The sequence below is a fragment of the Paenibacillus hamazuiensis genome (genome assembly GCF_023276405.1).
Taxonomy (GTDB): domain Bacteria; phylum Bacillota; class Bacilli; order Paenibacillales; family NBRC-103111; genus Paenibacillus_AF; species Paenibacillus_AF hamazuiensis.
In genome coordinates this window covers 6712843-6770513 of record NZ_JALRMO010000001.1, presented here as the reverse complement: position 1 = coordinate 6770513, position 57671 = coordinate 6712843, and the positions used below count along the sequence as shown (strand labels likewise).

General features: G+C 53.9%; 42 protein-coding genes (2 of these 42 only partly in view). 19 read left to right on the top strand and 23 right to left on the bottom strand.

Features of this window, described 5'->3' with window-relative positions; all coding sequences use genetic code 11:
• The 5 genes from MYS68_RS29645 to shc form a co-directional block, all read right to left on the bottom strand.
• On the bottom strand, positions 1–472 hold the 5' portion of the coding sequence (locus MYS68_RS29645) for a hypothetical protein (protein ID WP_248929256.1). The gene continues 218 nt to the left of window position 1, outside the view; 472 of the gene's 690 nt are visible here — the first part of the coding sequence; it begins with the start codon at positions 470–472; the stop codon falls past the left edge of the window.
• 18 nt (positions 473–490) lie between these two features.
• Complete coding sequence (locus MYS68_RS29640) at positions 491–1792, bottom strand: ABC transporter substrate-binding protein (RefSeq protein ID WP_248929255.1); 1302 nt, start codon at positions 1790–1792, stop codon at positions 491–493.
• A gap of 129 nt (positions 1793–1921) precedes the next feature.
• The gene (locus MYS68_RS29635; protein WP_248929254.1) at positions 1922–2689 is read right to left on the bottom strand and encodes a response regulator transcription factor; all 768 of its coding nucleotides are present in this window, start codon (positions 2687–2689) and stop codon (positions 1922–1924) included.
• Entirely contained in the window at positions 2667–4532 is a 1866-nt protein-coding gene (locus MYS68_RS29630; RefSeq protein ID WP_248929253.1) for a cache domain-containing sensor histidine kinase, read from the bottom strand. The genes MYS68_RS29635 and MYS68_RS29630 overlap by 23 nt, the downstream gene beginning before the upstream one ends.
• 66 nt (positions 4533–4598) lie before the next feature.
• Positions 4599–6503 carry a squalene--hopene cyclase gene (shc, locus tag MYS68_RS29625; RefSeq protein WP_248929252.1) on the bottom strand — a complete coding sequence of 635 codons (1905 nt, stop codon included), beginning with the start codon at positions 6501–6503 and terminating at the stop codon, positions 4599–4601.
• Between the two features lie 180 nt (positions 6504–6683).
• Between shc and MYS68_RS29620 the strand changes: the two genes are divergently transcribed.
• A complete protein-coding gene (locus tag MYS68_RS29620; protein WP_248929251.1) occupies positions 6684–9257 on the top strand; it encodes a right-handed parallel beta-helix repeat-containing protein in 2574 nt (857 codons plus the stop codon).
• A 12-nt stretch (positions 9258–9269) separates the two neighbouring features.
• On the opposite strand, the gene MYS68_RS29615 is transcribed toward MYS68_RS29620, so the two are convergent.
• From MYS68_RS29615 to MYS68_RS29590, 6 genes are all read right to left on the bottom strand, one after another.
• On the bottom strand, positions 9270–10565 hold the full coding sequence (locus MYS68_RS29615; RefSeq protein WP_248929250.1) for a sensor histidine kinase: 1296 nt from the start codon (positions 10563–10565) through the stop codon (positions 9270–9272).
• A gap of 2 nt (positions 10566–10567) precedes the next feature.
• Positions 10568–11254 carry a response regulator transcription factor gene (locus MYS68_RS29610; RefSeq protein WP_248929249.1) on the bottom strand — a complete coding sequence of 229 codons (687 nt, stop codon included), beginning with the start codon at positions 11252–11254 and terminating at the stop codon, positions 10568–10570.
• Between the two features lie 146 nt (positions 11255–11400).
• Complete coding sequence (locus tag MYS68_RS29605) at positions 11401–12150, bottom strand: sialidase family protein (RefSeq protein WP_248929248.1); 750 nt, start codon at positions 12148–12150, stop codon at positions 11401–11403.
• A 183-nt stretch (positions 12151–12333) separates the two neighbouring features.
• Positions 12334–12711: a type II toxin-antitoxin system PemK/MazF family toxin gene (locus MYS68_RS29600; RefSeq protein WP_248929247.1), complete on the bottom strand. Its 378-nt coding sequence runs from the start codon at positions 12709–12711 to the stop codon at positions 12334–12336.
• Positions 12711–12980, bottom strand: a complete 270-nt coding sequence (locus tag MYS68_RS29595; RefSeq protein WP_248929246.1) for an AbrB/MazE/SpoVT family DNA-binding domain-containing protein — start codon at positions 12978–12980, stop codon at positions 12711–12713. Before MYS68_RS29595 ends, MYS68_RS29600 begins: the two co-directional genes overlap by 1 nt.
• 163 nt (positions 12981–13143) lie before the next feature.
• Entirely contained in the window at positions 13144–14241 is a 1098-nt protein-coding gene (locus MYS68_RS29590) for an oxidoreductase (RefSeq protein ID WP_248929245.1), read from the bottom strand.
• 167 nt (positions 14242–14408) lie between these two features.
• Here MYS68_RS29590 and MYS68_RS29585 point away from each other — a divergent pair, with 167 nt between their 5' ends.
• Complete coding sequence (locus MYS68_RS29585; protein WP_248929244.1) at positions 14409–15278, top strand: LysR family transcriptional regulator; 870 nt, start codon at positions 14409–14411, stop codon at positions 15276–15278.
• A gap of 97 nt (positions 15279–15375) precedes the next feature.
• Positions 15376–16992, top strand: a complete 1617-nt coding sequence (locus MYS68_RS29580; RefSeq protein WP_248929243.1) for a copper amine oxidase N-terminal domain-containing protein — start codon at positions 15376–15378, stop codon at positions 16990–16992.
• Positions 16993–17073: 81 nt separating this feature from the next.
• Here MYS68_RS29580 and MYS68_RS29575 read toward each other — a convergent pair whose 3' ends face one another.
• From MYS68_RS29575 to MYS68_RS29545, 7 genes are all read right to left on the bottom strand, one after another.
• Positions 17074–18513 (bottom strand): alpha/beta hydrolase family protein, encoded by a 1440-nt coding sequence (locus MYS68_RS29575; protein ID WP_248929242.1) that lies wholly within the window; start codon positions 18511–18513, stop codon positions 17074–17076.
• Between the two features lie 224 nt (positions 18514–18737).
• On the bottom strand, positions 18738–19367 hold the full coding sequence (locus tag MYS68_RS29570) for a response regulator (RefSeq protein ID WP_248929241.1): 630 nt from the start codon (positions 19365–19367) through the stop codon (positions 18738–18740).
• Positions 19368–19370: 3 nt separating this feature from the next.
• Entirely contained in the window at positions 19371–20429 is a 1059-nt protein-coding gene (locus tag MYS68_RS29565) for a sensor histidine kinase (RefSeq protein ID WP_248929240.1), read from the bottom strand.
• Positions 20426–21079 carry a cell wall-active antibiotics response protein LiaF gene (gene liaF, locus MYS68_RS29560; RefSeq protein ID WP_248929239.1) on the bottom strand — a complete coding sequence of 218 codons (654 nt, stop codon included), beginning with the start codon at positions 21077–21079 and terminating at the stop codon, positions 20426–20428. The genes MYS68_RS29565 and liaF overlap by 4 nt, the downstream gene beginning before the upstream one ends.
• A gap of 34 nt (positions 21080–21113) precedes the next feature.
• Complete coding sequence (locus tag MYS68_RS29555) at positions 21114–22088, bottom strand: DUF4097 family beta strand repeat-containing protein (RefSeq protein WP_248929238.1); 975 nt, start codon at positions 22086–22088, stop codon at positions 21114–21116.
• Between the two features lie 137 nt (positions 22089–22225).
• Complete coding sequence (locus MYS68_RS29550; RefSeq protein WP_248929237.1) at positions 22226–25303, bottom strand: hybrid sensor histidine kinase/response regulator; 3078 nt, start codon at positions 25301–25303, stop codon at positions 22226–22228.
• Entirely contained in the window at positions 25300–27309 is a 2010-nt protein-coding gene (locus MYS68_RS29545) for a bifunctional diguanylate cyclase/phosphodiesterase (protein WP_248929236.1), read from the bottom strand. Before MYS68_RS29545 ends, MYS68_RS29550 begins: the two co-directional genes overlap by 4 nt.
• A gap of 157 nt (positions 27310–27466) precedes the next feature.
• On the opposite strand from MYS68_RS29545, the gene MYS68_RS29540 reads away from it, so the two are divergent.
• The 8 genes from MYS68_RS29540 (at position 27467) to MYS68_RS29505 (ending at position 48001) form a co-directional block, all read left to right on the top strand.
• Positions 27467–28639, top strand: a complete 1173-nt coding sequence (locus tag MYS68_RS29540) for a response regulator (RefSeq protein WP_248929235.1) — start codon at positions 27467–27469, stop codon at positions 28637–28639.
• Between the two features lie 187 nt (positions 28640–28826).
• The gene (locus tag MYS68_RS29535; RefSeq protein ID WP_248929234.1) at positions 28827–29186 is read left to right on the top strand and encodes a response regulator; all 360 of its coding nucleotides are present in this window, start codon (positions 28827–28829) and stop codon (positions 29184–29186) included.
• A gap of 297 nt (positions 29187–29483) precedes the next feature.
• Positions 29484–34490, top strand: coding sequence for an S-layer homology domain-containing protein (locus tag MYS68_RS29530; protein WP_248929233.1), 5007 nt, complete (start codon positions 29484–29486; stop codon positions 34488–34490).
• 522 nt (positions 34491–35012) lie between these two features.
• Positions 35013–42875: an SdrD B-like domain-containing protein gene (locus MYS68_RS29525; protein ID WP_248929232.1), complete on the top strand. Its 7863-nt coding sequence runs from the start codon at positions 35013–35015 to the stop codon at positions 42873–42875.
• Positions 42876–42963: 88 nt separating this feature from the next.
• The gene (srtB, locus tag MYS68_RS29520; RefSeq protein WP_248929231.1) at positions 42964–43818 is read left to right on the top strand and encodes a class B sortase; all 855 of its coding nucleotides are present in this window, start codon (positions 42964–42966) and stop codon (positions 43816–43818) included.
• Positions 43819–44025: 207 nt separating this feature from the next.
• Positions 44026–44910 (top strand): iron uptake system protein EfeO, encoded by an 885-nt coding sequence (efeO, locus tag MYS68_RS29515; protein WP_248929230.1) that lies wholly within the window; start codon positions 44026–44028, stop codon positions 44908–44910.
• Positions 44911–44913: 3 nt separating this feature from the next.
• A complete protein-coding gene (efeB, locus tag MYS68_RS29510; RefSeq protein ID WP_248929229.1) occupies positions 44914–46188 on the top strand; it encodes an iron uptake transporter deferrochelatase/peroxidase subunit in 1275 nt (424 codons plus the stop codon).
• 22 nt (positions 46189–46210) lie between these two features.
• Positions 46211–48001: an FTR1 family iron permease gene (locus MYS68_RS29505; protein ID WP_248929228.1), complete on the top strand. Its 1791-nt coding sequence runs from the start codon at positions 46211–46213 to the stop codon at positions 47999–48001.
• 88 nt (positions 48002–48089) lie between these two features.
• On the opposite strand, the gene MYS68_RS29500 is transcribed toward MYS68_RS29505, so the two are convergent.
• The 3 genes from MYS68_RS29500 to MYS68_RS29490 form a co-directional block, all read right to left on the bottom strand.
• Positions 48090–48791, bottom strand: coding sequence for an HNH endonuclease (locus MYS68_RS29500; protein ID WP_248929227.1), 702 nt, complete (start codon positions 48789–48791; stop codon positions 48090–48092).
• 123 nt (positions 48792–48914) lie between these two features.
• On the bottom strand, positions 48915–50279 hold the full coding sequence (locus tag MYS68_RS29495) for an MFS transporter (protein ID WP_248929226.1): 1365 nt from the start codon (positions 50277–50279) through the stop codon (positions 48915–48917).
• Between the two features lie 183 nt (positions 50280–50462).
• The gene (locus tag MYS68_RS29490) at positions 50463–50927 is read right to left on the bottom strand and encodes a MarR family winged helix-turn-helix transcriptional regulator (RefSeq protein ID WP_248929225.1); all 465 of its coding nucleotides are present in this window, start codon (positions 50925–50927) and stop codon (positions 50463–50465) included.
• A 209-nt stretch (positions 50928–51136) separates the two neighbouring features.
• On the opposite strand from MYS68_RS29490, the gene MYS68_RS29485 reads away from it, so the two are divergent.
• From MYS68_RS29485 to MYS68_RS29465, 5 genes are all read left to right on the top strand, one after another.
• Positions 51137–51871, top strand: a complete 735-nt coding sequence (locus MYS68_RS29485) for an MBL fold metallo-hydrolase (protein ID WP_248929224.1) — start codon at positions 51137–51139, stop codon at positions 51869–51871.
• Positions 51861–52430: a TetR/AcrR family transcriptional regulator gene (locus MYS68_RS29480; RefSeq protein WP_248929223.1), complete on the top strand. Its 570-nt coding sequence runs from the start codon at positions 51861–51863 to the stop codon at positions 52428–52430. Before MYS68_RS29485 ends, MYS68_RS29480 begins: the two co-directional genes overlap by 11 nt.
• Before the next feature lie 295 nt (positions 52431–52725).
• The gene (locus tag MYS68_RS29475) at positions 52726–54081 is read left to right on the top strand and encodes a dicarboxylate/amino acid:cation symporter (RefSeq protein WP_248929222.1); all 1356 of its coding nucleotides are present in this window, start codon (positions 52726–52728) and stop codon (positions 54079–54081) included.
• 198 nt (positions 54082–54279) lie between these two features.
• The gene (locus tag MYS68_RS29470) at positions 54280–54645 is read left to right on the top strand and encodes a type II toxin-antitoxin system RelE/ParE family toxin (RefSeq protein ID WP_248929221.1); all 366 of its coding nucleotides are present in this window, start codon (positions 54280–54282) and stop codon (positions 54643–54645) included.
• Positions 54646–54649: 4 nt separating this feature from the next.
• Positions 54650–54943, top strand: a complete 294-nt coding sequence (locus MYS68_RS29465; protein ID WP_248929220.1) for a helix-turn-helix transcriptional regulator — start codon at positions 54650–54652, stop codon at positions 54941–54943.
• Between the two features lie 109 nt (positions 54944–55052).
• Here MYS68_RS29465 and MYS68_RS29460 read toward each other — a convergent pair whose 3' ends face one another.
• Complete coding sequence (locus tag MYS68_RS29460) at positions 55053–55523, bottom strand: hypothetical protein (protein ID WP_248929219.1); 471 nt, start codon at positions 55521–55523, stop codon at positions 55053–55055.
• A 211-nt stretch (positions 55524–55734) separates the two neighbouring features.
• Between MYS68_RS29460 and MYS68_RS29455 the strand changes: the two genes are divergently transcribed.
• Positions 55735–56292 carry a class I SAM-dependent methyltransferase gene (locus tag MYS68_RS29455; protein WP_248931050.1) on the top strand — a complete coding sequence of 186 codons (558 nt, stop codon included), beginning with the start codon at positions 55735–55737 and terminating at the stop codon, positions 56290–56292.
• Positions 56293–56337: 45 nt separating this feature from the next.
• A complete protein-coding gene (locus tag MYS68_RS29450; protein ID WP_248931049.1) occupies positions 56338–56559 on the top strand; it encodes a YwbE family protein in 222 nt (73 codons plus the stop codon).
• Here MYS68_RS29450 and MYS68_RS29445 read toward each other — a convergent pair.
• Entirely contained in the window at positions 56550–57038 is a 489-nt protein-coding gene (locus MYS68_RS29445) for a hypothetical protein (RefSeq protein ID WP_248929218.1), read from the bottom strand. The genes MYS68_RS29450 and MYS68_RS29445 overlap by 10 nt on opposite strands.
• Before the next feature lie 294 nt (positions 57039–57332).
• Here MYS68_RS29445 and MYS68_RS29440 point away from each other — a divergent pair, with 294 nt between their 5' ends.
• Positions 57333–57671, top strand: partial view of a glycerophosphodiester phosphodiesterase gene (locus MYS68_RS29440; protein WP_248929217.1) — the 5' end (the start) only. It continues 396 nt past the right edge of the window; 339 of the gene's 735 nt are visible here — the first part of the coding sequence; it begins with the start codon at positions 57333–57335; its stop codon lies off the right edge, out of view.

Genomic DNA, 57671 nt, shown 5'->3' with positions numbered 1-57671 from the left:
GGGGGGTGCCGTACTCGTCGCCGGGAATCACCGACGCTTCGAGCGCCTCGACGCCGAATGTCCCGGCGCCTTCCAGCAGGCGAAGGTCGAAACCGCTATCAATGGCGAAGGTGCGGGAAAGCTTCGGATAGCGGAGGAGAAAGGAAGGCATATGGAAGGCGTAAATCGACGTAAAGTCGACCCCGAGCCCCGGCAGCGCCTCGATTTCCTCCGGTTTGACGCTGTCCAGCGAACCGCCCGGCACAATGCCGAGCGGGCCGTCGAACAGCGAGCGAATTTGGGCAAACACATCCAGGTAGCCGGAGAGCGGGCCAAAGTGGCTGCCGCTCGCGCGGTGGCCGACGTTCATGTGCACCTTCAGGCCGTCCGCCCCTTCCGCCAGGGCCGCTTGAGCGAGCCCGGCGTCGTTGGCCGGCAAGCTGACGAACAGCTGCAGCTTCTCACGGGTTAACGCTTGCTGAAAACGATTCATGCTGTGCCAGCTCCCTTTTTATTTTTTAAGCAGCGGATCGACTTTGGCTTCGACATCCTTCAAAATTTGCTCCGGCGGTCCCGTCTGTCCGAACAGGTGATCGAAGCCCGACAAGATTTCGGTGTCGATTTTTTGCCACTGAATATGACCCGGTTGAACTTTGGCCTTCGGCATCTCGTCGATGACCGCCTGCTTGATGTCGCTTGGGTCGGGGTTGCCTTCCTGCTTCAGGAATGCGTCCGAGCTGAGAACCGATTTGCGCGGCGGTACGAAAAACGCGGAAGTGGTTTGAATGCCTTCCTGACCGGCGAAAAATTTCAGCAGCTCCTTCGCTTCCTTCGGATGCTTGCTTTCCTTGAACAGCACATAACCGGCCTGGCCCATCATCGGAACGGTGCCCTTGGAGCCGGACGGCATCGGCGCGATGCTCCATTTGAAATCCTTGATCGTGCGTGCTTTGGATACAAAGCTGTAGTTGTCGAAAATCATGCCGAGCTTGCCCGACTCAAAGCTGACTTGCTCTCCCGCTTTCGGGTGGGAGTTGTCGGTGAACATCATCGTCTGCAGCATTTTAAACGTCTCTACGCCGTACTTGTCGCTCCATGTGAACTTGGTCATGTCTTCGTTGAACGGGCCGCTGCCGTTGGACCAGGAGTAGGAGGCGAGAATGATCCAGGTTTTCCAGTCGCGGAAGAAATTCGCTCCATAAGTCCGGCCGGAGGAAGGACCGCTGGAAATCGCTTTGGCCGACTTGACGAATTCATCCCACGTCCACTTGCCCTGCTTGGCCAGCTCGTTTGGAGAAGTCAGCCCCGCCTTGTCGAACAGATCCTTGTTGTAGAACACGACGCTGGGCGGCGTTGAGAACGGCAGGCCGTACAGTTTGCCGTCCTTGCGGAACAGCTCCAGAGTGGACGGGATGATGTCCGCGCTGTTGAAGGCCGGGTCGTTTACGACGTCCGACACGTCCTCGAGAATGCCGTTGGCCATAAACTGGGGAACCATGCGCTCGGAAATCCAGGCGATATCCGGCAGCTCCCGGCCGGCGGCGAGTACGGAAATTTTTTGCTGGTAATCGGCAAACGGAATCGAGTCGATTTTGACCTCAATGTTCGGGTGCGATTCCTGGTACTTGGCGGCGAGCTTTTGATACAGCTCCAGCTGCGCAGGGTTGCCCCATGTGGCGAACTTCAGTTCGATTTTCTTTGTGTTCTGGGCGCTTGCACCGGGTGCGGTTTCATTGGTTTTTCCGGCACCGCCGCATGCCGATGTTACCGCTACCATGGATAACGAGATCAGGCAAGCCAACGTTCGTTTCATGGATTCTCCTCCCTTAGAGAACAATGATATGTCTTACTGGTGTCAATTATATTGACATCGGGGCCGGGGGAAAATCACGCAGCTTTTGGTTTTGGTACGTTTTTTTTAGAGGAAAAATAAGGGGAGGGGTCAAGTCGCGTGCTGTTCGCGGTACGTTCCCGGCGTGACGCCCGCCCATTGTTTGAATACGAGCATGAAGTGCTTGGGGCTTTGGTATCCCGACAAGCGGGCGACGTCGTATATTTTCAGCTCCGTATGGGCGAGAAGGTATTTGGCCCGCTCCATCCGGGCTGCGGTGATTGCGTCCGACAAGTTGGCGCCGGTCTCCTGCTTGAACAGCTGGCTTAAATAAGCCGGGTTCAAATGAACGAAATCGGCAAGGGTTTGCAGCCGCAGGTCACCTTCGGGATGAGCTTCGATGTATTCCTTCACCTTGCGGATCAGACGGCGCCCCTCCGTCCCGGGCTGCATGGCGGGCGGAGCCTCCTCGGCTTGGGCCGGCACAGGGCTTTTGCCGCCGCGCTTCAGCAGGAGGGCGTGGATCTTGTCCAGCGCACAAACGAGCTGCTTGCGGTCAATCGGCTTCAGCAAATAATCCGATACCCCGAATTGCAGCGCCTTCTGCGCATAGCTGAAATCGCTGTACCCGCTGATGATCAGCAAAGGCATGTCCTCGTATTTCTCGCGGATTTTCTCCAGCAGCTGCAGCCCGTTCATCTCGCGCATGCGAATGTCCGTGATGACCACATCGACGACGTTTCTGCTGAGGTAATCGAGCGCCTCGCGCCCGTGCGCCGCTTCCTTCACGACGGTAAAATGGGGCGAAACCTGGCGGATCAAGGATGAGATGCCTTCGCGGATCACTTCCTCATCCTCAACGAGCAGTATGCGTATCATCGGGCGTTTCCTCCAATTCATGAAGCGGGATAGTGATGGTGAATGCCGTGCCGGCTCCGGGGCTTGCGTCCACGTGCAGCTCCCCGGCTTCTCCGTAAAGCAGCGTCAGCCGCTGGCAAATATTGCGCAGCGCGACGCCATGGCCGTCCGGCCGATCGCTTGCCGCCAGCGTCGGGACAACGAGCGACTTGCGCAGCCGGGCGAGCTCATCTTCGGTCATGCCGCGTCCGTCGTCGCGGACGGTCAGCAGCAGATAATCCTCGAATCGGGCGGCGAGTATCCATATGGTGCCTCCCGATTCGCGATCGCCGATACCGTGATAGATCGCGTTCTCGATCATCGGCTGCAGCATCAGCTTGGGAATCGCGCAGGAGAGCAGCTCCGGCTCGATGTCAAAAACGATATTCAGCCGCTCCCCGTAGCGCAGCTGCTGAATCCGCACGTATGCCTCGGCCGATTCCAGTTCCTCGCGCAGCTGCACGAGCCGGCGGCTGTGGCCGACCGTGTACCGGAGCAGCCGGCCCAGCGCGGTGACCATATCGGATACGCGGCTGCTTTGCCCCCGCACGGCCAGCATATTGATCGACTCCAGCGTGTTGTATATAAAATGCGGATTGATTTGGCTTTGCAGCGCCGCCAGCTCCGCTTCCTTCTCGCGGAGGCCGATGACGTAAACCTCCTCGACCAACCGGTCGATCCGTTCGACCATCCGGTTGAAGTTGCGGCTCAGCTGCCCGATCTCATCCTCGGACTCGACCTCGACGCTTTGCTTGAAGTCGCCGTGCTCGACCCGCTTCATTTTGTTTTTGAGTGCCGCCAGCGGGCGGCTGAGCCGATATGACGAATAGGTGGCGAATCCTCCGGCCAGCGTCAGGCAGATGACGCCGATCCATAACGTCATATTTCGCAGCTCGTTCGTATCCTTCAGCAGCGATTCGACCGGGATGTAGCTGACGATTTTGATATCCGAGTAGTCGGAGTAATCGGAAATCGCGAGAAAGGGCTTCCCGCCGAGCTGCATGTGCTGCACGCCCGAACCGTTGGGAAGGGAGGCGGCGCTTGTCCATTCCTCTTTATCGCCGAGCGGCTGCTGCGGGCCGCCCTTCCGGAAAAACAGCTCGTTGCGGCTGTTAACTGCGATCAGGCCGGCTTTATCTTCGAATTTGACGTTGGATACGATTTGCTGAAACACGTCCAATTTCAAATCGATCTTGACGAGTCCGAGCGTACGGTTCGTGTTCGGCTCGCGGATCAGACGGGCTACGGAAAAGACCGTCTGAGGATCGTTATCCAAGTAATAAGCGGGGCGGTGCGTCGGAATCAGCGTCCAGGCGCCGTCGGCCGAGCGCACCCGGTCATACCAGCTTTCCTGCGAAGGATCGTTAAACGAGCGAATCGTGTTCGCATCGAGGTTGGAGAAGGTGTAGCCGTTGCCCGCAAAAATTTGAATGCCGCGGATTTCGGAACGGTCATACGTGCCGCTGGCGATATGAAGCAGCATCTTTTCCAGCTCCTCGACCGACGGACGGACGTATTTCAGATCCGGGCTGCTGTATTTGCGGAGAATGTTCAGCACCTCGGGGTCGTAAAGCGGCGTCAGCGAAAGACGCTGCATTTCCTTCAAGGTGCGGTCGAGATTTCGGTTGATTTGTCCGACCAACTGAGCCGAGTAATCGGCGGCGCGGCGTTCGGTCGACCCGGAAAAGTCATAATAGGTGAGCGCTCCCTGCAGCCCGAGCGGAATGGCGATGAGCAGCAGGAAAACGAGCAGCGTCTTGGAACGCAGACTCCACCGGGATAGAGGAGGAAAGGCCGCTTGCCGCAGACGTACGCTGAATTTCACCGGGAATCGCCTCTTTTTCTTACGAATGCGTCGAAGTTTGTCCTATTATAACATATGAAATCGACTTCAGAGGCTTTTCATGTAATGTCCCAACGCAAGAAGCGGCCAGATGTGCCGGTAGCTGTGATACTGGAAATAAAAGCCGCCCGGCAGACCGGCTCCTGTCGGATAACGAGTCGTCCAATCGCGCTTTTGCGAGGATTCGAGTAAAAACCGGATTCCCCGATCGATGGCGGCCGTCGGACCTTTATATACGGCGAGCAAAGCATCCAGCGCCCAGGCGGTTTGCGAAGGGATGCTGGCACCCAGGGGGACGTACTTATGTTCGACGTCGCTCCGGCACGATTCTCCCCAGCCTCCGTCCGCATTTTGAATGCCTTGAAGCCACCTGACCGCCTTTTGCACGGCCGGGAGCCGGGGGGAAACCCCTGCGGCGATCATTCCGGTAATGGCGGCCCATGTACCGTAAATGTACGAGATGCCCCAGCGTCCGCTCCAGGAACCGTCCTCTTCCTGATGGCGGAGCAGCCAGCGGACGCCTTTTTCCACTGCGGGATGCGAAGCTTTCAAGCCCGCGCTGTTTCCGAGAAACTCCAGCGTCCTGCCTGTCAAATCAGCGGTCGAAGGATCGATGAGAGCCTCCTTCATCCCCTTCAGAGGGATCCAGGTCAGCAGGCTGTTGTCCGTATTTTTTTCAAAGGCCGGCCATCCGCCATTATCGTTTTGCATGGAAAGCAGCCAGTTCATCCCCCGATTCCACGAGGAAAGATAAGCGGCATGATCAGGATTGCCGCTAGTTTGCGCTAAGCGGCGTATGGCCCGAAGGGCCGCTGTCGTATCGTCGATATCCGGGTTGATCGTATTGATATCCGAGAATCCCCACCCTCCCGGTATGGCGCGGGGATTATGAATTGTCCAATCGCCGTATTTTTGATGCTGCCGTGAAAGCAAATATTGCCCCGCCTTTTGGATCATGGGCGATTGGGGCGAAGCCCCGGCCTCTTGCAGGGCATGGCTGAACAGAGCCGTATCCCAGACCGTGGAGGTGACGTTCTGTATATGGATCCCCGCGTCGGCCCGACATATCAAATTTTTTAACCCTTGAACGGCACGCACGATGACAGGGTGGTTCTTGGGGTAGCCGAGAGCCAGCAGGGCGAATATCATGAGGAACGTCGAAGTGAAGTAGCTGTATAACGTGCCGTCCGGCTCTATACGCTGCAGCATAAACTGTTCGGCACGATGCAGGGCGGCGGAATGGATTTGTCCGGGTAAAAACGGCAAATGTTTGATGCCCTGGACGATCATCGATAAGAGGGAGCGGTAGGACTCATTGTGACGAGGCTCTGCATGCCGCGGAACTCGGGACGTTTTACTTTGATCCGCATACAAATCGGACAAGTCGGGGGTACGGGCTGTCTTGATAACCCATTTTCGGTCCGCACAAACCAGAATCGGAGCGAAATGCACTCTGGCATAACCGGAAAAATCGAAATAGTTAACCGGAAAACTTTTGGGCAGCAGCAGCATTTCAATCGGAACCGGTATATGATTCGGCCACGGATACTGGCCGGTCAAGGCAAGCACGATTTTGGTAGGTAAGCTTGCTTCCGTCAGCCCGCCCTTGGACAATATAAATTGCTTGGCCGCTTGCATCGGTTCGTCCTCTTTGCCGTAATATCCCGCATAAAGAAGAGCGCAGTAAGCTTCAATCGTTAAAGATAAATTGCCTTCGGCTTCATCGTGAAACAGTTTCCATGCCCCGTTTTTTTCCTGCAGCTTGGCGATATGTTCCGCCAACAAGCGGATCAGCTCCTCGTCATCGATCTGCAGGCTGCGCAGCAAAATAATCATATAGGCATCGGTGAGCGGACCGCTTTCCAGACAGAACCGCCACGAGCCGTCCGGGGACTGCTCCTCTTGCAGCCATTGGATCCTGCGGCTTATTTCCGTTTCAACTTCCGATTTCAATTTGAATCAGCCTTCCCGTATGAAAATCGCACTCTCCTTTCCACAGTATTCATTTTTTGAAAAAAGGGTTCGCAGCAGCCTATGCCTGCGGCACCGCTGGTACATAATGGTTGACGGATGGACTTGCGGTATGCCACTATGGGGATGGCAGTTACTGACAATGAAGGAGAAATGATCCGCATGACAACCGCTCGTTATCATCGCATGTTATCAGCATTTATAAGCAAGAAGGCTAGCCGGGCAAGGAGCCTGGCGCTGCTGGTTCTTTTTATGGCGGGGGCGATCGCGCCGTTATTTGGCCGGGATGCCTACGCGGAAACTTCTCCGTCTGCATCTTCACCGCCGTCCGTATGCGGTAACGCTGCTTTATTAAGCGGTCCAAGCTCCGCTCCGGAAGGTGCGGTGGTCGTGCCGGCCGGGGATAACAGCGGATTCGACTTCAACCGTCCGGGGGCGACGTTTTGGTTTGAACCAGGGACGCACACGCTTGCAAACGATATTTACGGCCAGATTAACGCCAAGGCGGGCACGACTTATATCGGAGCTCCGGGCGCCGTGCTGGACGGCCGGAACATCAATTTATACGCATTTACGGGCGACGCAGCAAATGTAACGATCAAGTATCTCACCATTCAAAACTTCGGCCGCGGCAACGATAACCAGAATGAAGGTGTCGTCAATCATGATTCCGGTACCGGCTGGGTCATTCAATATAACACGATTTCGAATAATGACGGGGCGGGGGTATTTCTGGGCAGCGACAACGTAGTCAGTTACAACTGCCTGAAGGATAACGGCCAATACGGGTTCAGCATGTTTAAAGAGCCGATTGAAGGCCGCTCGGCCATTACCAATATCGTGCTCGACCATAACGAAATTTCCGGCAACAATACGGATAACTGGGAAGCGCAAATTCCGGGCTGCGGCTGTACCGGGGGCGGCAAGTTTTGGGATGTGAACGGTGCGAGAGTAACGAATAACTACGTTCACGATAACAAAGGAACCGGCTTGTGGGCCGATACGAATAACATCGATTTCCTGTTTGAAGGCAATTATATCGACCATAACGACGGCGAAGGCATCTGGTATGAAATCAGCTACAACGCGACGATCCGCAACAATACGGTCAGCCGCAATGCTTGGGTAAGCGGTAAAAACAACCAAGGCTCTCCGGGACCCGCCGTTTACCTGTCCGAGTCGGGCGGCGATTCGCGGCTTCCTTCCGCGGTGAGCGGTGCGCCGAAAATCCGCATTTACGACAATGTATTCGTCAATAATTTCTCGGGCGTATCGATCTATGAGAATGCAAACCGTTTCTGCAATTCCAACGGCAATACGAGCAAGGGGTACTGCACGCCATTTGTAACTCCGACCTTGCTGCCAGAGTCTCCGCGCAGCTACGATTACCCGAATCCGATCAGCGTCGCGCATCCGTGCTACACCGATATTGCCGCTGAACCATACAAAACAAACTGCCGGTGGCAATCAAAAAATATTGAAGTATTTAACAACGAATTCCGTTTTGATGATACCGTCGTACCCTGCGCCGGTACCTACTGCGGCGTTCAAGCCTTAATCGCTACCGGGGCCGATAACATGCCGTGGTCCCCATATACCGTTGCAGGTATTCAAAATAACGTGATGTTCAACAACAATAACAGCTTTCACGATAACCGATACTTCGGCGCCTGGCGGTTTGCCAAGGGATATGGAGAAACCGTTTCGTTTAATGTCTGGAAATCCTCGCCATACAACCAGGATGTGAGCAGCACCTACGCGAATGATCCGGACTACGGCGGTTCAGGTGGCGGTACGCCGCCGACGCCGCCGGCAACTGCGGGGAATGATCTGGACGCAAACACGGCTACCCTCGAGGATTCCATCGGCCAATGGCAAAACTGGTATTCTGAAACCGTCTCGCAGTCTGCCTATGAGGCGCATGGCGGAACGCACAGTCTTCGCGTCGATATTACCGACCGCTGGGGGTGGGGAGTACAGACCGCCAATTGGCCGGGGTTTGCCACGACCGCGGGTGTGAAGAAGATAAGCTTGTGGGGTAAGCTTGGCTCGGGAACAAACCTGCAACCCAAGATGGTTGTTAAATGGCTGGATGGCGGCAATGCCGTCCTGCAAACGAACGAGGTGGCATTGACGGCATTGACGGCCGATTGGCAACATGCTTCCTCAATTGTCGATGCACCGGCAGGGTCAGCGACGGTGCTTGTCACGCTAAACGGATCGGGCTCTCCGGGAGATTACTTTTACCTGGATGACATCACGGTAGGAGATGCGCCGAATGTACTTGATGCCGATACCGCCGGCGGTGAAAGCTCGACCGGTGAGTGGCAATCCTGGTATTCGGCTACGGTGACGGCATCGACTTACGCAGCGCATCGAGGCAGCGGCAGCCTGCGCATCACCGTAACGGATCCGTGGGGCTGGGGCGTACAGACGGCTAATTGGCCCGGATTTGCTGCAAGCGCAGGCAAGAAACGCGTGAGCTATTGGGCTAAACAGGATACAGGTTCTATTTCTGAGGTGACAATGCGGATTCAGTGGTTCGATAGCAGCCAGACTTTATTGCAAACCGATCTGGTCCCACTCAGCGGTTTAACGACGGACTGGCGGCAGGCCGTCGCCAATCCGGTCGCTCCTGCCGGGACAGCAAATGCTTATTTTGATATATATAGTCCTTCAGGCAATGCCGGCTACAGTCTCTATTTGGACGACATCGTTCTTACCAATGCCGATTGATGGGCCAGCTGTCTAAGCCCCCAGCGTAAAAGCGAATGTCGTCCATCCGTCCTCTTCGCTTTCGACGTGAATTTCCCCGCCTAACCGATCGACGATGGCTTTGGCGATCGATAATCCAAGGCCATAGCCGCCGGTTTCGTGCGTTCGGGAAGGATCTACGCGATAAAAACGGTCGAACACCTTCGGCACATCGGCTTTGGGGATGCCTTTTCCGGTGTTGGAGATCGAGAAGGCGATATGGCGTTTGGAATGGGTCAGCGATATGTCAATCTGACCGTGTTCATTGGTGTATTTGATCGCATTGTCGAGCAAGATCGTTACGACCTGCTGAACCCGTTCCATGTCGCTTTTGACGATAATGTCGGGCTCGATCGAATGGGAGAGCCGAATTCCTTTGTCGTTCACGGCGGCTTCCATCGACATGATCACTTCATGAACGGCGGTGCTTATATTAAACGGCGCTTTTTGCGTTGCGAAATGGACGTCCTCGACTTTGGCCAAAGATAACAGGTCGCCTACGAGCTTGGCCATGCGATCCGTTCCGATTTTGATATAGCCGAGCCATTTCATTTGGCTGTCGATCGTTTCCTCCCGATTGGCCAAAAGCGCATCGTAATTGGCATTAATGATGGAAATCGGCGTTTTGAGCTCGTGGGAAGCATCGGCGATAAATTGCTTCTGCTTTTGCCAGGTTTCGGCTATCGGCTTGATGGCGCGGCCGGCAAAATAAAGGCTGATGATAAAGATCGCAATCAGCATGGAAAACCCCACGATAAGCATCGTTGTCAGCAGCCGAAGCAAAGTTTTGTTCGATTCCGTAACATCCAGAAAGGTAATCAGGTATTTGTCCCAGGTGACGGTGTACTGCTGTCCGCTGCCGCGAATCACCTGCGTGCTCATTTGGGTAACCGAATACAACCACTCTTTGCCTTCGAAGGCGACGGGGGAAGGGGTGTTCCGATGGCCCCAGGCCGTCTTGGCAGCGTTCGCATAGACGGCTTCGGGCATGCTCACAGAGGAGTTGATCTTTAGAATATTGCCCCTCCCATCGACCTCGATGCTGAACAGCTGAGGATCTTCGAAGGCCATATGCCGGGCGACGAGTCCTTGTTCTGGCGCCTCGGAGGGCGGCGGCTCGGGTCCGGATATCGTGACCATGGTTTCGGCCTGCGCGTTTAATTTTTTCTGATGTTCCGCCTGTATGCTGCTGTACGTGCTGAAATAGATGACCGCAAACGCGGCCATCATCACGAGCGAAGTGATGGACATATTCAGAATGAGAAAATGATTGCGCAGCTTCGTAAACATGTTTATACCCCGTTATTTTCCAAATGTAACATATATCCCGCGCCACGCACCGCACGAATGGAGACACCCGATTCCAACTGGCCCAGTTTTTTTCGCAGAAGGGAGACGTGCGTTTCCACATGGTTGTCTTCGGCATCGGCATCGAATCCCCAAAGCTTTTCGATAATCGTCTCTTTGGAAATGATCATGCTGCTTCTTTTGATGAGCAGCTCGAGAAGCTGGGATTCCTTTTTGGTCAGCTTGATCTCGCTGCCGCCGCAGGCAAGCTGAAGGGTGAGCGGATTAAGCCGGATATTGCTGTACTGGAGGATACCGTCCGCAATCAGCTCCGACTGTCTGCGGCTGAGCGCCCGCAAACGGGCGAGCAGCTCGTCCGTGTGGAACGGTTTGGCCAAATAATCGTCGGCGCCGCTGTCCAGTCCGCGCACCTTGTCCTCGGTATCGCCCCGGGCGGTCAGCAAAATCACCGGCGTGTCCATGCCGTTTTGCCGCAGTTGCTGGAGCACGCGGATGCCGTCCATCCGGGGAAGCATGATATCGAGTATGATGATGTCATAAATGCCGGTAAGCCCGCAGTCCAGTCCGGTTTCCCCGTTGAACGCCAGATCGACGCTGTAGTGATGTTTCTTCAGGACTTGAGCGACCGCTTCCGCCATGTACTTCTCGTCTTCGACCATTAAAATCCGCATTGTCATATCTCCTTGACCGCATGGGTTCGCATAAAGCAGAAGCTCCGCTGCAAAAGAGCGACCGGCTCTTTGCAGCGGATGTTGTTTTGCATGTTCGGGTTTGCCGGAGTCGGCTTGGCGAGGGCTCCCGCTGGCAGCCAGGCGGGTTACTTCGATTTCTTGGCTTGGAACATCGTGCCGTTTTCGTCTGTCTTTAAGCCTTCCGGGGCATTTTCGCTCCAGGTGCTGCCGTCGTCGGTAGAGTAAAGGGTCACGCCGTTTTCAATTTTGATCGCCAGTGTCTCCGCTTCGCCTTGAGGCGGGAGTCCGTTTTCGGAAAAGGTGACTTTGCCGTCTCCGGAGTCTATGACGGTTAAGCCTTCCGGGGCTTCCTCGCTCCATGTTTTACCCCCATCGGTGGAATAGGTTCTCACGCCGTTTTCCACCTTGCTGAGCAAGCCGTCGCCATTCGTATCTTCAGACGTTCTTTGAATGGAAGATGTTCCATTTTCCTGTTTGTACGTTGCAGGACCGCTGCCGCCGGCGTCGAAACCGGCCGGTGCCGTTTTGCTCCAGGTTTTGCCGCCGTCGGCGGAGTAAAGCGTTACGCCGTCCTCATGTTTTATCAATAGCCCCTTCGCGTTGGCGCCGCCCGCCGGTAGGACGTTTGCCACCGTCGGTTTGCCGTCCTTGGTCTCGATGGTTTCAGCTCCATCATAATTCGTGCCCCAGGTTTTCCCGCCGTCCGTGGAATAAGTTCTTACGCCGTTGTCTGTCTTCGTCAGCAAGGGCGATTTCAATTCGGCCGCAAGCGCAGTTCCGGCAGCGATGGTTGCAAACAGCGCCCCGCAGAGAAGAGCAACACCCGCTTTCTTTTTTACCGTTGTGTCCATCATAGACGAAAATTTTGCTTTCATGTTCATACCTCCAAATTTTTTTTACTTTTTTTTGTAAGCAGCTGCCTTACATGTATGATCATAAGCACGTTACCTTTAGCGAACCTTGAATTACAAAACTTTTTTCATCACAAAAAAAGTCCTCGTATGCTCAACCCGGAAGTGACTACAGCCAGCTTCGCGTTTGGCATACGAGGACGTTATTCAGGCAAGGATAGAACGCACATTGGTGATGACGTGCTTGTAAAAATTGGACGAGGGGTCAACTTTACCGATAACGACGGCATTTCGGGCTTTCAAATCAAGCGACTTGGCTTGATCGGTGAGCACGACACCTCTTAATTCCGTAAATGAAACTCTTGGATGAATGGTAACTATTCCTGAAGGAACGGGAACCTCAAAAGGGTAATCTTTTATTTGGGTGGTGACGGGAACGACCATGGCAAATGATGTGTTCTCCGGATCAATAAGCCCGTCCGAAAGTACGATGGCAGCGCGCCAGCCATTTTGTTCGTGCTCCCGGGTCGGGTACATATTCAACCATACTACGCTGCCGCGTTCCACATGCCCTGTGATTGTCATTAAATGACCTCATCTCCTATAGGCTCGTCACCGATCTCCTCGTGGGCAGTCATACCGGGTTTGCATTTAGAACGGAGCGACAGAAAATGTTTACGCAGAGCTTCTTGATCGTCGGCAGCCGGAAAAGCCGGTCGTAAAAGAACCTCCTTGTTTTCCGTGACGTACATCTCAATCTCGACTCCATCGGCGAATTTGACCAATTCGGAGATTTCCTGAGGAATGCGAACAGCCAAACTATTACCCCACTTGCGTACGGTTGCCGTAGTCATATAAATCAAACCTTTCTTTTGTTATTGATTCAATTTTACCACAACCTTCCGTTTTCGTATATACTAAGTATATACATTATGGGGTGAATAAATACGGCTAATTTTTTATCTCCAAAAAAGGAGCGGACCCCCTATGAGGGATCTGCTCCTCGAATCTCTTGATTCATTCCTGCGCCATCACTTCTTCATCCTTCAGCGTAGCGATGGGGAGCAGAAAATGGTGATCGAAAGGATGCAAGTCTCGGCCTGCCTGCACCTTGCTCACCCAGTCGGGATTAACAAGGGCGCTTGTTCCGATCGCGACCAGATCGGTATGGTCTTTCTCCAACATCGCCTCGGCTCGGTCCGGTTCGCCGAGCTTTCCGTTGGCGATAACGGGAAGGCCGCTGTACCGTTTGGCAAGTTCGGCCAGAGTGGGGCCGCCCTCATGGAAAGCCGGGGCATACGCCTTATATTCCGTCGTATGGATGTAGCTCGGGGAAGCCGCCGCGAGCCGCGTGAAAATGATCCTGGCGTCTTCTTCTCCGCCGGCCCATTTATGGTGGAAGTCGTTCACTTTGCCCTGCGAGATGCGGACGCCCACCAAGTAATCCGGGCCTACGGCGGCGCGGATGGCGTCCAGTACTTCCACGACGATGCGGATACGTCGCTCGGTGGAACCGCCGTACTCATCGGCTCTCCGGTTTGTGTAATCCGTGATGAATTGATCGAGCAGGTATCCGTTGGCCGCATGAACTTCAACCCCGTCGAATCCGGCTTGCTTGGCGCGGAGAGCGGCTTCGGCAAAGCCGTGAACCGCTTGGCGGATGTCGCTCAGCGTCATCTCCCGCGGAACGGCAAACTCGCCGCTGCCGCCGTGATCTTCGAGCATCGTGCCGACAGGCTTCACCGCCGACGGAGCGATGGGCGTGAAGGCTCCGTGCTGCACCAGCGCCCCTGCATGCATCAGCTGAGCGACGATTTTTCCGCCTTCGCGGTGCACCGCCTGAATGACAGGGCGCCACGAATCAGCCTGCGCATCGGTTGCGATGCCGGGTTGATTTTCATAACTTCGGCTGTTTGCCGCATCCGGGTACAGTCCTTCCGTGATGATAAGGCCGAACCCGCCTTTGGCGAAGCGGGTATAATACCGGACCATGCGATCGTTCGCCAGTCCGGATGGTTCGGAGCTCGTACGGGTCATCGGTGCCAGCACCGCGCGATTAGGCAGCTTCAACGAACCCAGCTGAACCGAAGAAAAGAGTTTCGGATAACGCTCCATAGCAAATTCCTCCTTCAATGTTACCGCGACTTCAAACAGACTGGTCTGCGGTGAAGTTTTTGTTTGTTCTTGAAAATGATTGTAATGCGACAAATCCATACAGTAAAATGATTGTTACATATGGGGTCATCAATATATTTGATGACTGGAATGCGGAGGTTTTTGCCATGGAATTGATCGATCTGAAAGTGTTTGTGGCGATTATGCAGGAGGGCAGCATCACTCGGGCGGCGGAGAAGCTCGATTACGTCCAGTCGAACATCACGACGCGGGTTCGCAAGCTGGAGGAGGAGCTCGGGGTGCAGCTGTTCCATCGCAGTTCGAAGGGGGTCGCGCCGACTGAAAAAGGACTTGTCTTCGGCAAATATGCCTCGGATATTTTGCTTATGGTGGGGGAGGCCGAGATGGCCGTCAAAGAGCCCGACCATCCGAGCGGGCCGCTGACGATCGGAGTGGTGGAAACGATGGCGTCGACTCCCGCTTTTATTCGGGCGCTATCCGAGTTTCAAATCAAATACCCCGAGGTTGCGTTATCTCTGGTCACCGGGACGTCGCCGCAAAACTACGAAAAAGTGCTGAGCCGCGAGCTGGACGGAGCTTTTTTCACAGGCGAGTTCGATCTGGCTCAGCTGCAGGTCGCCTTCGAGATTCGGGAAGAAGTCGTTCTGGTGACATCGGTAGGGGAGCGAGAGAAGCCGGCTTCTTCCGAAGCCGCTAAGGCGGCGTGGGTTGTCTTCCCGAGAGGCTGCCCGCTGCGCGGCGCCAGCGAAGATTGGCTGCGGGACAAAGGAGAGGCGGGAGCGAATATGATCGAGGTCAGCACGCTCGATACGATGCTGAGCTGCGTATGTGCGGGGATCGGTCAAACGCTGCTGACCGAGTCGGCGGTGCCTGCGGATGAACAGCGGGTGCGCGTGCATCCGGTTCCGGAGAGGTACCGGTTCGTAACGACCCGGCTCGTTAGCCGGAAGGAGCAGTTCCGGAGCAAAGCGTTCGAAGCTTTTGCCGAATGTATCAGGGCAGCGGCAGCGGAGTAAGCGGAAATGAGGATTTCGACACTTCCCGCAGCATGTTGTAGAATAGAGGTAGTTGTAAAATAGAGGTAAGACCAAGTTGCGGGAGGGGAATGCAACAATGAAAAAATGGAGCACGACCATATCGGCTGCTTTGCTTGGAGCCGCTCTTATCCTGCCGTATTCCGATGCCGCGGCTGCGGCGGAACGGCCGGTGCGTGTTTACTTGGACGGCAAGGCGATCAGCTTCGAAGTTCAGCCGGTTTTGGAAAACGGGACGACGCTGGTGCAGTTCCGGCCGATTTTTGAAAAAATGGGATTGACCGTAGGGTGGGACGGCGAAACGCAGACCGTGACCGGCACCAAGGACGGCTTGACGATCGAGCTTGTCATCGATCAAACCGCTGCCTACGTAAATGGCCAGCCGTACGAGCTGGAGCTGGCGCCGCGTCTCGTGAACGGCAATACGCTTGTTCCTTTGCGGTTCGTCAGCGAATCGTGCGGCAAGGAAGTATCGTGGGTGCAGAGCACGTCTTCGGTGTACTTGAAAAGCCCCGCTCCACCCAAGCAAACTCCAGGTTCCTCGGGAAATACGGGTTCGCCGGGCTCAGCGGGTTCCCCGGGGACAGCGAATCCTCCGTCGAACGGAGATGGCGCGGGAACGGAGGACCCCACGAAGCCGGTGCGGGGAGAGTACCAATTCCCGAACGGCGATAAATACACAGGGCCGCTGGTGAACGGATTGCCGGAAGGCAGAGGCAAGGTGGTAAGCTCGAGCGGCAAACTGCTGTTCGATGGCACTATGAAGGCGGGCGTCCCCTGGAACGGGCGGGCGAAAACCTACTATGACAACGGAGAGCTTGAGTCGGACGGCACGTTAAAGGAAGGCGTGCTGAGCGGAACGGTCAAACAGTATTCCGCGGACGGCCAACTCGTTTTTAACGGGACCTTCGTGAACGGCGAAAGGGCTACCGGCACGCTGTATTACGATAATGGGAACAAGTATACGGGGCCTTTCGAGGACAACGAACCGAGCGGCACCGGCAAACTCGTCTACAAAAACGGGGATACGTACGAAGGGGAGTTCGTCTTCGGCAAACGTGACGGAAAGGGCACTTATACGACGGCGAAGGGTGAAAAAATCGTCGGCGATTTTAAAGACGACGCGATGAACGGCATCATTTCTTATTACGATAAAAAAGGCACATTATTGTCGATCAGCGAGTACGCGAACGATGTTCTGGTCCGCAAAGTGGATATGGGAAGCGAATCGGCTTTGCCGCCGAACACGAACCCGACTTCATCGGGCAACGCTTTAAGCAGCGAAAACGACCGGCATGAGAAAGCGCTGAAGGAGCTGAAGGATGCGTACGACCGGGACAGAAAACAGATTGAGGATGAGATCGCCCAAATCCGCAAAGACAATCCGGGCCTTTACGCCTCGCAAACGGCGTACGATAAAGCGCTGAAGGAAGCGGAGGACAAGCAGGACGAGATTGTTGAAAAGATGAACTCGCTCTCGAACGATACTTCCCTGGCGGGCAAAGCCGCCATGGCGGAGCTGGAGAAGCAGCTGGCCGACAATCAAGCGCTGACCGCACAAATCGTGAAAAAGGGCGCCGCCCAAAAGCAGCTGGAGAAGCTGAACGACCGTCTTGCTTCGCTCAGGGAGGATTATAACGACAAGCTCAAAAGCGAAAACGATCGGCATCTGAGCATTATCAAACAGTTCAAGTAACAACAAAGCCCGGATGAGCGGATCCAAGTCTGGATCCAGGCTCGCCGGGCTTTTCCTTTGCTGCTATTTTGGGGAATACGGTTAAGGGATGAGCAGTTGCCAGTACAGAGCCCAAACGATAAACAGGATTCCTCCGGCCGGCAGAAGATAACCTCGAATCCGCTCGGCACCCGTCGTCGTGGAGCGCGTCAACCACCAGGAACGGACGACCGGCACCGTAGAAATCGCCGCAGCCAGCGCCAAGAGCTGCAGAACGATCCAAACCAGCGTGCGGTCTCCGGCGACCGGTGCAAGATGCTTGGCGCCGGAGGTCATCAAGTAGCCGAAATACAGGATGAAGCCAAGCGTCGAGATCAAGGCCGCTCCCGATAAAATCAGCTTGGAGCGGCGCGCCGGGACAGCGGCTTGCTCAGCCCGGCCTTTTCGCAGGCGGCGCGCAGCGGATGCCATCAAATATGCGGCGAATCCGATCATTAGAACGAGCGCCAGGCCTAATTGCACCGATGCGGTGTTGTACCAGGCGAGGCGGTCGACGCCGGCCGGCGACAGATGGTCCTGCTGCGGGGCCGAGCCGATGACCGACTTGACCGGCGCCTGCCCGCGGACAACCTGGAGTACCCATGAAGTCATAGCCTCCGCATAGCCGGGGGCAAACGTATCGGACTGCTTAATGCCGTCCGGGGTGGTGCGCAGGAGGTGCCCCGCGTCAGGGAAAAACTGAAGCGTATAACGCTCATTGCCGCTGCGGTCGAACGCCGCCCGGATGATACGAGAGCTTTCGAGCGGAGGTTCCACGCGGTCGTTGCTTCCCCAGATCGCGAGCACCGGCTGCTTCACCTTCTCGAATACCGGCACGGGGTCGTACAGCGCTTCGGCGAACAGCCCGGCGGAAACGGCCAGCTGCAGTCCGTGCAGCGCAACGGAGCGGATCATGGAACCGGACGATACGCCTTGGTCGTACAAGCGGTTGACCAGCTGCCACGACTGCTGCTGTACCGGCTTGACGCCGACGGCGCCCACCGTAATCAGGAAAGCGGCGTCGGTCTGAGGCCTGGAGGCGGCCAGCGAGGCGACCCAGCCGCCTTCGCTGATTCCCCATAGTCCGATGAATTTGCGGTCGATATCGGGGCGGGCGGCCAGCGCTGCGGCTGCGGCGTTCACGTCATCCGCAAGATCTGCGTAGGAGCGGCCGCCGGCGCGGGATTTGCTGAAGCCGTCGGCGCGTTTATCGTAAATCAACGCGGCGATGCCGGCTTTGACGAACATTTCCGCTTCTCCGCGGTATTTTTCCCGATCCGACGAATTGGACCCGTGTACAAGCACGACGGCGGGGTAAGGGCCTTGCGTGTTCGGCAGAAGAATCGTTCCTTCCAGCGTCACCCCGCTGCTTTGAAACTTGACGGTCTCTTCCTTATAGTCCGGCGGCGCAGCATTTGCTGCAGGAATGATCCATGCGAGCAAGAGCAGCAGGGCCAGCCCGATTGCGGTGATTTTTCGAAATGCGTGTCGGTTGAAGTTCATTTGCATTAACCCTCTTCCATTTGATTTGCCGGTGCGGAGGAATTTCGTGCACCGTTTATACTATCGATCATAAAGGAGAGGGATTTTTTCCAAAACGCGCCTGGGCTGTATTTTAACTACGACCGTGGTCTTACTTGAGGTTAGACCTGCGTGACGATAAGAAAAAAGAGGCCGTCATGGAGCCGCAGTGGCCCCTGATCAGCCTCGATGCCGATGGCGAAGAACTACTTTAACCCATGGCGATGCACGTAGAGCGCCGCGTTGGTCCGGTCCTCCACTTCCAGCTTGGCGAAAATGCTGGTGATGTGCGCTTTGACGGTGCCCATCGCAATAAAGAGCTCCGCGGCAATCTCCTGATTCGATTTGCCTTCCGCGATCAGACGCAGCACCTCCAGCTCTCTGGCCGTCAGCGCTTCATGGAGCTGGGGTTCCTCGCGGCGGCGCATTTTGGACAGCACCTTGCCGGTCACCTTCGATTCGAGCACGGATTCCCCCCGTGCCGCGGCACGGATGGCCTCGGCAATTTGCTCGGCCTTCGCGGTTTTGAGCAAATAGCTGAGTGCGCCCGCCTCGAGCGCCGGATACACCTGCTCGTCGTCCATGAAGCTGGACAGCACGATGATTTTCGGCGCGCCGCTCATCTTGCAAATCGCCTGCGTCGCTTCCACTCCGTTCATGCCTTCCATCACCAGGTCCATGACAACGACATCCGGCTTAAGCTCCTTGACCAGCTGTACCCCGTCGCTCCCGTTTGAGGCTTCCCCGACGACGTCGATATCCTTTTGCATTTCCAAATAGGCGGACAAGCCCATCCGGACCATTTCATGATCGTCCACCAACAACACCCGTATCACGGCTTAACTTCCTCCTTCCAGATAGATGACCGGCACTTTGACATGGATTTGCGTGCCTTTGCCGGGGGACGACGCCACGCTTACGGTTCCGCCGATTTCGTCGGCACGCTCCTGTAAAGTTTTCATCCCGTACGAAGCGGCCCCTGCTTCCTCCGTATCGAAGCCGACTCCATTGTCGGCAACGGTCATATGGATATGCCGGCCCACCTGGCGCAGCCTGACTGTAACGGCCGACGCCCCCGAATGGCGGATCACATTGGATAAGCTTTCCTGCAGCATGCGGAACAGGTTGTCCGATATCCCCTTCGATATCTCCGGAATGTCTTCCAGCTCCCCATGCACCGCGATGTCATGTTTGTTCGCAAGCTGCCGCAGCAGCTCTTCGATCCCGTCTTTCAAATTTTTGCCATCCAGAGCGGCGGGCCTAAGCTGCATCAGAAGCGCTCTCATTTCTTTCTGGGCTTCGCCGGCCGAGGACTGCACCATCTCGATTCGTTTCCTCACTTTATCCGTGTTCAAATCTTCGCTTTCCCGGATCGCCGACGTCATCATCGAAATGGCAAACAGCTGCTGGCTTACCGCATCGTGCAGGTCGCGGGCGATGCGCTGCCGCTCTTCGAGGACAGCGGACTGCTGAAGCTGCCCGGCCAGCTCAGTTTTCTCGGCAGCCAGCTTTTGCAAAGAGGCTACTTGTTGTTCGATGCGTTCAGCCATCCGGTTCAGCCGCCCTCCCATAACGCCCATCTCGTCTCTGCCGCTCACGAGCGAATCCGGCACCCGGTATGTAAAATCGCCGCGTTCGAATAAATAAACCGATTCCGCGAGCTGCTGTACACGCCGCTTCAAACGGCTTCCGAAGATGTACCCCGGAACGAGTCCCAGACCTACGATCAGCACGAGCGCCATGCCGATTCGAGACGCATGAAGCGACCATAAGGTGCTGAAGTCCAGCCGATAAGCCGATAACACCGCAATCATGGATACGATCGAAATAAAGAGCGACAATCCCAGCGAATAGAAGGCCGCTTTCCACTGAATGCCGGCAAAACGGTGTCGGTTCATAAATACCTCACATCCACGTCGCCGATGCCGGCGGATATGGCAATGTGCAGCCTGCTCGGGGCATCCTCATACTCTCCTGTTTCCATACGGAGACGGCGCGGAAAACGCGGCGATTTTTGTCCGAACGCCTCCGGCTTGCCGAACATCACCTCGATGTCCGTTTTGACCCCGAGCCCGTACGGCACGTAGATGATCACGTTGCCCATAAGGCGGTTAACGACCACCCGGTGCTCGCCGGGCGGCGTAAAGGCGGAGGAAAAGTCGATATGGACATCGCCGATCCCTTGTTCGATGCGGATATCCGACATTTCCGGGGGCCGGATGTGAACGTCGCCGACCCGCAGCTTGGGGGCTAAAGGCGGCTCGGACGGGTTTAGCAGCAGGAGATAGCCGCAGCTCATCAGCAACACCGCGGCAGCGGTCCCCCCGGGAGGGAGTCCGAAAATAAACGCCGACTGGACGGCCGCATACGTCCACGGGATAACGGCAAGCCGTTTGGATAGGCGGCGGTAGGAGAGCAGGCCGAGCATGAGACCGAACAAAGGGTCCAGCCATTCCGCAAAACCCGACCTGACGGCGGCGGCATAAGCGGCTGCAAAAAGGGCGATATATCCGGTAAACCGGTTGAAAAGTAAACGGCGTAAAGCCATCGCCGGGCCTCCTTTCGGGCAAATTCGTCTCCGTCTATTTCAGGGTCAGTTCACCCGCATTTACATGCACTTTAACGGGAAGTGTTCCGCTGCCGCTTTGAGCCGCAAGCTCTGTTTCCGTTTGTTTGGCGATGCGGTCGAAAGTGCGGCGGTTATCGAAATTTCCGCTCTCCACCCCCGCTTCCAGCCGGATATCCGGATTCGCCGGAAGGATCAGCTCGGCCCGCCCGCGGCCAACGGTAACATCTACAGCATCGGAAAGCTGATCGAAGCTCGCAAGGAACTCCCCGGCGCCCAGAACACCATGGAGCTTGCCGCTGTAATGCTCCAGATGAATCTGGCCGCTCTTCGAATCGAATGAGCCGGTGCCGGCCCGGATGCCGGAAGCGTTCACTTCCCCGGAATCAAGGCGAGTCTCGACACTGCCCGTATAGTCATGCAGTTCAACGGAACCTGTTGTCATCGCGATGATCCCGAGGTCCGTCCGTACTGATTGCGCCCGAAAAGTTCCTGACGAAGCCCCGAAGGTGATCCTGCCGGCTTCAAGCCGGGTCAGTTCCGTTTTGCTTGATTGTGCTTGTATCGTGATGGTTTTCAGCGAAAAGCTTGCATTTCTTTCTCCGGACGGACCGGATGCGGTAATATCGCCTTGGTCCAAAGTCACCGCCAGATTGTTGCGGTAGGAGAGGGGCAAATGAACGACGAGCGTACAATTCAGCGGCAATAACGTAAAACGACCACGTTCGGCGTTAAACTCCAGACGATCTGCCGATTCGGTGACAGTGATTTTGCCGCTGCCTTGCAAATAAGCCTGCACATCCACCCTCGCTTCCGGGACAAGCCGAATATTCATGTCGGACGCCTGAATCGCGATGGTTTCCGTTGTCTCGGATACAGGCGCCAGGACTGCTTTAGCCGCCCAACTGACTCCGGATTTAGGAAAAATGATGAAAAAGATGAATGCGCCGAGCAGAAGCAGCGAGATGCCGAACATTTTTCTCTTATTCATATCAGCGCACCCTTTCCCGAGTTTTTAAAGCTTCCCCCATCTTAACAGACGGTACGCTTGCTTGTCATCGGACGGAAAGCGGGCGCCTTCTAAGACCGCAGTCGTAGAAGGCGCCCGCTATGCATCCGCGCCGAACCTTATTTCGGAATTTCCATCGTCACAATCGTCCCGCGCCCGAGATGGCTGCGGATTTGCAGCCCTTTTCCATAAATTTGCTTCAGGCGGCGCTCCAAATTATATAAGCCGATGCCTTTTTGCCCGTCCGGCTTGCCGTACAGCACCTCGTGCAGCCGTTCCGGGGATATGCCCACCCCGTCATCTTCAACCGAAATGACGGCGTAGTTCGGATGTTCCGCGACCCGGATGCGAACCGTTCCGCCTCGCGATCGCGGCAGTATCCCGTGCCTGACGGCATTTTCCACAAGGGGCTGGACCGACAGGGGAGGCAGCCGAAACCCGGCGCCTTCGCCCAGTTCCCATATGACCTGAAGCCGGTCCTGGAAACGCTCCTTCTCGATGAACAGGTAAGAACGGACAAGTCCCAGCTCCTGGTGAAGCGGAACGAGACGGTCCACATTATGAAAATCGAAGCTGGTGCGCAAATATTGGCCGAACACATCAAGCAAATGCCGCATTCTCGCCGTATCGAATTCGCTGAGGGCGGCGATCGAGTTGAGCGTGTTAAACAGAAAGTGAGGCTTGATCTGGGCTTGCAGCCACGCCGCCTCCAAACGAAGGCGCTCGGTGAAGGAAAGCTTCAGGTTGGTGAGTGCGCGTACACGGGATTTCAGCTCCAGTGCATCCATCGGCTTCATCACATAATCGTTGGCACCGCATCGAAAGCCGGCGGCGATATCCTCGGAACGGCTTCGCGCCGTTAAAAGCAAAATCGGCAGCTCCGATACGGTGAAGCGCTCGCGAACGAGCTTGGTAAGTTCGTATCCGGACATGTGCGGCATCATCACATCGGTAATCACGAGATCCCACCGTTCGTTCAGCAGTTTAACCAAAGCCTCGCGGCCGTTTGTTACCGTCACGATATCGTATTGCTCTGCGGAAAGAAGGTTATCCAAAATTTTCAAATTCACCGGATCGTCATCTACGGCCAGTATTCTCGGTTTTTCCGATACGAATGAGGCGGATGGCGAAACATGCCGGTTTTTCGGCTCTTGCACGGCGGCAGCTGCCGTATCGTCGGCGATCCCGGAACGAGCGCTCTCGTTAACGCGGACAAGTGCCTGCCCTGTATCGCCGGCCAGCTGCAGCGTAAACGTAAATGTCGAGCCTTGCCCCGACGCAGACTTGACCCCGAGCGTACCGCCGTGCAGCTCGACAAGCCGGGTGCTGATGCTGAGTCCGAGCCCGATCCCCGCCCCTAATGCCGTCAGGCTGGAATCCCCTTGCTCATAGGGCAAAAAGATTCGTTTCTGCGTCGCTTCGTCCATCCCGATCCCGGTATCCGTGATATGGACATGAGCTTTCCCGCTGCGGATTTCCGCGCTGATCGAGATAAGCCCTTCATGAGTATATTTCACCGCATTATGCAGCAAATTGAACATGATTTGGACGAGCCGGTTTTCATCCGCCATGACGAAAGGGAAGGTATCCGGGATGTTTTGCGACAGCCGGATCTGCTTGCCTTCGGTCATAAAGCGGATCATATCGAGCACTCCGGAAGCCACCGATTGAAGATGCACCTTGGTCATGTTCAGCCGGACATCCTGCTCTTTGAGGCGCGTAAAATCGAGCAGGTCATTGAGCATGAACGACATACGGCGCCCTACGGAAATAAGCAGTTCGAGATCCTTTTTCGTGTTCTCCCCCAGCGAATGTTTTTCGGTATCCACGATGGTTTGGGCAATCGTGAGAATGCCGTGCAGCGGATTTCGCAATTCGTGGGACGTGTTTGCCAGAAAGTCGTCCTTTTGCTTGTCCACCTGCTGAAGCCGGGCCGCGAGCTGTTCGGTTTGGTCCGACATTCGGAAAAGCCTCCTGAACCAAAAGGACGCCATGCTGAGAAATGCGACGATCAGATCGAACGGATAATACGGTGTCACAATCAGCCCCGCATTAAGCAATACGCCCCATGTGACGTGGGAAGTCATGCCGACTGCGGAGAGGAGCAAATAAATTGCGTGTTCCTTGCCGTTCAGCGCGCCGCGGAGCCAAAGCGCGGGAGCCGTCAGCGTAGGCAGCACGCTGATGAAGATAAGCAGCGGCTCTGTCCGCGTCACGAATCGGATGGGGGCACCCAGAACAAACAACGCATACAAGCCGCAGATGAAAGCAAACATGCGAATGAATTTCAGATGTCGGTATTCCGGAAAGAGATGTTTCGTAAACAGAAGCATAAAAGCGCCGACACCGGTGTATGACAAGTATTGAATCCGCTTAAACCACCCGAATTCGAGAGGGATCCAGGCCAGCAGCAGCTTTTCATAGTTGGTGAACAAGGTGAAGGCCGTGCAGGTGACCATCAGGGCGAAATAGAGAAGCACTTTGCGATCCGGCCTGAACATGAACAAAATGACCGCATAAAAGCCGTGCATCAAAAGAATGATGATCGCCACGAGATTCATGCAGAGTGAAAAAATGTTTTGATGCGTAACCGCCAAGGCGCTGCCGAACGAAACCGGTCCGATGATGCCGCCTTTGTCGGCATAGTCGTAGTTGGATACGCGCACAACGATTTCGATATAATCTTCATTTGTCGTAAAGAAGCCGGAGTACGGGATATTCCGGCTCTCATGCAGCTCCCGGATCGCCGAAGGCTGACCGCTGCCCGTAAGCAAATGTCCGTTCACGAAAAGCTCGGAAGCGCCGCGAATATCTTGGGTCTTGATACCGTAGGTCATCCTGTTGTCGGCACTTACGAGTATCAGGAGCCGGTAAGTTCCGTAGCCATAGGGAGACCCCGATTCTCCGGACAGAGCCCGGTTCCAACTGCCCGGAACTTGAATAAAGCCGCTTGCCGATGCGGGGGGAACGTAGGATCCGCCGGGAGAGGGTGTCAGCCATTGGCCGGGGAAAAACTCCCACTGCCCATCCAGCGTCAAGGTATTATCCGCCGAAAAATCCCAATTTCGCAGGTCGACGACTCCGCCCACCGCAGAAGGATGCGGCGGAACGGCTTGAAAGGCGATCCAGAACAGGCGGAGGCCGGTAAGTATCGCTAAGAATAGCAAGGCGATGAGTATCGTTCTTCGCTTGGTCATCCGTTTAAATGTTCCTTCGATTTAAGCCATTTCTCAATTTCTTTGGGATCCATCGGCTTGCCGTAATAGTATCCTTGCATCACATTGCAGCCAAGCTCCTTGAGAAATTCGATGTGCTCCTGATTTTCGACCCCTTCGGCGATCACATCCAGCTTCAAGCTTTCCGCCATCACGACGATCGCATGGATGATGGCCCGTTTGCCGGGAGATTGCAAGTCGTTGGTAAACAATCGGTCCAGCTTCAAGGCATCGATCGGAATCCGGTCCAGAAGCCCGATCGACGAATAGCCGGTGCCGAAGTCATCCATCGATATGCGCACTCCAAGGGCGCGAATGTCGATCAGCTGGCGCACGATGTCGTTCAGGTCGTAAAGCACCATCGATTCGGTAATTTCCAGCTCCAAAAAATGCGGATCCAGGCCGGCTTTCGCAAGCGCGGTCTGAATCATTTCCTTCAAGCTGTCGGTTCTAAACAGGCGGATCGATAAATTGACCGATACCGGCTGCATGATGCCTTTGGCCTGCAGCTCGACGCCGTGCAGGCAGGCTTTTTCCAGGACCCACCTGGTCATAGGGACAATGAGTCCGGTTTCTTCGGCGATTGGGATGAATTCAACCGGGGAAACGACGCCAAGGCGGGGATGGTTCCAGCGAATCAACGCTTCCAGCCCAAAAGGCTTGTTCGTCACCACGTTCCATTTGGGCTGATACACGATAAAAAATTCGCTGCGGTCAAAAGCCCGCCGCAAATCTTTCTCCAGCTCCATTCGACGAACGGCGTGGTTGCCGAGCTCCTCGCTGTAAACGCAAAATTGATTTTTGCCGAGACTTTTCGCTTTGTACATCGCGGTATCGGCTGTTTTCAAAAGAATCGAGCGGTCGGCGCTTTGAATGCTGCCGATGCTGATTCCGATGCTGACCGTTATATACAATTCGTTTCCATCGAGAAAATACGGCTTCTTGATCTTTTGCAGAAGCTGCGCGGCGAGCCGTTCGGCCTGATCTTGGCGGCAGTCTTTGGCGACGATCAAAAATTCGTCCCCGCCTATGCGGAATACTTGCTGCTGTTCGGTAATGAAGCCTTGCAGACGGCCTCCCACTTCCTGGACGAGCATGTCGCCGATATGGTGCCCCAGCGTATCGTTGATCGCTTTAAACTGATCCAGATCGAGAAAGAAGACGCCGAGCGGTTCCTTGCCTACGTAGGTATCGAAGAACCGGTTCATCTCATTGCGGTTGGGCAGCCCGGTGATCGTATCGGTGTACGCCATTTTTTCCAGCACGTGCCGGTCAAAAAACATAGCTCCCCAAGAGATCAGCAGGATGGAGAAGATGGTGATCGTCACCCCGAAGAGCAGGAACGGGTCGGACTGGAGGCTGCTGCTATGCGTGGATACGTGATGATCGTCGCGGAATATCGCCGCTTTCATCCCCGTATAGTGCATGCCGCAAATCGCAATCCCCATAACCGTGGCCGTCAGCCACCGGAGCCATTTGGAGGAAGGGTGGCTTCGGAAACGAAGGAACAGCAGCAGGGCCACATAAGATACGACGAGTGCGATGATGGCGGACAAAATCCAATAGAACGGATCGTATTCCAAGCTGACGGGCATTCGCATGGCGGCCATTCCGGTATAATGCATCGCAACGATGCCGGTTCCCATGAAAAAACCGCCTATTGTTATTTTATACCAGTTAATTTGCTGCGGCATTGTGATGTAAAATGCTATAAAGGAGGCAATAACGCTGGCGACCATGGATAGCAGGGTCAATGTCGTATCGTAACTGACCGGCACGTGCAGATGAAAGGACAGCATCCCGACAAAGTGCATCGACCAGACGCCGCTTCCCATTACAAGAGCCCCGCCAAACAGCCAGAAAAACCGGCTTCTTCCGGTGGATTGCGAGATTTTCGACGTTATGTTCAAGGCGGAGTAAGAAGCAAGGATGGCGATAACGACGGAAAGTGCCACAATATAGTAATTATAATAACCTTCGATCAGCATGGTGCAACACCTCTATCCAATGATGTCAAATGGTTATTGTACAATATTGTACTGAACAAAATCTAAACACGAAAAATGAAAACATTTATAACAAAATGTCCCAGCTGTGCCGAATAAAAGAGTAACGATTTCTTTTTACGACAAGGGATGTGAAGCGATGAAGGCTATGCTGGTAGACGACGAGTCTCTTGCGCTCATGCAGCTAAGCAAAATGTTGAAGGAAATTGCCGGCATCGAGGTCGTCGGAGAGTACTTGGACCCGCTGCTGGCCATTGAAGCGGCAGGTCAATTGCAGCCGGATGTCGTGTTCCTCGACATACATATGCCGGAGATTTTGGGCCTAAAGGCAGCCGAGCTTCTTCAGGAAATTTGCCCGGCAGCGGAAATCGTCTTTATTACCGCTTATGACGATTATGCCGTACAAGCTTTCGAGCTGAATGCGCTCGATTACGTATTAAAACCGCTTCAGCGGGAGAGGCTCGCAAAAACGGTTCAGCGGCTGATGATGAGCGCCCAGGCGGGCCGGAAAGAAGAGGAGGCCGGCCGGCCCATGCTAATCCGCTGCCTGCAGACGCTGCAGTTCGAACCGCCCGGGGTGGAGCCGGAAACTTTAAAGTGGCGAACCTCCAAAGCTCAGGAGCTGTTTTCGTATTTGCTTCACCATCGCGGCCAGCTCGTTAGGAAAGGCGTCCTGCTTGATTTGCTGTGGCCGGACTTCGATTTGGCCAAGGCGATGACGCATCTGTATACGACGATTTATCAGGTGCGTCAGGATTTGAAGCGGGCGGGGGCGGATGTCCGAATTCGCAGCCTGGGCGTACAGGACGGGTATATTTTGGATACCGCACAGGTGAGGATCGATGTGGAGGAATGGGAGAAGGGCATTCGCCAGCTGGCTGCCGTTTCGAAGGATAATTACCGGGCCCATCAGCGGCTCCTCGATATGTACCGCGGAGATTATTTTGCGGACAGCGGTTATTTGTGGGCGGAGAACGAACGGCAGCGGCTCCGGATGCTCTGGCTGCAGCATGCGCAGCTGCTTGGCGAATTTTACATCAAGGAAGGGATGCCGGCGGAGGCGATTACGGTATACCACCGGGTGCAGCAGCAATATCCTTATTTCGAAGAAAGTTATTTTGCGCTTATGAAGCTGTATGACGTGTTGGAAGAGCGGACGGCCGTAGAGGAGCAGTATAAAAACCTGGTTCAATTGCTGGAGCAGGAGCTTGATGCAAGCCCCAGCAACAGGATCGCGGAATGGTACGAAAACTGGAAACGGCTCGGTCCCGGCTCCTCCGGGCCGGTGCGCAAAACGAATCGTTCCGTTTAAGCGAATAGTGCCTCATCAATGGGAAAGAGAGACTGTATCCTTCGGGATGCGGTCTTTCTTTTTTTATCCCCGGTGAAAGGGAGACGAGCATTTGTTTAGTTTTTGTTTAGCGGCATTTGATTTAATTACAGATTGGCGGGATGCAGCGGTTTTCGGAGGACGAATTGAAACGGAAGGAAAGATGGGTATGATATCGGCAATGGTAGTCGACGATGCAGAGTTCATTCGCAAGGTCATAAGAGAGATGCTGGAGGATGCCGGTGTGGACGTTGTCGCCGAAGCCCGCAACGGCAAGGAAGCGGTGGAGATATATAAGAAGTTCGGGCCCGATTTGGTTTTTATGGATATGGCCATGCCCGTCATGGACGGCATCGCCGCCTTGAAAGAAATCAAGCGCTTTGATCCCGCGGCGAAAGTGATCATATGTTCGGCTATGGACGGGCGGGATTTGATTCGGGAAGCGATGGACAACGGCGCGAGCGATTATGTGATGAAGCCGTTTCTGAAGGAACGCGTGGAAGAGGCTGTTCGTAAGGTTTTGGGTTAGAGCGGCAGGCGCTAGGATCTGTTTGACAGAAAATCGAAATGGTTCTAAAGTATTAATGTTTCTGTGGCTATTTCTGTCGAATTTTAAGAAAAATTGTTGTTCAGATTTTGTTCAGCGTGACATGTCACAATGGGTTAGTGGGAAAATCGGACTATGTTAAATTGTTCCATTACCCGAATGAATGAGGAGGGCAAATTTGAGGTAGGAGGTCGAATTTACGGGTTTTTGTTGAAGTAGGAAGGCCAAATGCCAAGGCATCATCGAGTCATTACCATCATGTGGAGGAGAGAGAACGTGTTGAACACAAGGTTTGGGAGTAAAAAGTTGGTGTCTTTCCTGCTTACGCTGCTCATCGTGGCGAATTTGGTGACACCTGCATTTGCGGCCACAGCGCCGCTGCAAGGAGGTTCTTATTTTACCGATACCGACAACTGGGGCGGATATGGAAGCAGTACGGTCGATGGCGATTTGGATGTGAGCAGTCCCACGCGGATTGGCAATGGCGCTGCGAAATATCCTATCGAGTTTAAAATCACTGGAGTAGATAAACAACCTGCGAAGAGTGCTTATTTGCTGATCAGAGCATACGATGTCGATGAATACGATAGTACGGATAATTTAACAGGTGAATGGGATCGTGTGTATTTTTCCGCAAATCCGAGTGAACTTCAGTTAGGCGATTCATACACACAATGGACATGGCCTTCCGACTTCAAAGCAGGGGATTACAGGAAGGAGTTTCCTAAATCAGCCTATGTGGGTGCCTTGTCCGGTAACAATAATAAATGGAACACTACGGTTCTCGCAATTGCTCCAACCAAAATCACGGCGTCACAAGATTACTATGTCGCTCTTTCTACCCATCATTACTATGCAGCCAGCAAAGACGATTTTCAGGACTGGGTAGTTGAAGTCGACTGGGGTCAGCTTGTCCTTGATGGCGGTTCGCGCGAAACCGGAGAAATTTCGAAAGCAGCCATCCAGATAAAAGATGACGGCAAAATGTATGTCGATACAGGGTTTCTTCCTAAAACAACCGGCAATTTTGGTATGGAAGTCAGCTTGATCAAGGAAGAGGACGGCGTCGAGCAAAACTTGGATACCAAGACAGACCGCTTCCTTAATGCTGCGGAAGGTGTGGAGAAGACATCCCAGACATTGCTTTTAGGTTCGAATCTCGATCCGACCAAGGAATATAAGGTTAACATTATTTTGTTTGACGACCGCGGCGGGGCTGTGAGCACAAGCAAACCGATTGACGCAGGGAAAGCGCAGCATATTTTGACGGTGTCAACCTTCGATCCGCAAGCGAAATCGTTTGAAAAGCAAGGGCTTCAATACGAACCGATCGCATTTAATGCAGCTGATTTCCAAAATAACTACTTCAAGGTGAACGGAACGGCTAACGGAACTAATCTGCAAAAGGTACAGATTGTCACTTTACCGGATGCAGCCAAAGGAAAGCTGGTATTCGACGACGGCACTACTATCGCAGATGTGATACCGGGCCAGGAGATCGCCGTGGGAGACCTAAGCAAGCTCAAGTTTGTTCCGGCCGCTGACGAAAGAGGATTCTTCGGGACAGCCAGCTTTAAGTGGAACGGCTTTGACGGCACGAAATATGCATTTATCGATGCCGACGTAACGATCAACGGTCCCGCGAACGCCTTACCGACTGTGGATCCGATCGTAAAGCAGGCCAATAAAGGTGAAGAGATCAGCTTGCCGGCAGCCACTTTTACCGGCAGCTATTTCGATCCTGAAAATGCCCCGCTCAACGAAATCAAAATCGCATCGCTGCCGGACGCGGACATGGGCAAACTGGTTCTCGGGGTAACGGAAGTTACCTACGGCCAGAAAATTCCTGTGGCAAATCTCGGTCAGTTAAAGTTCGTGCCGAACAGCGGAAAAACCGGACCGGTATCGTTTGACTGGAACGGTTCCGACGGGACGCAGTATGCACGAGCGGACAAAAAAGTAACCATCATGATTAACACACCGCCGGTTATTCAAGACGTAACCAAAGCGGGGCTGGCCGGAGCCGTTGTTTCGTTCACCGCAGCTGACTTCGCCAATGCCCCGGCATATACGGATGCCGACAGCGATCCGCTGCAGCAGGTGAAAATTACGCTGCCGAGCGACTTCGGCTCCAAAGGGACATTGTGGTATACGTCGGTTTCGACGGCGACCTATATCAACCCGGGCACTACAAAAACGCTGACCCCGGCACAATTGAGCACGTTGAAATTCCAGCCGGCGCAAGATCTTCCGAACGGCAGTACCGTGACTTTCCCTTGGGTAGGAAACGACGGCAAGCAGGATGCCGAAGCTTCGGCGTTGGTGAAAATCGCATATAACGGCGTACCGGCTGCCAGTCCTTTGGCGGTAAGTATGGATGAAGGCACCAAGTCGCTGATTATCGAGCTGAAGGGTGTGGACGCGGAGACGGTTACCGGCATGGTGTACGGGATCAACTCCCAGCCTTCCAAAGGGACTTTAGTTCCAGCGACAGAGAATAATCCGGACGGCAATAAATGGATTTATACTCCGAACCCGAACTTTACAGGGGAAGACAGCTTTACCTATACCGTAACGGATGCGGACGGACAGAAGAGCCAGCCCGCGACAGTCAAGATTAAAGTGAACAAACTGCTCGACGGCTGGGCAGGCAATAAAAATCAAGGCGATGCGACGAATGTGAAAACATTGCCGGGGTATCCGCTCCCATTATCAGCGCTCAGCCAGACGGACGCAGCAGAAGTGATAGCGAACGTGAATGGGGTAACGGTTCCGTTAATTTTGGCCAATCCGACAACTTTTGCGACGGACGGATTTAAGAAATGGGAGCTCAGCACGTATAAGCTTCCGGAAGGAACGAATCCGGGCGTATACAAGGTAACCTTTACAGCCAAAGCAGCGGATCAATCATTGTTGCCCGCGGAGCCAGACTCCAGGCTGGCAGACAATAACTTCGAGGTTCCGGCACCATCCGTTCTTCAGTTGACGGCAAATCCCGCGAAAATTGTGGGCGACGGCAAATCAACGACGACATTGACCGCGCTGCTTACGGATACCGAAGGTAAACCGATCGCTAATACGGAAGTCGTATTCAGTGCGCCGGATGGAGTAGGATCGTTTGTCGGTTCGAATCGTGTGATGACGGACAGTGAAGGCAGAGCGGTTGTCACCTATAAATCGGCGAAGATCAAAGGTATTGACGAACAGCAGATTCCGATTAAAGCGACGGTGCTTGACGTTGCGAAGGGTGTTACGGCTCAATCGCAAATCATGATGACGTTTATGCCTCCAACCATCAGCGGGGTGATTACGAAAGGCGGCACCCACGAGCCTGTGGCTGGGGCGACGGTCCGAGCTACTCTTGACTTGAACGGGGACGGCAAAATCGAACAAGGCGTCGATTTTGATGCAACGGTCGTTACCAAAGCGGACGGTTCTTATTCGATCCCGGTTCCTGAAGGGGATAAAGAGTACAATCTGGAAATTACCCAAAACGTAACCATCGGCGGCGTGGAGACACCGGTCACTTATAAACAGCAAGCCAAGGTCGGAGTCGTGTCCGGATCCGGAAGCGATACATTCGATTCGGAGAAAACCGTAACCGGCGTGGTGCTTTTCAAAAAGCAGGACGGAGCATCCAGTCTATTCAATACCAATATGGTTAAGAAAATGAAAGTGTACCTGAAGGATGCGGAAGGCAATTACATTTCGGAAAACGGCAGACCGAAAGGCTTTGAGCTGGAGGGGCAAGGCGTATTTAACGCAAGCGGCTTGAGCAAAGATGTCACGTACACTATGGAGATTCGTTATGAGCTTGAGCCGGGGAAAGAGATCATCGTTAAAAGCAGTACGGTAAAAGTGAATGCGGACGGTGAAATGAACATTTCACAAGAACTTGTCGATCCGTACGGCAAAATCACGGATGCTGTCACCCATGCTGCAATTGAAGGTGCGACGGTAACTCTGTACTATGCGAATACGCAAAGAAACATTGATAACGGCAAACCGACGAACAGCCCTGTCGTATTGCCGGCGATCGAGGGATTTGCGCCAAACGATAACAAAAGCCCGGATCAATTAAGCGACGCTACAGGTTTTTACGCGTTCATGGTATACCCTGAGACCGATTATTACCTGGTCATAAAAAAAGCGGGTTATGATACGAAGATCAGCGATACCATCAGCGTTGAGAAAGAAATTGTCAAACGTGATTTTGAACTGACTCGTGACAAAAAGACTCGCAGTTCCGGCGGAGGCGGAGGCGGAGCTTCCGTACCGACCGGTCCGGATGTAACACTGAACCTTACCGTGGACAAAAACCTGGTGAAGGAAGGCGACGTATCGACCATCACGCTGGATTATAAAAATCAATCCGGTTCCACGCTGAGCGAAGGAGAAGTTTCCGTTACCATTCCTGAAGGAGCGGAGCTGGTTAATGCCAACGGCGGAACCGTAAACGGCAAGACGGTTACGTGGAAAGTGACCAACTTGGGAGCCGGCCAAGGAGGCAGCTTCAAAATCGAAGTGAAATGGCCTCAATTGACAGCTGCAGATACGGAGTTTGAATTCCCGGCGCAATTTACGTTGAATGGCAATGCTTCCACACCTGTCAAAGTCGACTCGGCAGTGAAGGTGAAGGTGTTCTCCGACCGTTTCGGAGATCTGAAACATCAACGTTACATTCTCGGATATCCCGACAAGGAGTTCAAGCCGAACAACTCGCTGACGCGGGCCGAGCTAGCTGCCATTGTGGCCCGCTTGACAGAGAACGGTAAAGTCAACGACACATTGTCTTACAAGGATGTTCGCGAAGACCATTGGGCGGCAAACTATATTAAGATTGCTACGAAACATGGGTACTTCAGCGGCTTCGAAGACGGAAGCTTCCGTCCGGAAGAGCCTGTCACCAGAGGAGAGCTTGCTTCCGTTATGGCTCGCTTCCTGAAGCTGAATATCAGCGCAACCGGAACCACGCATTTCACGGACGTCGAAGATCATTGGGCGGGCGATGCGATCGAATCGCTTTACCGGAACAAGTTCCTCGCCGGTTACGAGGACGGAACGTTCAAGCCTCAGGATAAAATTCGCAGAGTCGAAGCGGTCACGATGATCAATCGGATGCTGTATCGCGGTCCGTTGAAAGGAGCAAGCGCGCTGTTCCCGGATGTGCCGGAAAGCCACTGGGGCTTCGGCGATGTCCAGGAAGCGACCTTCTCGCATGAAGCTGTCCGCAACCAGGATGGAAGCGAAACTTGGAAGAGAAATATCGAAGACGACGTAAAGTAAACGGAGCTAAGAGGTATAGACAATTTTCATACGGGTAAAATCTTTCTAAAAGGCCGGTCCTCTCATCTATAGTGAGGGAACCGGCTATTTTTTTAGCTGCAAACGATCGATCTCAATTGTCAAAAAATACTTGTTCAGATTTTGTTCAGCGGGGCGTGTCACAATGGGCTGTGGGGAAGGAAGAGTATGTCGGATTTTGCGGGAAATCCGCTGCATCCTCTACCTGCTTAATGTGAAAGGTCATGTTTTGCCTGGGGGTGATGGCAAGCGGATCGAACAATCTAAGGCTTCGCGCTGCCGGTAATGGCGCTTGCGGCCATCAGTCAATTGGATAGTACATAAGCAGCCACTACATCTGACTGTACAGTTGTTTTTCCGCATGTAACCAAGTACAGAACGACGCACGGCCGAAGAAGAATAAAGAATGCGAGCGCTTGAAGGCATTCGGGTTGGCATGTGTTCATGTTCTTTGAAAAGAGAATACATAGCCGGCTCATGTCGACAGAGTTAAGGGAGTAATGTATGGGAATATTACTTGGGTGGATAAGAAAACCACATCTTCTGGCATTTCCCAAAAGAGTGATTTTCTTGCTTATGGTTTTATCACTGGCAATATTACCTTATTACAACTTTGTTGCTTTAGCCGATGTTACCCTATCCCTTAGTAAAACGGTGGACAAAACGACGGCAAGACCGGGGGACACGATAACGTACACGATTAAATACGCTAATCCAAGCACTACAGAAAATGCCGTGAATATGGTGATCACGGATGTTTTGCCAAGTACATTGGATTACGTAGGAGTCGAAACCTCGGCTGATGTTGCAAGTGTCGATACGTCGGTTTCCGGTACCGTGAGTTTTATTATGGTTTCGCCTTTAGGTGCAGGTAAAACCGGTGTAGTCAAAGTCAAAGCCAAATTCAAGGAAGGGGTAACGCAGCAAGGCGATACCGCCCAAAATACGGCAACAGCCAAAGCCGATAATAGTACCTTGGTTTCTGCAACCGCACCGGTGGTTACGGCGACGGTGGACAGTCCCAACTGGTCGATATCCAAAACCAAAATTAATCCAACGGTGGATCCGGTTTTGGACAGCAATGTAACCTATCGGATCAAGCTGAATGGAAACAGTGCACTGGGCGGCTCCAATATCCAGAACGTCCAGGTTGTGGACACGCTTCCCGACGGTTCCACGTTTGTTTCGGCCACTGGGGGCGGCGTTTACAGTTCCGTGTACGGTAATGTCTATGGCGGCAGTGTATCTTGGACGCTTCCTGATTTAAAGGTCGGGCAGGAGGTCACCTACGATGTGGTGCTGAGTTATCCAAGCAGTACCTTTCACGTAGACGACTCGGTCACGAATTCGGTCTATGCCGTCGGCAAAAGCCTGAGCGGGTCTGATCTTAAGACGAATACGGCGACAGTTACTCATGGGTTCGCGATTCCAACCCGAGGGGTTTATGGAATTAACAAGGATTCAAGGCAACCTGGCGATGAGTACTCCCTTGGGCAGACGGTCGAGTATAAGATCAATGGATTCGGGAACAGCGGCAACGTACCTTTGGATAATTTCAGGGTCGAGGATGCCATACCCAATCAGATTGATCTGACTCAGATTTCAACCGGATCCTACAGCAATAACATGGGCGTTACCGTTAGTGTATATTATCAGAAAAACGGTGATACCAGCACTTGGATTCCTTGGCCCGGAGGCGTTAATCTCGATAGCGGCAGCAGCAAAGTTTTGAACGTTTCGGGCCTGTCGCTTGGCGGTTCGGAGTATGTGTCCAATGTCCGCTGGGATTACGGAACGGTGCCGAGCGGATTCCGAATAGCCGCCGACATCCAGGTGAAGGGTACGCTGCTTAGTACGGCTCATGGCGGAGGGACTGTAACGGATGGCACTAATTTCAATAACACCGCTACACTCACCGCTGATGGTGTTGGCGCAAGCAGCGATACCGTAAACGTAAAGGTTGTAGTCCCTCGTCCCTGGATCGTTGCCAAAAAATCGGTCACAAGCAGCGCATCGGTGAGAGAGGGAGACACGGTCAAGTATAATCTGCGGGTAGAGAACTATCGGTTTGCAACAGGAGATTTGAACTCGCCGGTTATTCTGGACTTCTTCCCAAATGAATTGGAAAACTTTACGGTCGATGCAGTTGATCAATCTCACGCCAGCACGCCGAGCGGTGCACCGGTTTTCAGCAATCATAACGAAATTGTAAATTCAGTGACGTATTCGGTGTACAGCTGGAAATTCACGGGGGCTGTTCTTAAACCGGGCGATTACATTGATGTTATCGTCAGCGGTAAGGTAAAAAATAAAACCGCTAACGGCAACTTCGGCAATAAGATGTATGCAACGTCAGCCGTGACGAACGATTACAAATATGATAGCGGTAAAATAGTCAACGACATCTCGGATCCTGATGGCGGTTGGGACGATGACACGAATACAACAAGCTTTGTAACGGATTCGGCCAACGTTTATGTCAAATTCACAGGCTCCCTGGAATCCGTAAAGTGGGTTAAAGGGGAACTTGACTCCGACTTTTCCAAGTATCCCGCTAGCGGGATGACTCTGCCCGGCGGAAAAGCGATGTATCAATTGGTCGTAAGCAACACGGATTCCAACGGTCCTATCTCCAATATTGTTATTATAGACAAGCTGCCACGTATCGGAGATACAGGTGTTGTTGATACTGACCCTCGTGGTTCCGATTGGAGACCTTATCTGGTCAATAAAGTTACCGGACCTAAGGGGGATCCTCTTGATTCCAGAATCACAGTATATTATTCGACGAGCGCAAACCCGAATCTCAGTGATTTGGACGATCCGCTAGCCCCGCCGAATAATACGGGTTGGAGTCTGACGCCTCCGGCTGATATTACGACTGTGACCGCGTTAAAATTTGATTTCGGCAGCATCACCCTTAATCAGGGACAGTCGGTTACCCTGGAATGGGATATGAGGGCGCCGGTCAATGCACCGAGAAACAAGGTAGCCTGGAACTCGTTTGGTTATGCCGCCACTTATCCCGATGAAGGCGGCCCTCAGGCATTTTTGCCTTCGGAACCTATCAGGGTGGGCTTCCAAGTCCAAGACCCCGATCCAGCAGGTACCGGAAATATAGGCGACTTTATCTGGGTGGATACGAATGCAAACGGCATTCAGGAGCCGGGGGAAAATGGCATTAATGGTATTTTGGTGAATCTGTATAAGAACTCGGATCTTACAAAACCGATCGCTTATACCAGAACCGGTAATGAGCATTCCACCGGAAAGGCAGGTTATTATGAATTTCCTAACCTTTCTGAGGACGATTATACGGTGGAATTCGTCATGCCGGCCGGATATTACCTGTCGCCTAAAGATGCCGTTGGCGATGATGGCTTAGACAGTGATTTTATTGTACATGACGCGACTGCCGGAACATACCGGGTCAGTAAAACTCTTGGATACGAGGAAACCGATATGACTTTGGATGCAGGTATTTACACCAAAGGGTCTATCGGTGACTTGGTTTGGGAGGACACGAACGCTAACGGCGTTCAGGATGCGGGAGAACCTGGCATCAAGGACGTAACGGTCGAATTGTATAAGGACTCCGATACGGTAACTCGTATCACTTACATGACGACTGACAGCAGCGGCAAGTACAGCTTTGCTAATTTGGATCCTGGTAATTATCGTGTTAAGTTCATCAGGCCTGACGGGTATAAATCGACTCTCAAGGATCAAGGGAGCGATAGCCTCGATTCCGACCGGGATGAAGCAACGGAATTTAGCCACACTGTGGCATTAAATTCGGGTCAAATCGATAATACGGTGGATGCCGGATTTTACCTCGGTGAAATTGGCGACCGTGTCTGGCACGACCGGAACGCTAACGGCGTTCAGGATGTAGGGGAGCCGGGAATAGCAGGGGTAACGGTTAATCTGTATAATGCAGCAAATCTTACTACTCCTGTAAAAACCACGACGACCGACAGCAGCGGTATTTATAAATTTACCAGACTCTTTCCTGGGAATTATGCAATAAAATTTATTCGTCCGGGAAGCTACACTTACTTCTCTCCGGCCAAACTCGGAGGAGATGCTTCGAAGGACAGTGATCCTGTTTTTGGGGATAGGACTGCAGCCGAGGCATGGGTTGACAATATTACGCTGAACGACGGCGGACGAGACTATACCTTTGATGCGGGCGTGTATGGGCCGGCCAAACTCGGGGATAAGGTATTTCTTGATGCCAATAAAAACGGCATTCAAGATATTGGAGAAGCGGGGATTCCGGGTGTAACCGTCGAATTGTATCGAGCTTCTTCGCCGGGTACTCCGGTAGCCACAGCGGTAACAGACAGTTCTGGTTTATACCAGTTTACTGGTCTGGATCCGGACAATTATTTCGTAAAATTCGGCAAACTGCCGGGATACGTTATAACCTCCAAGGATCAAGGCGGATCTGACGCTTCCGATTCGGACGCAGATCCGACTACAGGTAAAACAGATGTTATCACGTTGGTTTCCAGAGACGATATACAGACTGTGGATGCCGGCCTCTACGTTCCAACAAACGGTACTATTGGAGACTTGGTTTGGAATGATTTGAATACAGACGGCTTGCAGGATGCGGGAGAGCCGGGGATATCGGGCGTGACGGTTGAGCTGTACAATGCGGATACTAACGCTCTGCTCAACACTACGACCACGGATGCCTCGGGACACTACCTGTTCTCCAATCTTTCTCTCACCGGCAACTACAAGGTGAAGTTCCTTAAGCCGGCCGGGTTCGCAGAAAGTCTTGCAAATGCGGGAAGCGATGACAGTCTGGATTCGGACAGAGACAAGTCAACCGGGTTTAGCCATACCCTGACGCTAACTTCAACTGTTAACGACCTAACGGTGGACGCCGGTTTCTATAAACTGGCTAAGCTCGGAGACAAGGTGTTTATAGACAGCAACGAAAACGGCATTCAGGATTCGGGTGAGGTCGGGGCAGCGAATGTTACAGTTAGTCTGTATCGCTCAAATGACTTAATGGCCTCTATCGCAACGACGGTTACGGATGGTAATGGCAATTACCTCTTTGATAACTTGGAGCCGGGTTCTTATGTGGTCGACTTTACGTTACCTAGCGACTATGTGTTTACCTCAAGGAATGAGGGAACGGACGCGGCAAAAGATTCGGATGCGGACCGCATAACAGGCCGCACCGACAGCATTGCACTGCTTCCCGGAGATGATAACAGAACGATTGATGCTGGAATTTATCTTCCTACTGATGGGTCCATTGGAAACCTGGTCTGGGATGATTTGAATGCAAACGGCATACAAGACGCGGGAGAGCCGGGCATACCGGGCGTAACAGTTGAGCTGTACGACGCGGATACGAATGTATTGCTCAAAACTACAACCACGGATGCCGCGGGACAGTATCTCTTCGCAGACCTTATCCTTCCACCCAACTATAAGGTGAAATTCATTAAACCTGACGGGTACGAGGATAGTCCTGCAAATGCAGGAAGCGATGACAGCAAGGATTCGGACAGAGACAACACGACTGAATTCAGCCATTCGCTTTCCATAAAATCAAGTATTCACGATTTAACGGTGGACGCCGGTTTTTACAAGCTGGCGACGCTTGGCGACAAGGTGTTTAGGGACGATTCTGTGAACGGTATCCAGGATCCGACCGACCCTGGCGTGGCGAATGTCGAGGTTAGTTTGTACCGTTCCGATAACCTGACGGTACCTGTCGCAACAATGGATACCGATGGCAGCGGCAACTACTTGTTTGAAAATCTGAAACCTGGTTCTTATGTGGTCAAGTTTACGGCCGTTAGCGGTTATAAATTTACACAGAAGAACATAGGGACGGATGAGGCCGTCGATTCGAATGCGGACAGCAACGGTGTTACCGACAGCATTGAACTGAAGTCCGGAGACAATATCAGAACGGTAGATGCCGGAATCTATGAGCTGGCTAAACTAGGCGACAAAGTATTTATAGACAGCAACAAGAACGGGATTCAGGATCCGGACGAATCCGGCGTGGCGAATGTCACGGTTAAGCTGTATCGTTCCGGCGCACCGGCGGTACTTGTCGCAACAACAGTCACTGATGCCACCGGCAATTATCTGTTCGAAGATCTGGACCCGGGTTCTTATGTGGTTGAGTTTACAGCGGGGAACGGTTATGCCTTTACCTCTAAGAATACGGGAACCGATGTGTCCATTGATTCAGATGCGAACGAAAAAGGCATTACCGACAGCATCGTTCTGACAGCAGGAGCAGTTAATAGAACGATAGACGCGGGGATCTATATTCCGTCTAACGGTTCTATTGGAAACCTGGTCTGGGATGATTTGAATGCAAATGGCTTGCAGGATGTGGGAGAACCGGGTATACCGGGCGTAACGGTTGAGCTGTACGACGCGGATTCGAGTGCATTGCTTAAAACCACAACCACGGATGCGCTAGGAGTTTATCTTTTCTCGGACCTGCCGCTTTCGGCTAACTATAAGGTGAAATTCGTTAAGCCGGACGGGTACAAGGAGAGTCCTACGAATACTGGAAGTGATGATAGTCTGGATTCGGACAGGGACAGTGCAACCGGATTCAGCCACATTCTTACCTTGAGTTCAAGTGTTACCGATCTAACGGTGGACGCCGGCTTCTATAAGCTGGCCAAGCTGGGTGATAAAGTGTTCAAAGACGTTGCTGCGAACGGAATTCAGGATCCGACTGACCCAGGCGTACCGAATGTCGCGGTAAGTTTGTATCGTTCAGATAACCTGACGGCACCTGTCGCATCAACTTTTACCGATGGTAACGGCAACTACCTGTTCGAAAATCTGGAGCCGGGTTCTTACGTGGTTAGGTTTGCAGCCGTCAGCGGCTATAACTTTACCGCAAAAAATTCGGGAACTGATGCGGCTCTCGATTCGAATGCGGACAGTACGGGCATTACAGACAGTATTGTGCTGCTTTCCGGAGACGACAACAGAACGGTAGATGCGGGAATTTATCGTCCGTCAAACGGCTCTATTGGAAACCTGGTCTGGAACGATTTGAATGCAAACGGCTTGCAGGATGCAGGAGAACCGGGCATACCGGGCGTAACGGTTGAGCTGTACGACGCGGATACGAATGTATTGCTCAAATCTACAACCACGGATGCTTTGGGACTTTATCTCTTCCCGAACCTGGTGCTATCGGCTAACTATAAGGTGAAATTCATTAAGCCGGACGGGTACAAGGAGAGTCCTGTGAATGCCGGTAGTGATGATAGTCTGGATTCGGACAGAGACAGTTCAACCGGATTCAGTCATATCGTTATCTTAAGCTCAAGTGTTACCGATTTAACGGTGGACGCCGGTTTCTATAAGCTGGCCAAGCTGGGCGATAAAGTGTTCAGAGACGTTGCTGCGAACGGAATTCAGGATCCGACTGACCCGGGCGTGGCGAATGTCACGGTTTTCCTGCATCGTTCCGATAACCTGACGGTACCTGTCGCAACAACAGTTACTGATGGCAACGGCAGCTACCTGTTCGAAAATCTGGAGCCGGGTTCTTATGTGGTCAGGTTTGCAGCCGTTAGCGGCTATAACTTTACCGCAAAGAATTCGGGAACTGATGCGGCCCTCGATTCGAATGCGGACAGCACGGGCATTACAGACAGTATTGTGCTGCTTTCCGGAGACGATAACAGAACGGTAGATGCGGGAATTTATGTTCCTAACTCCGGCGGCGGTCGCAGCGGCGGAAGAAGCGGAGGTACTCCTCCGGCTCCTACACCGGAACCAACACCGGGCCCGACACCAGGAACGACACCGGGACCAACCCCTGGGCCTACTCCGGGACCAACACCAGGACCAACTCCGGCCCCGACTCAGGGTCCGGCACCAGAGCCAACACCGGATCCAGCCCCGGCACAAACTCCGGGACCAAATCCGGAGCCTGCTCCTGAGCCGCTTACAGCAGCACCTGTAGTTACGAATGAGAATACTGCCGTAACGGGGGCTGTGCCGGACACAGGCAATAAATCCGCATCGTATTCGATGCAGACGGAGCCTCAGAACGGAACTGTTGAATTGTCGGAGGACGGCAAATGGGTTTATACGCCGAAGGAAGGTTACATCGGCACGGATTCCTTTGTTGTCGAAGTCAAGGATTTTGCCGGTAACGTTACTTACCAAGAAGTTCAAGTCAATGTACTTCCTAAGACTAACATGAACGCTTCGAAACCGGCACCTTCGCTCATTCCAAAAACAGGCCAGCAACCTTACAGCGAATTGTACCTGGCAGGTCTGGCGTTGATATTTGCAGGACTGAGCGTTTTCGGAGTAACCCGCTGGCAGCAGCGAAAAATGAAATAATACTTGCGGGGGCACAGGATTGTGCCCCTGCTTCACTTCAACGCGATAGACATGCTACAATTTGGTTCAAAGGAGGGAAGAAAGCCTAATGCTTAAGCGGACAGCCGTGCCGGGGGCTTACAGATTTTTTTATTGGTCGGCCTCATTATTGATATGTGCAGGACTTCTGCTTGTCAGTATCGATTGGTACATACAACATTCGGAGCGAACCGAATCGCAGCAGTTGAAAGCTCAGCTGACAAGTTTGTACTATGCCGAAGAACGGCAAGCGGCCCCCCCTCCGAAAGAAAAAGAGGAAATCGGCGAACCGATTAACGGGAGCAACCCTTTACCTGCCGGCCCAACAGTAAACGAGAGATTTGAAAGACTGCTGGCGATGAATAGCGAAATGATCGGATGGATTCATGTAGACGGCACTCAGGTCGATTACCCGGTGCTTCAGCACAAGGATAATGATTATTATTTAAACCGAGACGCAACCGGCAAAAAATCAATTTACGGCAGTATCTTTATGGATTATCGCCTGGATATCGACCAGCCGCAGCGGAACCTTGTTGTGTATGGCCATAATATGCTGGACGGTTCGATGTTCGGAAGTCTCCTGCAATTTAAAAACAAAGATTTTTTTGAAACATACAGAAATATCACTTTTGAAATCAAAGGAAAAAGAACCGACTGGGACATATTTGCCGTGTATACCGTCGATGCAAGAGAAGATACAATCGACGTTTCCTATGAAAATAACCAAGCATTTCTGGATGCTTTGAACCGATATCGAAATAAATCATTCTTTAGTACGGAAGTCATTCCGCAAGAAGACGATGAAATACTCACACTCGTAACATGCAGCAACGAGACGGATGATACGCGTTTGGTCATGCATGCGGTAAAAAAGAGATCCAGTGCCCCTTATCTTAACGCTTCGGCAAAACCTGATCTTTAGGAAGGTCCGGTCCTCTAACTTCGGCGGGAGGGTACCGGACTTTTTTGCATGGGAAAAAGGCGATTCGATCCGCCGCGGGCACTTTCACATTTTCTCCATGAAAAAGACTTGCCAAGAAGCCGTTCTCGCTTTACAATGAGAACTGTTATCATTTGCGTCCGATAATGAGAATCGTTATCATAAATTTTCCTGAGGAGTTGTACCATTGTGACCATTTCGTACCGCCATTCGCTTATATCCGTTATGCTTGGAACTTCTTTGCTGCTGACTGCTTGCGGAGGCAATGCCGCCACAGGCAAGCCGGCAGCGCAGGAAAATAAAGCGGCCGAAGGAGGAGCGAAGCCTGCTGCAGCGGCGGTTGTAACCCCGGAGCTGAAAGCCGCCGTCGATCAGTACCGCAAATTTGTAATCGCGCAAAGCGATGAATTTGTCAAAGCGACCGATGCGTTCACGAAGGCGGTGAAGGCGGGCGACATCGAAACGGCGAAGAAGCTGTACGGCCCGAGCCGGATGTACTATGAGAGAATCGAACCGATCGCCGAAGCGCTCGGCGACTTCGATCCGTGGATCGACGCGCGGGAAGGCGATGTGCCGGATAATGAGTGGCGCGGCTTCCACCGTCTGGAGAAAGCGCTCTGGGAAACGAAGTCGGCCGCAGGCCAGGAGAAGGTTGCGGACCAGCTTTTGCAGGACGTCAAGCAGCTTCGCGTGAAGGTGGAAAGCGTCGAGATCGCTCCCGAGATGCTCGTAACCGGCGCGGTCGAGCTGCTGAACGAGGTATCGAACGGCAAGGTGACCGGGGAAGAGGAGCGCTATTCGCACACCGACCTGTACGACTTCGCCGCTAACGTGGAGGGGGCGAAGGAAATTTTCACCGTGCTGAAGCCGGTGCTGGAGAAAAAGAATGCGGCGCTCGCGGGAGAAATTGATACCCGTTTTACCGAACTAGACAAGGAGCTTGCCCCTTTCCGAAAAGATAAAGATTTCGTTCCGTACACCGAGCTGAGCAAGGAGCAAACGAAAAAATTAAGCCAGGCGATCGACGCCTTGGCCGAGCCGCTCTCGAAAATGGGCACGATAGTGGAGGGTTAAGCGATGGGCGATTCGGAGAATAAGAGTTTTTTGCAAAAGCCGCTCTCGCGCCGCGATGCGCTCAAGCTGGCCGGTGCGGGAGGCATCGGCCTTCTGCTCGGGGCCGGCGGCGTCAAGGGATTGGCCATGGGCCAAAATTTAATGACAAAATCGACGGCCAGCGCCTCGGACAAAGGCATCGTGCCGTTTTACGGGAAGCATCAGGCCGGCATCGTCACCCCCGCGCAGGATTTCATCTGCATGGGGGCGTTTGATTTTACAGCCGGCGATATCGCTGCAGTTCGCGAGCTGTTCAAGAGCTGGACGGAGGCGGCGGCGCGGATGGCGCAAGGGCAAGGCGTCGGCGAAGAAACGGGCAACGCCCTGCTGCCCCCGCAGGATACCGGGGAAGCGATGGGACTTGCCGCAGTGCGCACGACGATCACGTTCGGGCTGGGCGCTTCGTTTTTCGACGGGCGGTTCGGGCTGGCCGGGAAAAGACCCCCGGGGTTCGTCGACATGCCGCGGTTCAAAGGAGACGACCTGCGGTCCGAATGGTCCGGCGGCGACGTGGTCGTGCAGGCATGCGCGGACGACCCGCAGGTGGCGTTCCACGCCATCCGCAACCTAGTCCGCATCGCGCGGGGCAAAGCGGTGCTGCGCTGGATGCAGGAAGGGTTCCAGCGCACCGGCGCCGCCGACCCGAAAGGCGCGACTCCGCGCAATCTGTTGGGGTTTAAGGACGGCACAAACAACCCGAATGTGCAGGATCCGCAGGTGGCGGACGAGGTCGTCTGGGCGAAAGGCACCGACGGCGCGGAGTGGATGGACGGCGGCACCTATATGGTGATGCGGCGCATCCGCATGCGCATTGAGGTATGGGACCGCACGACGCTCGGCGAGCAGGAGGCGACATTCGGCCGCAGCCGCGATTCCGGAGCGCCGCTCGGGCAAAAAAATGAATTCGATCCGCTTGATTTTGACAAGAAGGACGAAAGCGGCAAGCCGATGATTCCGGCCAATTCCCACGTAGCGCTGGCGCATATGGACGGGAAGGTGAAAATATGGCGCCGCGGCTACTCGTATTCGAACGGCATCGACATGAAGACGGGGCAGATCGACGCCGGGTTGCTGTTCATATGCTTCAACCGCGACCCGCGCAATCAGTTCATCCCCATGCAGCAAAAGCTGGCGGCACAGGATAAGCTTAACGAATATATCGTTCACGTCGGCAGCGGGCTTTATGCATGCTTGCCGGGAGCGAAGCAGGGCGGCTATATCGGCGATACTTTATTTTAAACATCGGAGTGAGCTTGAGCATATGAGACGATATTTGGTTGGACTGCTGCTGGCCGTTATGCTGCTCCTGCAGGCGGTGCCGGCGCTCGCCGCGGGAACGAACCTGCCGGCGGAAACCCGGAATCAGATGATCGCGCTGGCGAGCGATGCGCTTATCGGCGCCGGCGGCAAGGATTGGAGCCATGTCTCGGCGGTTATCGGGCAGCTCAAACCGCTTTGGACGTCTGCGGCGGCTGCGGATACGTCGGACGAAGCGAAGGCGGTGACGGCGGCGTTTGCGAAAGCCGAACAGGAGCTGGCGAAGCCGCAGAAGGATAATGCTGCCGCTTACGAAGCGGTATCCGCGCTCGTCAAGGCGCTCGACGGCTACGTCAGCGCGGGAGACGGCGACGCCGCCAAAGAGAAGGCGCACAAGCAGGTGCAGACGGCGCTTGTGCCGCAGCTGCAAAAGAGCCTTATCGCCGTGCAGGCAGGCGATATCGCGCAGGCGAAGACGGCGTTTGCGGCGTTTAACGGCGGCTGGTCGAAGGCGGAGAGCCTGATTCGCCAGGATAACGCCAAGGTTTACGGCGCGATCGAGGTTAAAATCAGCGGCGCGCGCATCGCGCTGAACACCGAGCCGGCGGATGCGGCCAAAGCGGCCGCCAAGCTGCAGGAGCTGATCGCCGCGCTGCAGGACTACGCGGCGGGCGGCACCGCCGCAGGCGCGGCCGATGCGCCGGCGGACAGCATCCGCACGATCGGCGGGCTGCTGCAGCTGCTGGACGCCGCCTCGGCGGATGTGCAAAGCCGGCGCGCCGCCGACGCTGCGGCGAAGATGGACCGCTTCGTAGCGGTCTGGCCTGCGCTCGAAGGCGAAGTGGCGACGCGCTCGCCGCAAGCCTACGAGCGCATCGAGGCGAAAATGGTGGCGGTGCCCATCCTGCTGCTGTCGAATCCGCCTGCGTTCGAACAGGCAAGCGCTGCGCTCGGGGAGCTGCGCAAGGAGCTCGAGCCTTACGCGGAAGCGGCATCGTACACGGCGTGGGATGCCGGCGTGATTTTGTTTCGCGAAGGGCTGGAGGCGATCCTCATCATCGCCGCGCTCGTCTCGTTCCTGAACCGGTCGGGCAACGCCGACAAACGCAAATGGATCTGGTCCGGAGCGGGGGCCGGCATTGCCGTATCGGGGCTGATGGCCGTCGTCTTATCGATGCTGCTGTCGCAGCTGTCGACCGGCAGCTCGCGCGAGTTGATCGAGGGAATAACCGGGCTTGTCGCCGTCGGTTTCATGGTATCGATCGGAGCGTGGCTGCACCGCAAGTCGAACCTTCGCGCGTGGAACGCGTTTGTCGAGAAAACGATCGGCGAATCGCTGTCCAAAGGCGCGCTTTGGTCGCTTTTTGCGGCGGCTTTTCTGTCGGTCATGCGCGAAGGGGCGGAAACGCTCATCTTTTACATCGGGATGGCCCAGGCCATTTCGACCGCGGATATGCTGCTGGGCGTCGGGACCGCCTTACTGCTGCTTGCGGTGATCGGCTTCCTGATCATCCGGATGAGCAAGCGTATTCCCGTGCGGCCGTTTTTCCTGATGGCGAGCCTGCTGCTGTATTACTTGGCGTTCAAATTCATCGGCGTCAGCATTCACGCGCTTCAGGTGACCGGACACGTAGCGGCCCACACGCCGGGGTATTTGCCGGACATTTCACTGCTCGGCATGTACGGCAGCTGGGAGACGACAGGGGCGCAGCTCGTCGTGCTGGCCGTCATACTGTGGAACGTGATTCGGGCAGAGCGGAAAACGCAGGTAAGCTGGACGCGCAAGACCGCTTGACATTGTGGAGCATAGCAAAAAACCGGAGCTTTCTTCCAAGGAAGGAGCTCCGGTTTTTTTATAGCGTTTCAAGAAGAACTTAGCCGGCTTACTCGCCGTCCGGTCCCATAAACTCATCGAGACTGCGGTTGGCCTTGCTTTGATTGCACAAATTGCAGGCGCATACGCAGTTGACCGGCGTGGTGTGACCGCCCTTGGAGCGGGGCAGCAGGTGGTCGATCGTGTCTCCATATTCTCCGCAAAAATAACACGTGTACCGGTCCCGTTCCAAAATATATCGGCGAAACGATTTGTTGCTGTAAATGCGCCGGATCGTATGGCGATTGACGACGACGGCGGCGTACTCCTTGACGAGCGTAACCGCCGTCTCCAGATCGGTCTCCTGCTGCCAGCGCCGACCTTTGTCCGTTTTGCCGCGCATCCAGATGATGCCGCTGCGGTTCAGCCGAAGCACCCGCGGGTCCGGTCCGGCCGGCTTGGGCGGCGGCAGCGGAAGAGGCCGGCGGGAGAGCCGTACCGGTGCAGCTGGCGTCTCCGTTTCAGGAAGGACCTGCCGCCGGCGGGGCGCTGCGATGTTTTCGGGCAGGATCGGCTGGGCGGTCGCCTTCCTTTTCAGCTTCTGGCAGGAGCGGCAGGTGCCGCGGCGGGATGTTTTGCCGGAACGCCTGCCGGCTCTGCGGTCAAATTGCGTGAGAGGTTTCGTTTTCAAGCAATGAGCGCATGTTTTGTAGGGTCTCGTCTCGTCCCCGGGCAAATTGCCGTCTGGCGGGGGATGCTGTGTCAGGCTCATATGCTTCACCTCTCGAGGCCGTGGGATCACTTTATATTATATTGTACAGAAAAAAGCGGCGAAGGTATACCATTAAACACAGGAAAGCCCCGTCTCTTAAGGAGCGGGGCTGCTTATACCGTTTTAACTGCGGGGCGCAGGCTTATACAGCAGGGAACATATCGCGGAAATGCAAGCCATACCCGCCATGGCCCAGAATATATTGGAGTATGCGGATGCGAGCGGCAAATTTTTTTGCCAGACGAGAGCCGTTCCTGTCATCGCCACGCCGAAGGCGCCGCCGAAAAACTGGGTGAGCTGCGACAACCCCATTCCGGCGCCGACCAGCTCTTTCGGCAGAATGCGCGAAATTTCGTTGGATACGCTGCTCGTCAGCGAGGTGATGCCGAGGCTCATCAGCATGAAGATGACGAGGGTCGCGAAGGCGTAACTCCCGCCAAACAAAGCGAACAGCACCGTCGAGCCGATCAGCAGCACATGAGCCCAGCGGATCATCGGCAAATTGCCGAACCGGTTGATGATCCGGCCGATTCCGCCGGAGGCGAGCACCGAAAGAATTGCTCCGGGAAAAATCATCAGCCCGGTTTCCGAAGAGCTTTTGCCGAACAGCCGGATGAGCATCAGCGGCATTACGAACAGCGTCGTAAATTGGGCTACGTACGAGACGAAGCCGGATACGCTGAGGGTCATATAACGTTTATGGCGAAACAGGGCAGGCTGTATGAAAGGGTTCGGCACCCGATGGATGCGGGCCCACAGGACAATTAGCGAAACGGCTCCGGCAAGCAGCGCCGGGAAGGAATAGGTAGTCATAAACAGCAGCAGGCCGGTCGTGCCGATGCCGACCAGAACGGCTCCGATCAGGTCGAATTGGACCTTGCTTGTTTTTTCGAACGGAAGAATTCGATTAAAAAACGGAATCATCACCAGCACGAAGCCGGTCACCGCGAACAAATAGTTCCAGCCCAAGTACTGCGTAGCGGCTCCGCCGATAACCGGTCCCAGGCCGAACCCGAGCGATGCCGAGGAGATGATGGCGGAAATCGACTTGCCCCGGCGGGCCGCCGGTACGTAGCGGGTCAGCAGCACGATGCCGAGACCGGGAGCGGATGCCGCACCCACTGCTTGCAGCAGTCTTGCGCACAGCAGCATGATGAAATTGTGGCTGACGAACCCTAACGCCGAGGCGACGGTGAGGCACGTAAGGCCGATCGTCAGCAGCGTTTTGATGGGAAGATAATCGGACAACCGGCTGTACGTGATCGAAAAGATCGCAAACGTGATGGAGTATCCCGTCACAATCCAGGAAGCCGCCGTGGACGAGAGGGCGAACTCTTTGGCGACCTGCGGCAGAGCCACGTTAAACATCGTCGTATTCATGACGACGAGAATGACCGTGATGCTTAGCAGCGCGACAAGCAGGCCCTCTCTTCGAATCAGCGGGGTATCCGCAGCCAAAGCGGCTTGTGGTGCGGTTTGCGTTTGCATAAACAACCTCCCGGCAAATACTTTGATTAATAAATAGTTTAATTACATTACTATTTTTAACTAAAGTATCAGTCCGACCGCTTTTTGTCAATGCCCCAAGGAAAAAAAAGACAAAAAACCGGTGCCGGGCATGTTCGATGCCAGGTGCCGGTTTTATAGGAAGGTCGACTCTTCGGTTCGCGGTCAGGAAGGCTTGCGTTTGTCCGCGAGCTGGTTGTAATCGCTTAAATATCGCTCGATTTCCTTCAGCTGTGTGCTCATTTCCTGCAGTTTGTCCACAGAAATTGTTTCGAAAATCTGGGTAGCCTGCTTGGCATACTGTTCGCGCATAGACAGGAGCTTGCGTTTTCCTTCTTCGGTCAGCTCGACGTAAATAATGCGGCGGTCCGTGGTGGAGCGCACTCTTGTTACCCACCCCTGGGCCTCCAATTTATCGATCAGGCTGGTTGCCGCCCCCAGAGTGATGCCCAAATGGTCGGCAATATCGTTCATTTTCATCTGAGTCTTATGTTCCAATTGGAAGATGAGCGAAATTGAGGAGCAGGAGATGTTGGCATCACAGCTCATAAGCGCGATCGTCTGCTTGATTTGCCGATTCATATCCATCAGATGGCGCCACAGAACGGAAATATGCTGATCTTTATCCATGCCGTCCCCCCTATTCGCTTTATTTATTTTGTATTGTACTAACAAATTGTTTAAAGATCAAACTATTCGGAGTGCGAAAATAACAACCCTGCAAGCAGACCCAGGGTTCCGGCGATGTTTTCAAATGAGAATTTGTAAAATAGCCGATTGACAAAACTAATATGATTAGTTATTATACTAATATAATTAGTTTTGAGGAGTGGCAAAACATGAGAACAAGAACGTACGGCCAATTGACCCAGCTTACTTTTTTGCCGAATTTTTTCCCGGTGAATTGTTACTTAGTGGAAGAGGAGAGCGATCTCACTTTAATCGATGCGGCGCTGCCATACAGCGCGGCGGCTATTCGCGAAGCGGCGCGGAAGATCGGCAAGCCGATTGCCCGCATTATCCTGACGCACGCCCACGGCGACCACATCGGTGCGCTGGATCGGCTGAAGGAGGCGCTGCCGGAAGCGCAGATCATGATATCCCGGCGCGATGCCAAGCTGCTCGCCGGCGATCGTGAGCCGGAGCCGGGGGAGCCGGCGGCGCCGCTTAAGGGCGACGTGCCGAAGCCGGGAGCGGTTCGCACGAAGCCGGACCGGCTGCTCGAAGACGGCGACATGATCGGCTCGCTTCGGGCTATCGCAGCCCCCGGGCACACACCCGGCATGATGGCGTTCCAGGATGTGCGCAGCGGCGCGATGGTGGTCGGCGACGCGATGCAGACGTTCGGTGGAGTGGCCGTTTCGGGTAAGGTCAAGCCGCTTTTTCCGTTTCCGGCTTTCGCCACATGGAGCAAGGAAATGTCGCTGGACAGCGCGCGGCGGCTGCGTGAATTCGCTCCTTCGCTGATCGCGCCGGGACATGGGAACGTGATTGTTCAGCCGCTGAACGTTATGGACCGGGCGATCGAGGAAGCCGCACAGTCGCTGCGGAAAGGAGGCCGTCATGGCATATAGACAAGGCTTGGACAAAACCGTTGTGCTGCGTGCGGCAGCGGAAATCGCCGATTCGGTCGGGCTGGAACAGGTCACTTTAGCCGCGCTCGCGCAAAAATTAAACGTCAAGACACCTTCCTTGTACAACCACGTGAACGGGTTGCCCGGACTACGCAAGGAGCTGGCTCTGCACGGGCTGACGCTCCTCAAGGAAGAGCTGGCCGATGCGGTGCTCGGCAAGGCGGGAGACGACGCTTTGCTGGCCGTCGGCTGGGCATTCGTCACATTTGCCCGGAACCGCCCGGGGTTATATGAGGCGACGATTTCCGCGCCGGATCCGCAGGACCCGGAGCTTGTTCGGGCATCGGAAGACGTAGTCGGTCTGCTGTACCGCATCCTGGAGCCGTACCGGCTGAGTACCGACGATGCCGTACATGTGATCCGCGGGCTGCGCAGCCTGGTGCACGGATTCGCCATGCTGGAGCTGAAGCACGGCTTCGGTATGGACATCGACCGGGACGAGAGCTTGCGGCGGCTTCTTGCCATTTATATCGCCGGAATCGGCGGACCTAAACGATAATACGAACCGCATGCAAGCGAGCTGTCATCCGGCTTCGACTGCATGCGGTTCGGTTCTTTGTACGGGTTTCCGGACATACGTTAAGGATGGAACAGCTTTTTCGAATAAGATTTGCACTGTCCTGTCATAATAAAGAGAGCGTTTACAAAGAAGTACCCTCAACCCGCAAATTGTTCCATCTTTCAGTCTAAAGCGAGGTTTAAAAAAGGCATCTTGACAGCTACGGACTTCGGCAGTATTATTTTCTAAAGTAATTCCGACCAAATCAGTCAGAAATATGAGAGGGATGAGGAGCTTGAAAAACAATTTGATCGAAGCGATCCAATCCAACTGGATCAGTTTGCTTGTTTCGGTCGTGCTGATCGTGCTGCTGCACTTGCTCGCCAGAAAGCGGGTCAATTTCGGCTACCGCGTATTGGTTGCCTTAGGTCTCGGCCTTGTGGCCGGCATTATTTTCAACCGCTTTAAGCTGGACGCCACCAGTGTCAACACCATTGGGACGATTTACGTCGATCTGGTCAAAATGCTGGTTATTCCGCTCGTTTCGGCGCTTGTGATCACGAGTATTACGTCGATTTCGAGCCTCGGCCAGCTGAGAAAAATCGGAGTCAAGACGATTGCCTTGTTCCTGATCACAACCGGCATTGCCGCGGTTATCGGGCTGCTGGTAGCGCTCGTCATCGATCCGGGGTCGGGCATTGAGCAGGCGGTGCCGAAAAACTTCAAGCCGCGCGAAATTCCGACGTTCTCCCAAGTTATTCTCGACCTGATGCCGACGAATCCAATCAGCGATATGGCCAATGCGAAAGTCGTTCCCGTGCTTATCTTTTTCATTTTTGTCGCCATTGCGATCGTTCATGTCGGCTCGAAAAAACCGGAGGTTGTGGCACCTGTCAAGCAGTTCGTTGAATCGTTCGCGCAAATTATGCACCAGGTGGCGAAATACATCATCCGCCTGACCCCTTACGGAGTGTACGCGCTGATTGCCACCATGGCCGCCAAATACGGGCTGGAAACATTGGCTCCGCTCGTTAAAGTCATTGCAGCGACCTACGTCGCCCTGATCATTCATTTTGTGCTCACGTTCGGCGGACTTGTCTCGCTGGTAGCGAGAGTGAATCCGATCAAGTTTTTCCGCAAAGCGTACCCGACGATTGCGGTTGCCTTCACGACGCGGAGCAGCTATGTGACGCTGCCGGTCAACCTTGAAGTGATCACCAAGCGGCTGCGCGTATCGCCGCGGATTGCCAGCTTCATCGCACCGCTCGGAGCAACAATGAATATGAACGGTTGCGGAGGCGTTTGGCCAGCCGTTGTGGCTATTTTCGTGGCCCGCGTGTACGGCATTCCTCTCGGCATTCCCGAATATATCCTGATTGTGCTCGTCAGTATGATCTCTTCCGTCGGCGTAGCCGGCGTACCGGGACCCGCATCGATTTCCACGACCGTGGTGCTGACTGCTCTCGGCCTGCCGATCGAAGGACTCGGTCTTGTGCTCGCGATCGATGCCGTCGTCGATATGGGACGTACCGCCGTCAATGCGACCGGCACTACCGTATGCTCGCTGATCATCGCCAATTCCGAAGGAGAGTTCGACCGCGAAGCGTTCGACCGGGACGAAGAGGATCAGCTGGAGCTGAATCTGGCTTAAATAAACTCATCATTACAAAAAGAGGCAGCATAAGCTGTCTCTTTTTGTCGTCAGGCCAGTTTAGTCCAATAGTGGGATATGCATGAATGAGAACTTTCTGCACGCAAAAATACTTTCGCTAAAACGCTCTAAATTTATGATCTATATGTTATAATTGTAATAAATAGTGAATATACTAATTGAAAGTCGGAGGCAGCATTGTATAATATACTATTTTACGAGAAAGAAGATGGGACTAAACCAGTTGAAGATTTTATCGATCAGCTTGATGCTGCTGCCCAAAGTAATAAAAATGCACGGGTCCAACTAGAACAGATTATTTATTGCCTGAATCGGTTAGAGGATAAAGGTACGCGTGCAGGCGAAAAATTTACGAAACGAATCTCAAGTGATATTTGGGAACTACGGCCAGGAAATAATCGAATTTTATTCTTTGGTTGGAATGGAAATCATTTTGTCCTACTTCATCATTTTACTAAAACCACGCAAAAGACGCCTGAACGGGAAATAACACTTGCTGAGAAACGAATGGAAGATTGGCTCTCTAGAAAGAGGAAGGAGTGACCTTATGAAAGGCTGGAGTGAGAAAAAGAAGGAATTAAAATCAATAGATCCGATGAGAATGAATGAGCTTGAAGCGGTCGCACAATTAGTGAATGCGATTCATCAGAGACGTATTCAGTTAGGCTGGACCCAAAAGGAGTTAGCGGATAAAGTGGGCCTCCATCAAGAATCTATTGCACGAATCGAGAGTGGAGGGACTATTCCTCGCATGGATACCGTTTTTAAGTTGGCATTTGCACTTGGTATGAAAATTAGCTTGCATGGAATGGAAGAGGCGGCAGCTTCCGGTGTGGGTTGAGAAAAATCCGTCTCATGTGAAGGTACAAATCATCATTGCCCGAATGTTAAGTAAGAGCACCGTGACCGGTGCTCTTTATGTTTCTAAATGAGGAAATCTTGGCTTTCCATCATACCCGCTCAAACCCTTCTTCCTTCAAATAAGCGATCGCTTCCTCTTCGGTTTCGAAGGCCGATTCGAGATTCAGCCCCGCATAAACGTACCACAGCTCGTCCTCGTGAACGAGCAGCAGCGTCTGGTTATCGGGTCCCTTCCAGCGCTGCTCCCGGCCTTCCCCGATGAGTGCCTGTTCCCGGTCCGTCTTGGGCGAAAGCGAGTGAATCGATGCCCGGATCAGCTCCCGCAGCTCATCCGCGGTATAGTCGCGAATGTTCACCAGGCCGCGCTCGTCCGTATCGTAGCCGTGCAAATGCCCGGCGTAGACGAACCCGTTGCCGTTCGGGTGCAGGTGATAGACGATATTTTTCTTGTCGTAGGCGCTGTCCTCGTATTGGAAGTTGACGCGTCCGAGCGAGACGTCTTTGCGGGTCAGCTCGGGAAACTCGGCGATAATCTCCAGCTTTTGGTCAAATGAAAGCATAGGAACCTCCACAAAATTCGGTATGGCAGAGATTATATCATACCGCCAGGGACGCACCAAATGCACACAAGGAGACTTTCGCTCGCCGGGTTATCTTTTTTCGTCAAAATTGGGTATGATGTCTAAATAGAATGTAAGAAAAGGGGCGAGAGCCGTGCTCGAATGGACCGGGGAGCGGATTATCCCGAAGCAGCTGAAGCCTTCGAACGGCATGCTGCTGGAGCATCTGGCGCGTTATTATTTCGCCACGCCGTACGTACGCGGCCGGGTGCTTGATATTGCCTGCGGTACCGGCTACGGCGCGCACATGGTAGCGAAGGAGCGCAAACGGGAAGTGACGGAGATCGTCGGGGTCGATAACGACGCGGATACGATCCGCTATGCGCAGCGGGAATATGCCCATCAGAAAATCGCCTTCCGGCAAGGAGACGCCGCCGATCCCGAGCTGCCGGACAAGCTCGGGCAGTTTGATACGATCCTTAGCTTCGAAACGTTGGAGCATATCGAGCAGGAGCAGCTATTTATGGATAATTTGTACCGGATGCTGGCGCCCGGCGGCACGCTTGTGCTATCGAGTCCTTTCGGCCGGGGGCGGGGTATGCCGACGAGCGAGCCGTTCCATATTCATCAGCTGACTCCGCGGGAGTTCGAAGCGCTGTTCGACCGTTACCGGGACGTGGACATCTACTACCAGAGGGGCGTAACGTTTGAGAAGCCGCGGGAAGGGGTACGGTACTTTATCGGCGTGGCGGTGTGCGGGAAAGATTAGAAGTTGGGTAAAAAACGAAGCGGAGCGTATAAGGAGGAGACGTATTTGAAAAGCGGTCAGCAGCGCAAAGACATCACCCCGGGGCTAACGGTCGACATCGTGCTGAAACAGGACCAGGCGACGGGCCGGACGACGCGAGGGATCGTCAAGGACATTTTGACGAATTCCCCTACCCACCCTCACGGCATTAAGGTGCGCCTGACGAGCGGGCAGGTCGGCCGGGTCAAATCGATCATCGAAGATGAAATGGACCCGCATCAAGCCTGAAAGTCGGTGGCTGAGGCCGATTCACGTCCGGCAGGCTGCTTTTTTCTCAGCTGCACCCACTTCGTTTCCGCCAGCTGAGCAAGCCCGAGTGTCATGAACAGTCCGCTCAGCGAGCAAAGTACGGACACCGGCAGCATCCAAAAAGACGTCAGGTTGGAGAAGAAGGCGATGAGCGAAACGGCCAGCACCGGCGCAGCCTGGATGTTGAACCGCTGCATCATGGCTAAGGTAAGTATGCAGGTAATGAAGAACGACAGCGTGCCCGGATACAAGAAATGCAGCAGGCTGCCGATGAACGAAGCGGCAACTGCAGCGGAAATGAGCCTGCACGATTCGGTCACCGACACCTGCCGGGTGATCACGAAATAGCTGAAAGCGCCCAGCGTCGGGTAAAAGAACAATTTTAACATCGAATAATGAGTGGACAGCCAGTAAGCGCCCAGCAAGTATGTGCAAATGATAACCGAACGAATAAACATTATGTACTCCTTGTTATGGGGATGCAGCTATAAGGCGCCCTGCGCCTGCGTTAAAAAAACAACAGCATCTATTTTATACCGGGGCATGGCGTTTGACAACGGTTTTTTCGGGGGAAATCGGGAAAAAAAACGAATTGACACCACCTGGAGGAGCGTTTAGAATTAAAGCCAAGTGAATCGTCGTGACGGAGAACAGGAGAGTCACATGGATTGCTTATCGACCCGATAAGACAATTTATGTGGCTCTTTTTTTCTTTCGCGATAAAAAAACGACTTGGAAAGGAAGTATCACCGATGTCCGCTCAAAAACCGTTGATCATCGCGCACCGCGGCGCCAAAGGGATGGCTCCCGAAAATACGCTGGCCGCATTCAAACTTGGTCTGGAGCAAGGCTGCCATGCCATCGAGCTTGATATTCACCTGTCGGCGGACGGCGAGCTGATTGTTTGCCACGACGATACGCTCGACCGGACGACGAATGGAAAAGGACGCATTGCCGACATGACGCTCGCCGAGATCAAAAAATTCGACGCCGGTCTCTGGTACGGCGAGGAGTTCCGCGGGGAAACGATCCCCACGCTGGGAGAGGTGTTCGACCTCGTGCCGGAGAGCATCATGATCAATATCGAAGTG

Excerpts from the sequence above, each read along its gene's own strand:
- MYS68_RS29565 (WP_248929240.1), bottom strand. The coding sequence starts at position 20,429 with ATGAACCGACACCGTTTTGCCGGCATTCAGTGGAAAGCGGCCTTCTAT.
- liaF (WP_248929239.1), bottom strand. The coding sequence starts at position 21,079 with ATGGCTTTACGCCGTTTACTTTTCAACCGGTTTACCGGATATATCGCC.
- MYS68_RS29635 (WP_248929254.1), bottom strand. The coding sequence starts at position 2,689 with ATGATACGCATACTGCTCGTTGAGGATGAGGAAGTGATCCGCGAAGGC.
- MYS68_RS29485 (WP_248929224.1), top strand. The coding sequence starts at position 51,137 with ATGAGAACAAGAACGTACGGCCAATTGACCCAGCTTACTTTTTTGCCG.
- MYS68_RS29575 (WP_248929242.1), bottom strand. The coding sequence starts at position 18,513 with ATGAACTTCAACCGACACGCATTTCGAAAAATCACCGCAATCGGGCTG.
- MYS68_RS29460 (WP_248929219.1), bottom strand. The coding sequence starts at position 55,523 with ATGCTTTCATTTGACCAAAAGCTGGAGATTATCGCCGAGTTTCCCGAG.
- MYS68_RS29550 (WP_248929237.1), bottom strand. The coding sequence starts at position 25,303 with ATGACCAAGCGAAGAACGATACTCATCGCCTTGCTATTCTTAGCGATA.
- MYS68_RS29525 (WP_248929232.1), top strand. The coding sequence starts at position 35,013 with ATGGGAATATTACTTGGGTGGATAAGAAAACCACATCTTCTGGCATTT.
- MYS68_RS29610 (WP_248929249.1), bottom strand. The coding sequence starts at position 11,254 with ATGCGGATTTTAATGGTCGAAGACGAGAAGTACATGGCGGAAGCGGTC.
- MYS68_RS29615 (WP_248929250.1), bottom strand. The coding sequence starts at position 10,565 with ATGTTTACGAAGCTGCGCAATCATTTTCTCATTCTGAATATGTCCATC.
- MYS68_RS29555 (WP_248929238.1), bottom strand. The coding sequence starts at position 22,088 with ATGAATAAGAGAAAAATGTTCGGCATCTCGCTGCTTCTGCTCGGCGCA.
- srtB (WP_248929231.1), top strand. The coding sequence starts at position 42,964 with ATGCTTAAGCGGACAGCCGTGCCGGGGGCTTACAGATTTTTTTATTGG.
- MYS68_RS29490 (WP_248929225.1), bottom strand. The coding sequence starts at position 50,927 with ATGGATAAAGATCAGCATATTTCCGTTCTGTGGCGCCATCTGATGGAT.
- MYS68_RS29495 (WP_248929226.1), bottom strand. The coding sequence starts at position 50,279 with ATGCAAACGCAAACCGCACCACAAGCCGCTTTGGCTGCGGATACCCCG.
- MYS68_RS29540 (WP_248929235.1), top strand. The coding sequence starts at position 27,467 with ATGAAGGCTATGCTGGTAGACGACGAGTCTCTTGCGCTCATGCAGCTA.
- MYS68_RS29465 (WP_248929220.1), top strand. The coding sequence starts at position 54,650 with ATGAAAGGCTGGAGTGAGAAAAAGAAGGAATTAAAATCAATAGATCCG.
- MYS68_RS29620 (WP_248929251.1), top strand. The coding sequence starts at position 6,684 with ATGACAACCGCTCGTTATCATCGCATGTTATCAGCATTTATAAGCAAG.
- efeB (WP_248929229.1), top strand. The coding sequence starts at position 44,914 with ATGGGCGATTCGGAGAATAAGAGTTTTTTGCAAAAGCCGCTCTCGCGC.
- MYS68_RS29585 (WP_248929244.1), top strand. The coding sequence starts at position 14,409 with ATGGAATTGATCGATCTGAAAGTGTTTGTGGCGATTATGCAGGAGGGC.
- MYS68_RS29455 (WP_248931050.1), top strand. The coding sequence starts at position 55,735 with ATGCTGCTGGAGCATCTGGCGCGTTATTATTTCGCCACGCCGTACGTA.
- MYS68_RS29535 (WP_248929234.1), top strand. The coding sequence starts at position 28,827 with ATGATATCGGCAATGGTAGTCGACGATGCAGAGTTCATTCGCAAGGTC.
- MYS68_RS29640 (WP_248929255.1), bottom strand. The coding sequence starts at position 1,792 with ATGAAACGAACGTTGGCTTGCCTGATCTCGTTATCCATGGTAGCGGTA.
- MYS68_RS29445 (WP_248929218.1), bottom strand. The coding sequence starts at position 57,038 with ATGTTTATTCGTTCGGTTATCATTTGCACATACTTGCTGGGCGCTTAC.
- MYS68_RS29580 (WP_248929243.1), top strand. The coding sequence starts at position 15,376 with ATGAAAAAATGGAGCACGACCATATCGGCTGCTTTGCTTGGAGCCGCT.
- MYS68_RS29480 (WP_248929223.1), top strand. The coding sequence starts at position 51,861 with ATGGCATATAGACAAGGCTTGGACAAAACCGTTGTGCTGCGTGCGGCA.
- MYS68_RS29595 (WP_248929246.1), bottom strand. The coding sequence starts at position 12,980 with ATGACTACGGCAACCGTACGCAAGTGGGGTAATAGTTTGGCTGTTCGC.
- MYS68_RS29590 (WP_248929245.1), bottom strand. The coding sequence starts at position 14,241 with ATGGAGCGTTATCCGAAACTCTTTTCTTCGGTTCAGCTGGGTTCGTTG.
- MYS68_RS29500 (WP_248929227.1), bottom strand. The coding sequence starts at position 48,791 with ATGAGCCTGACACAGCATCCCCCGCCAGACGGCAATTTGCCCGGGGAC.
- MYS68_RS29605 (WP_248929248.1), bottom strand. The coding sequence starts at position 12,150 with ATGAAAGCAAAATTTTCGTCTATGATGGACACAACGGTAAAAAAGAAA.
- MYS68_RS29505 (WP_248929228.1), top strand. The coding sequence starts at position 46,211 with ATGAGACGATATTTGGTTGGACTGCTGCTGGCCGTTATGCTGCTCCTG.
- MYS68_RS29600 (WP_248929247.1), bottom strand. The coding sequence starts at position 12,711 with ATGACAATCACAGGGCATGTGGAACGCGGCAGCGTAGTATGGTTGAAT.
- MYS68_RS29545 (WP_248929236.1), bottom strand. The coding sequence starts at position 27,309 with ATGCTGATCGAAGGTTATTATAATTACTATATTGTGGCACTTTCCGTC.